The sequence below is a fragment of the Streptomyces sp. NPDC048434 genome (genome assembly GCF_043200375.1).
In the GTDB taxonomy this organism is placed as follows: Bacteria; Actinomycetota; Actinomycetes; order Streptomycetales; family Streptomycetaceae; genus Streptomyces.
Window position 1 is genome coordinate 112112 of the sequence record NZ_JBICXQ010000009.1, and the last position, 56912, is coordinate 169023.

At 70.6% G+C, this 56912-nt stretch carries 52 protein-coding genes (2 of these 52 running past the window's edge); 8 read left to right on the top strand and 44 right to left on the bottom strand.

Annotation, left to right across the window (positions count from 1 at the left end):
• From carB to pyrR, 6 genes are all read right to left on the bottom strand, one after another.
• Positions 1 to 2229 carry the 5' portion of a carbamoyl-phosphate synthase large subunit gene (gene carB / locus ACGFWI_RS13225; RefSeq protein ID WP_393906064.1) on the bottom strand. 1083 nt of this gene lie to the left of the window's left edge, so the window shows 2229 of its 3312 coding nt (coding positions 1-2229); the start codon lies at positions 2227 to 2229; its stop codon lies beyond the left edge, outside the window.
• Positions 2222 to 3376 carry a glutamine-hydrolyzing carbamoyl-phosphate synthase small subunit gene (gene carA, locus ACGFWI_RS13230; protein WP_393906065.1) on the bottom strand — a complete coding sequence of 385 codons (1155 nt, stop codon included), beginning with the start codon at positions 3374 to 3376 and terminating at the stop codon, positions 2222 to 2224. The genes carB and carA overlap by 8 nt, the downstream gene beginning before the upstream one ends.
• On the bottom strand, positions 3373 to 3969 hold the full coding sequence (locus ACGFWI_RS13235; protein ID WP_393906066.1) for a hypothetical protein: 597 nt from the start codon (positions 3967 to 3969) through the stop codon (positions 3373 to 3375). The genes carA and ACGFWI_RS13235 overlap by 4 nt, the downstream gene beginning before the upstream one ends.
• Positions 3966 to 5252 carry a dihydroorotase gene (locus tag ACGFWI_RS13240; protein WP_393906067.1) on the bottom strand — a complete coding sequence of 429 codons (1287 nt, stop codon included), beginning with the start codon at positions 5250 to 5252 and terminating at the stop codon, positions 3966 to 3968. The genes ACGFWI_RS13235 and ACGFWI_RS13240 overlap by 4 nt, the downstream gene beginning before the upstream one ends.
• Before the next feature lie 5 nt (positions 5253 to 5257).
• Positions 5258 to 6235: an aspartate carbamoyltransferase catalytic subunit gene (locus ACGFWI_RS13245; protein ID WP_393906068.1), complete on the bottom strand. Its 978-nt coding sequence runs from the start codon at positions 6233 to 6235 to the stop codon at positions 5258 to 5260.
• Positions 6236 to 6328: 93 nt separating this feature from the next.
• Complete coding sequence (gene pyrR / locus ACGFWI_RS13250) at positions 6329 to 6919, bottom strand: bifunctional pyr operon transcriptional regulator/uracil phosphoribosyltransferase PyrR (protein ID WP_018087604.1); 591 nt, start codon at positions 6917 to 6919, stop codon at positions 6329 to 6331.
• A gap of 196 nt (positions 6920 to 7115) precedes the next feature.
• Between pyrR and bldD the strand changes: the two genes are divergently transcribed.
• Positions 7116 to 7616, top strand: a complete 501-nt coding sequence (gene bldD / locus ACGFWI_RS13255; RefSeq protein ID WP_030987313.1) for a transcriptional regulator BldD — start codon at positions 7116 to 7118, stop codon at positions 7614 to 7616.
• 198 nt (positions 7617 to 7814) lie between these two features.
• On the opposite strand, the gene nusB is transcribed toward bldD, so the two are convergent.
• From nusB to ACGFWI_RS13325, 14 genes are all read right to left on the bottom strand, one after another.
• The gene (gene nusB, locus ACGFWI_RS13260) at positions 7815 to 8246 is read right to left on the bottom strand and encodes a transcription antitermination factor NusB (protein WP_393906069.1); all 432 of its coding nucleotides are present in this window, start codon (positions 8244 to 8246) and stop codon (positions 7815 to 7817) included.
• Positions 8247 to 8248: 2 nt separating this feature from the next.
• Positions 8249 to 8815: an elongation factor P gene (efp, locus tag ACGFWI_RS13265; RefSeq protein ID WP_393906070.1), complete on the bottom strand. Its 567-nt coding sequence runs from the start codon at positions 8813 to 8815 to the stop codon at positions 8249 to 8251.
• Between the two features lie 67 nt (positions 8816 to 8882).
• On the bottom strand, positions 8883 to 9989 hold the full coding sequence (locus ACGFWI_RS13270) for an aminopeptidase P family protein (protein WP_393906071.1): 1107 nt from the start codon (positions 9987 to 9989) through the stop codon (positions 8883 to 8885).
• A 66-nt stretch (positions 9990 to 10055) separates the two neighbouring features.
• The gene (locus ACGFWI_RS13275) at positions 10056 to 10916 is read right to left on the bottom strand and encodes a Pro-rich N-terminal domain-containing protein (RefSeq protein WP_393906072.1); all 861 of its coding nucleotides are present in this window, start codon (positions 10914 to 10916) and stop codon (positions 10056 to 10058) included.
• A gap of 268 nt (positions 10917 to 11184) precedes the next feature.
• The gene (aroQ, locus tag ACGFWI_RS13280; RefSeq protein WP_393906073.1) at positions 11185 to 11625 is read right to left on the bottom strand and encodes a type II 3-dehydroquinate dehydratase; all 441 of its coding nucleotides are present in this window, start codon (positions 11623 to 11625) and stop codon (positions 11185 to 11187) included.
• Complete coding sequence (gene aroB / locus ACGFWI_RS13285; protein ID WP_393906074.1) at positions 11622 to 12713, bottom strand: 3-dehydroquinate synthase; 1092 nt, start codon at positions 12711 to 12713, stop codon at positions 11622 to 11624. Before aroB ends, aroQ begins: the two co-directional genes overlap by 4 nt.
• Positions 12710 to 13267 (bottom strand): shikimate kinase, encoded by a 558-nt coding sequence (locus tag ACGFWI_RS13290; RefSeq protein ID WP_393906075.1) that lies wholly within the window; start codon positions 13265 to 13267, stop codon positions 12710 to 12712. The genes aroB and ACGFWI_RS13290 overlap by 4 nt, the downstream gene beginning before the upstream one ends.
• Entirely contained in the window at positions 13264 to 14448 is a 1185-nt protein-coding gene (aroC, locus tag ACGFWI_RS13295; RefSeq protein WP_393906076.1) for a chorismate synthase, read from the bottom strand. Before aroC ends, ACGFWI_RS13290 begins: the two co-directional genes overlap by 4 nt.
• Before the next feature lie 139 nt (positions 14449 to 14587).
• Positions 14588 to 15415, bottom strand: coding sequence for a shikimate dehydrogenase (locus ACGFWI_RS13300; RefSeq protein ID WP_393906077.1), 828 nt, complete (start codon positions 15413 to 15415; stop codon positions 14588 to 14590).
• Complete coding sequence (gene mltG / locus ACGFWI_RS13305; protein WP_393906078.1) at positions 15412 to 17085, bottom strand: endolytic transglycosylase MltG; 1674 nt, start codon at positions 17083 to 17085, stop codon at positions 15412 to 15414. Before mltG ends, ACGFWI_RS13300 begins: the two co-directional genes overlap by 4 nt.
• Positions 17086 to 17212: 127 nt before the next feature.
• Positions 17213 to 17677: a Holliday junction resolvase RuvX gene (gene ruvX, locus ACGFWI_RS13310; RefSeq protein ID WP_393906166.1), complete on the bottom strand. Its 465-nt coding sequence runs from the start codon at positions 17675 to 17677 to the stop codon at positions 17213 to 17215.
• A gap of 14 nt (positions 17678 to 17691) precedes the next feature.
• Positions 17692 to 20361, bottom strand: a complete 2670-nt coding sequence (gene alaS / locus ACGFWI_RS13315; protein ID WP_393906079.1) for an alanine--tRNA ligase — start codon at positions 20359 to 20361, stop codon at positions 17692 to 17694.
• The gene (locus ACGFWI_RS13320) at positions 20361 to 20705 is read right to left on the bottom strand and encodes a DUF6167 family protein (RefSeq protein ID WP_393906080.1); all 345 of its coding nucleotides are present in this window, start codon (positions 20703 to 20705) and stop codon (positions 20361 to 20363) included. Before ACGFWI_RS13320 ends, alaS begins: the two co-directional genes overlap by 1 nt.
• Positions 20706 to 20713: 8 nt before the next feature.
• Positions 20714 to 21148: a DUF948 domain-containing protein gene (locus tag ACGFWI_RS13325; protein ID WP_393906081.1), complete on the bottom strand. Its 435-nt coding sequence runs from the start codon at positions 21146 to 21148 to the stop codon at positions 20714 to 20716.
• Between the two features lie 178 nt (positions 21149 to 21326).
• Here ACGFWI_RS13325 and ACGFWI_RS13330 point away from each other — a divergent pair, with 178 nt between their 5' ends.
• The gene (locus ACGFWI_RS13330; RefSeq protein ID WP_393906082.1) at positions 21327 to 23525 is read left to right on the top strand and encodes an ATP-binding protein; all 2199 of its coding nucleotides are present in this window, start codon (positions 21327 to 21329) and stop codon (positions 23523 to 23525) included.
• A 26-nt stretch (positions 23526 to 23551) separates the two neighbouring features.
• Here the strand turns inward: ACGFWI_RS13330 and rpsD are convergent, their stop codons facing one another.
• Positions 23552 to 24163 carry a 30S ribosomal protein S4 gene (gene rpsD, locus ACGFWI_RS13335; RefSeq protein WP_393906083.1) on the bottom strand — a complete coding sequence of 204 codons (612 nt, stop codon included), beginning with the start codon at positions 24161 to 24163 and terminating at the stop codon, positions 23552 to 23554.
• Between the two features lie 182 nt (positions 24164 to 24345).
• Here rpsD and ACGFWI_RS13340 point away from each other — a divergent pair, with 182 nt between their 5' ends.
• Complete coding sequence (locus ACGFWI_RS13340) at positions 24346 to 25098, top strand: DUF2470 domain-containing protein (RefSeq protein WP_393906167.1); 753 nt, start codon at positions 24346 to 24348, stop codon at positions 25096 to 25098.
• A gap of 185 nt (positions 25099 to 25283) precedes the next feature.
• Here the strand turns inward: ACGFWI_RS13340 and ACGFWI_RS13345 are convergent, their stop codons facing one another.
• From ACGFWI_RS13345 to ACGFWI_RS13360, 4 genes are all read right to left on the bottom strand, one after another.
• A complete protein-coding gene (locus ACGFWI_RS13345; protein WP_393906084.1) occupies positions 25284 to 26654 on the bottom strand; it encodes a replication-associated recombination protein A in 1371 nt (456 codons plus the stop codon).
• Between the two features lie 94 nt (positions 26655 to 26748).
• On the bottom strand, positions 26749 to 27393 hold the full coding sequence (locus ACGFWI_RS13350; protein WP_393906085.1) for a vitamin K epoxide reductase family protein: 645 nt from the start codon (positions 27391 to 27393) through the stop codon (positions 26749 to 26751).
• Between the two features lie 329 nt (positions 27394 to 27722).
• Positions 27723 to 28985, bottom strand: coding sequence for a histidine--tRNA ligase (hisS, locus tag ACGFWI_RS13355; RefSeq protein WP_393906086.1), 1263 nt, complete (start codon positions 28983 to 28985; stop codon positions 27723 to 27725).
• A gap of 11 nt (positions 28986 to 28996) precedes the next feature.
• The gene (locus tag ACGFWI_RS13360; protein WP_393906087.1) at positions 28997 to 29710 is read right to left on the bottom strand and encodes an MBL fold metallo-hydrolase; all 714 of its coding nucleotides are present in this window, start codon (positions 29708 to 29710) and stop codon (positions 28997 to 28999) included.
• 160 nt (positions 29711 to 29870) lie between these two features.
• Here ACGFWI_RS13360 and ACGFWI_RS13365 point away from each other — a divergent pair, with 160 nt between their 5' ends.
• Positions 29871 to 30704, top strand: coding sequence for a peptidylprolyl isomerase (locus ACGFWI_RS13365; protein WP_393906088.1), 834 nt, complete (start codon positions 29871 to 29873; stop codon positions 30702 to 30704).
• A gap of 251 nt (positions 30705 to 30955) precedes the next feature.
• Positions 30956 to 32185 carry a DUF349 domain-containing protein gene (locus tag ACGFWI_RS13370; RefSeq protein ID WP_393906089.1) on the top strand — a complete coding sequence of 410 codons (1230 nt, stop codon included), beginning with the start codon at positions 30956 to 30958 and terminating at the stop codon, positions 32183 to 32185.
• Between the two features lie 62 nt (positions 32186 to 32247).
• Here ACGFWI_RS13370 and ACGFWI_RS13375 read toward each other — a convergent pair whose 3' ends face one another.
• The 15 genes from ACGFWI_RS13375 to pgsA form a co-directional block, all read right to left on the bottom strand.
• Positions 32248 to 34881, bottom strand: coding sequence for a RelA/SpoT family protein (locus ACGFWI_RS13375; RefSeq protein ID WP_393906090.1), 2634 nt, complete (start codon positions 34879 to 34881; stop codon positions 32248 to 32250).
• Between the two features lie 175 nt (positions 34882 to 35056).
• The gene (locus ACGFWI_RS13380) at positions 35057 to 35605 is read right to left on the bottom strand and encodes an adenine phosphoribosyltransferase (protein WP_393906091.1); all 549 of its coding nucleotides are present in this window, start codon (positions 35603 to 35605) and stop codon (positions 35057 to 35059) included.
• Entirely contained in the window at positions 35602 to 36723 is a 1122-nt protein-coding gene (gene secF / locus ACGFWI_RS13385) for a protein translocase subunit SecF (RefSeq protein WP_393906092.1), read from the bottom strand. The genes ACGFWI_RS13380 and secF overlap by 4 nt, the downstream gene beginning before the upstream one ends.
• A 1-nt stretch (position 36724) precedes the next feature.
• The gene (gene secD, locus ACGFWI_RS13390) at positions 36725 to 38485 is read right to left on the bottom strand and encodes a protein translocase subunit SecD (protein ID WP_393906093.1); all 1761 of its coding nucleotides are present in this window, start codon (positions 38483 to 38485) and stop codon (positions 36725 to 36727) included.
• 150 nt (positions 38486 to 38635) lie between these two features.
• Positions 38636 to 39187 carry a preprotein translocase subunit YajC gene (gene yajC, locus ACGFWI_RS13395; RefSeq protein ID WP_393906094.1) on the bottom strand — a complete coding sequence of 184 codons (552 nt, stop codon included), beginning with the start codon at positions 39185 to 39187 and terminating at the stop codon, positions 38636 to 38638.
• A 161-nt stretch (positions 39188 to 39348) separates the two neighbouring features.
• A complete protein-coding gene (gene ruvB, locus ACGFWI_RS13400; RefSeq protein WP_393906095.1) occupies positions 39349 to 40440 on the bottom strand; it encodes a Holliday junction branch migration DNA helicase RuvB in 1092 nt (363 codons plus the stop codon).
• A gap of 82 nt (positions 40441 to 40522) precedes the next feature.
• Positions 40523 to 41143: a Holliday junction branch migration protein RuvA gene (ruvA, locus tag ACGFWI_RS13405; RefSeq protein WP_393906096.1), complete on the bottom strand. Its 621-nt coding sequence runs from the start codon at positions 41141 to 41143 to the stop codon at positions 40523 to 40525.
• Positions 41140 to 41718 carry a crossover junction endodeoxyribonuclease RuvC gene (gene ruvC / locus ACGFWI_RS13410; RefSeq protein WP_393906097.1) on the bottom strand — a complete coding sequence of 193 codons (579 nt, stop codon included), beginning with the start codon at positions 41716 to 41718 and terminating at the stop codon, positions 41140 to 41142. Before ruvC ends, ruvA begins: the two co-directional genes overlap by 4 nt.
• Positions 41719 to 41869: 151 nt before the next feature.
• A complete protein-coding gene (locus ACGFWI_RS13415) occupies positions 41870 to 42622 on the bottom strand; it encodes a YebC/PmpR family DNA-binding transcriptional regulator (protein WP_393906098.1) in 753 nt (250 codons plus the stop codon).
• 111 nt (positions 42623 to 42733) lie between these two features.
• Positions 42734 to 43321, bottom strand: a complete 588-nt coding sequence (gene pdxT, locus ACGFWI_RS13420) for a pyridoxal 5'-phosphate synthase glutaminase subunit PdxT (RefSeq protein WP_393906099.1) — start codon at positions 43319 to 43321, stop codon at positions 42734 to 42736.
• 8 nt (positions 43322 to 43329) lie between these two features.
• Positions 43330 to 44241 carry a pyridoxal 5'-phosphate synthase lyase subunit PdxS gene (gene pdxS / locus ACGFWI_RS13425; protein WP_393906100.1) on the bottom strand — a complete coding sequence of 304 codons (912 nt, stop codon included), beginning with the start codon at positions 44239 to 44241 and terminating at the stop codon, positions 43330 to 43332.
• Positions 44242 to 44392: 151 nt separating this feature from the next.
• The gene (locus ACGFWI_RS13430; protein WP_393906101.1) at positions 44393 to 44938 is read right to left on the bottom strand and encodes a hypothetical protein; all 546 of its coding nucleotides are present in this window, start codon (positions 44936 to 44938) and stop codon (positions 44393 to 44395) included.
• Positions 44939 to 45297: 359 nt separating this feature from the next.
• Positions 45298 to 46458 (bottom strand): glycosyltransferase family 4 protein, encoded by a 1161-nt coding sequence (locus ACGFWI_RS13435; protein ID WP_393906102.1) that lies wholly within the window; start codon positions 46456 to 46458, stop codon positions 45298 to 45300.
• Complete coding sequence (locus tag ACGFWI_RS13440) at positions 46455 to 47429, bottom strand: phosphatidylinositol mannoside acyltransferase (protein ID WP_393906103.1); 975 nt, start codon at positions 47427 to 47429, stop codon at positions 46455 to 46457. Before ACGFWI_RS13440 ends, ACGFWI_RS13435 begins: the two co-directional genes overlap by 4 nt.
• A complete protein-coding gene (gene pgsA / locus ACGFWI_RS13445) occupies positions 47426 to 48082 on the bottom strand; it encodes a phosphatidylinositol phosphate synthase (RefSeq protein ID WP_393906104.1) in 657 nt (218 codons plus the stop codon). Before pgsA ends, ACGFWI_RS13440 begins: the two co-directional genes overlap by 4 nt.
• Before the next feature lie 275 nt (positions 48083 to 48357).
• Between pgsA and ACGFWI_RS13450 the strand changes: the two genes are divergently transcribed.
• A complete protein-coding gene (locus tag ACGFWI_RS13450; RefSeq protein ID WP_393906105.1) occupies positions 48358 to 50556 on the top strand; it encodes an elongation factor G-like protein EF-G2 in 2199 nt (732 codons plus the stop codon).
• A gap of 184 nt (positions 50557 to 50740) precedes the next feature.
• Positions 50741 to 52420 carry a hypothetical protein gene (locus tag ACGFWI_RS13455; RefSeq protein ID WP_393906106.1) on the top strand — a complete coding sequence of 560 codons (1680 nt, stop codon included), beginning with the start codon at positions 50741 to 50743 and terminating at the stop codon, positions 52418 to 52420.
• 28 nt (positions 52421 to 52448) lie between these two features.
• Here ACGFWI_RS13455 and ACGFWI_RS13460 read toward each other — a convergent pair whose 3' ends face one another.
• From ACGFWI_RS13460 to ACGFWI_RS13470, 3 genes are all read right to left on the bottom strand, one after another.
• Entirely contained in the window at positions 52449 to 53648 is a 1200-nt protein-coding gene (locus tag ACGFWI_RS13460; RefSeq protein ID WP_393906107.1) for a YncE family protein, read from the bottom strand.
• Positions 53648 to 54448 carry a polysaccharide deacetylase family protein gene (locus tag ACGFWI_RS13465; protein WP_393906108.1) on the bottom strand — a complete coding sequence of 267 codons (801 nt, stop codon included), beginning with the start codon at positions 54446 to 54448 and terminating at the stop codon, positions 53648 to 53650. Before ACGFWI_RS13465 ends, ACGFWI_RS13460 begins: the two co-directional genes overlap by 1 nt.
• A 101-nt stretch (positions 54449 to 54549) precedes the next feature.
• Positions 54550 to 55107, bottom strand: a complete 558-nt coding sequence (locus ACGFWI_RS13470) for an HIT family protein (RefSeq protein WP_393906109.1) — start codon at positions 55105 to 55107, stop codon at positions 54550 to 54552.
• 67 nt (positions 55108 to 55174) lie between these two features.
• Between ACGFWI_RS13470 and ACGFWI_RS13475 the strand changes: the two genes are divergently transcribed.
• Positions 55175 to 55816 carry a potassium channel family protein gene (locus ACGFWI_RS13475; RefSeq protein WP_393906110.1) on the top strand — a complete coding sequence of 214 codons (642 nt, stop codon included), beginning with the start codon at positions 55175 to 55177 and terminating at the stop codon, positions 55814 to 55816.
• Positions 55817 to 55870: 54 nt separating this feature from the next.
• Here ACGFWI_RS13475 and thrS read toward each other — a convergent pair whose 3' ends face one another.
• Positions 55871 to 56912: the 3' portion of a threonine--tRNA ligase gene (thrS, locus tag ACGFWI_RS13480; RefSeq protein ID WP_393906111.1), read on the bottom strand. Its footprint extends 938 nt past the window's final position; the window shows 1042 of its 1980 coding nt (coding positions 939-1980); the start codon falls outside the window, past its right edge — the gene reads right to left on this strand; the stop codon is at positions 55871 to 55873.

Genomic DNA, 56912 nt, shown 5'->3' on the forward strand with positions numbered 1-56912 from the left:
GCGGGTGAGGTACTCGCCCAGCGACGGCTCGTCGTAGACGATCTCCATACCGCGGCCGCCGAGCACGTAGGACGGGCGGACCATGACCGGGTAGCCGATCTCGGTGGCGATCCGCTTGGCCTCGCTGAAGGAGAAGGCGGTGCCGTACTTGGGGGCGGGCAGCCCGGCCTCGGTGAGCACCCGGCCGAAGGCGCCGCGCTCCTCGGCGAGATCGATCGCCTCGGGCGAGGTGCCGACGATCGGCACACCGTTGTCCTTGAGCGCCTGCGCCAGGCCGAGCGGGGTCTGCCCGCCGAGCTGGACGATGACGCCGGCGACCGGGCCGGCCTGGGTCTCGGCGTGCACGATCTCCAGGACGTCCTCGAGCGTCAGCGGCTCGAAGTACAGACGGTCGGAGGTGTCGTAGTCCGTCGAGACGGTCTCCGGGTTGCAGTTGACCATCACGGTCTCGTAGCCCGCGTCGCTGAGCGCGAACGAGGCGTGGACGCAGGAGTAGTCGAACTCGATGCCCTGGCCGATGCGGTTGGGGCCGGAGCCGAGGATGATCACGGCCGGCTTCTCGCGGGGCGCGACCTCGCTCTCCTCGTCGTAGGACGAGTAGAAGTACGGGGTCTTCGCGGCGAATTCGGCGGCGCAGGTGTCGACCGTCTTGTAGACCGGGCGGACACCCAGGGCGTGCCGGACCTCGCGGACGACGTCCTCGCGCAGCCCGCGGATCGCGGCGATCTGGGCGTCGGAGAAGCCATAGCGCTTTGCGTCCGCAAGGATCTCCGGGTGGAGTTTCTCGGCGGCCACGATCTCGTCCGCGATCTCCTTGATGAGGAAGAGCTGGTCGACGAACCAGGGGTCGATCTTCGTGGCGTCGAAGACCTCCTGGGGCGTGGCACCGGCCCGGATCGCCTCCATGACGGTGTTGATCCGGCCGTCGGTGGGGACCTGGGCGACCTTCAGCAGCTCCGCCTTCGCACCCGGGGCGGTCACGAAGTCGAACTGGCTGCCCTTCTTCTCCAGGGAGCGCAGGGCCTTGTTGAGCGCCTCGGGGAAGTTGCGGCCGATGGCCATGGCCTCGCCGACCGACTTCATCGTCGTGGTGAGCGTGGCGTCGGCGGCCGGGAACTTCTCGAAGGCGAACCGCGGCACCTTGACGACGACATAGTCGAGGGTCGGCTCGAAGGAGGCCGGGGTCTTCTCGGTGATGTCGTTGGGGATCTCGTCGAGGGTGTAGCCGACGGCGAGCCGGGCGGCGATCTTCGCGATCGGGAAGCCGGTGGCCTTGGAGGCCAGGGCCGACGAGCGCGAGACGCGCGGGTTCATCTCGATGACGATGACCCGGCCGTCCTCGGGGTTGACCGCGAACTGGATGTTGCAGCCGCCGGTGTCCACACCGACCTCGCGGATCACCGCGATGCCGATGTCCCGCAGGAGCTGGTACTCACGGTCGGTGAGCGTCATCGACGGGGCGACGGTGATCGAGTCGCCGGTGTGCACGCCCATCGGGTCGAAGTTCTCGATGGAGCAGACGACCACGACGTTGTCGTTCTTGTCGCGCATCAGCTCCAGCTCGTACTCCTTCCAGCCGAGGATGGACTCCTCCAGGAGCACCTCGGTGGTCGGCGAGAGCGTCAGCCCCTGGCCGGCGATCCGGCGCAGCTCGTCCTCGTCGTGGGCGAAGCCGGAGCCGGCGCCGCCCATGGTGAAGGAGGGGCGGACGACGACGGGGTAGCCGCCGAGCTCGTCGACGCCCGCCAGGACGTCGTCCATGGAGTGGCAGATGACCGAGCGGGCGGACTCGCCGTGGCCGATCTTGGCGTGAACGGCCTTGACGACCTCCTTGAACAGGTCGCGGTCCTCGCCCTTGTTGATCGCCTCGACATTGGCGCCGATCAACTCGACGCCGTACTTGTCGAGGGTGCCGGACTCGTGCAGCGAGATCGCGGTGTTCAGCGCCGTCTGGCCGCCCAGGGTGGGCAGCAGCGTGTCGGGGCGCTCCTTGGCGATGATCTTCTCGACGAAGTCCGGGGTGATCGGCTCGACGTAGGTCGCGTCGGCGATCTCGGGGTCGGTCATGATCGTCGCCGGGTTGGAGTTCACCAGGATGACGCGCAGGCCCTCGGACTTGAGGACCCGGCAGGCCTGGGTGCCGGAGTAGTCGAACTCGGCGGCCTGGCCGATGACGATCGGGCCGGAGCCGATGACCAGGACGGACTGGATATCGGTGCGCTTAGGCACGCTGGCCCTCCATCAGGGAAACGAAGCGGTCGAAGAGGTACGCGGCGTCGTGCGGACCCGCGGCGGCTTCGGGGTGGTACTGGACGCTGAAGGCCGGCTGGTCGAGGAGGTGCAGGCCCTCCACCACGTTGTCGTTGAGGCAGACGTGGGAGACCTCGGCACGGCCGAAGGGGGTGTCGGAGACCGCGTCGAGCGGGGCGTCGACGGCGAACCCGTGGTTGTGCGCGGTGACCTCTACCTTGCCGGTCGTACGGTCCTGCACCGGCTGGTTGATGCCGCGGTGCCCGTACTTGAGCTTGTAGGTGCCGAAGCCCAGCGCGCGGCCCAGGATCTGGTTGCCGAAGCAGATGCCGAACAGCGGAGTTTTGCGCTCCAGGACGCCCTGCATGACGGAGACCGGGTGGTCGGCGGTGGCCGGGTCGCCGGGGCCGTTGGAGAAGAACACGCCGTCCGGCGCCACCGCGTAGATGTCCTCGACGGTGGCGGTGGCCGGCAGGACGTGCACCTCGATGCCGCGCTCGGCCATCCGGTGCGGGGTCATGCCCTTGATGCCCAGGTCGATGGCGGCGACGGTGAACTTCTTGGTGCCGATCGCCGGGACGACGTAGGACTCCTTGGTGGCGACCTGCGTGGACAGGTCCGCGCCCTGCATCTCCGGGGCCTGGCGCACCTTGGCCAGCATCGTGCCCGCGTCGGGCAGCGCATCGCCGGAGAAGATGCCGACCCGCATGGCACCGCGCTCGCGCAGATGGCGGGTCAGGGCGCGGGTGTCGATGCCGCTGATGCCGACGACGCCCTGGGCGACCAGCTCGTCGTCCAGCGAACGCACCGAGCGCCAGTTGGACGGGGTACGGGCGGGGTCGCGCACGACGTAGCCGGAGACCCAGATCCGCTGCGACTCGGGGTCCTCGTCGTTCACACCGGTGTTGCCGATGTGCGGGGCGGTCATGACGACGACCTGGCGGTGGTACGAGGGGTCGGTCAGCGTCTCCTGGTAGCCGGTCATGCCGGTGGAGAACACCGCTTCGCCGAAGGTCTCCCCCACGGCCCCGTAGGCACGGCCGCGGAAGGAGCGGCCGTCCTCCAGGACGAGTACGGCGGGGAGCCCCCTTGTTCCGTGGGCGGTACCCCTGGTGGAGGTCGTCATCGTGCGCCTTCCGTTTCGGTGTGCTCGGTGGTGCTGGTGGTGTGCTCGGTGGTGCTGAGCCGGTTGACGGCCTCGACCCAGGCCGGGTGCTCTTCCGCCCGGTCGGAGCGGAAGCCGGAGTCGAGCTGCCGGTCGCCGTGCTCCCAGGTGACGATCAGCAGGCCGCCCTCGGTCAGGACCTTGCCGGCGATGCCCTTGTCGAGGCGGGCGCCGCGCAGTGCGGCGGCCGGTACGAAGAAGTCCGCCGCGCCCGGCCGTACGACGTCCAGCCCCTGGTCGGTGAGGGTCAGCTCGGCGCGGCTACGGGTCCCCAGACCGCGCGCCACGATCCGGTCGAGCCACTGCCCGGCGGTGGTGGAGCCGTGGTAGCGGCCGTTGAGCGTCAGGCGTGGCTCACCGGGGTCGTCGGGAGTGGTGGGCAGCTCGGGCAGATCGCCCTGGAGCGTGCCGCGCCACTTCCAGCCCTGGCGCATCAGCCAGTAGACGAAGGCGATGAAGACCAGCAGGCCGGCGACCCAGCCGATCCGTGCGGCCCAGTCGGTGACCGGCGCGGAATGCTGCGCTGCGGCCAGTTGGATCAGAGGAGGAGTCACGCCAGCTTCCCGTCGACGACCGTTGCCCGGCCCCGCAGGAAGGTGTGCGTGACACGTCCCGGCAGCTCACGGCCCTCGTAGGGGGTGTTGCGGCTGCGGGAGGCGAAGCCCGCGGGGTCCACCTCTCCACGGTAAGCGGAATCGAGCAGCGTGAGGTTGGCGGGCTCACCGGCTGAGATGGGGCGTCCGTGGCCCGTGGCCCCGCCGATCCGCGCGGGCTTGACGGACATCCGGTCCGCCACGCCCTCCCAGGTCAGCAGGCCGGTCTCGACCATCGTCCGCTGCACGACCGACAGCGCGGTTTCCAGGCCCACCATGCCCATGGCGGCCGCGGCCCACTCGCAGTCCTTGTCCTCGTGCGGGTGCGGGGCGTGGTCGGTGGCGACGATGTCGATCGTGCCGTCGGCGAGGGCCTCGCGCAGGGCCATCACGTCGCGCTCGGTGCGCAGCGGCGGGTTGACCTTGTAGACGGGGTTGTACGTGCGCACCATCTCGTCCGTCAGGAGCAGGTGGTGCGGGGTGACCTCGGCCGTCACATCGATCCCGCGGGACTTGGCCCAGCGCACGATCTCGACGGATCCGGCGGTCGACAGATGGCAGATGTGCACCCGCGAGCCCACGTGCTCGGCGAGCAGCACGTCACGGGCGATGACCGACTCCTCGGCGACGGCGGGCCAGCCACCGAGTCCCAGCTCCGCCGAGACGATGCCCTCGTTCATCTGGGCGCCCTCGGTCAGGCGCGGTTCCTGGGCGTGCTGCGCGATGACGCCGCCGAAGGCCTTCACGTACTCCAGGGCGCGGCGCATGATCACGGCGTCGTCGACGCACTTGCCGTCGTCGGAGAAGACGGTGACCCCGGCGGCGGACTCGTGCATGGCGCCCAGCTCGGCGAGCTTCTTGCCCTCCAGGCCGACGGTCACGGCACCGATGGGCTGCACATCGCAGTAGCCGGACTCCTTGCCGAGCCGGTAGACCTGCTCGACGACACCGGCGGTGTCGGCGACGGGAAAGGTGTTGGCCATGGCGAACACCGCGGTGAAGCCGCCGCCGGCCGCGGCCCGCGTGCCGGTGAGGACGGTCTCGGAGTCCTCGCGGCCGGGCTCACGCAGATGGGTGTGCAGGTCGACGAGCCCCGGCAGCAGCACCTTCCCGCCGGCCTCGACGACCTCGGCGCCCTCGTCCGGAAGCCCCGTGCCGACCGCCTCGATGAGCTCGCCGTCGATCAGGACGTCCTGCGGCTCCCCGCCGAGCACCTTCGCACCACGGATCAGGATCTTGCTCATGGTTCTTACTTCTCCTCGGTACGGGGGTGGGTGACGGCGGGCTCGTTGCCGCCGAGCAGCAGGTAGAGGACGGCCATACGGACGGACACCCCGTTGGCCACCTGCTCGATGACCGTGCAGCGGTCGGAGTCGGCGACCTCGGCGGTGATCTCCATGCCGCGGACCATCGGGCCGGGGTGCATCACGAGGGCGTGCCCGGGCATCCGTGCCATCCGCTCGCCGTCCAGGCCGTAGCGGCGCGAGTACTCGCGCTCGGTCGGGAAGAAAGCGGCGTTCATGCGCTCGCGCTGCACCCGCAGCATCATCACGGCGTCGGACTTCGGCAGCACGCTGTCGAGGTCGTACGACACCTCGCACGGCCAGGTCTCGACACCGACCGGCACCAGGGTGGGCGGGGCGACGAGGGTGACCTCGGCGCCGAGGGTGTGCAGCAGGTCGACGTTCGAGCGCGCGACCCGGCTGTGGAGCACGTCTCCGACGACGGTGATGTGCCGTCCCCCGAGGTCCTGGCCGAGCCCGGCGTCGGGGCCGATGAGCCGGCGCCGCATGGTGAAGGCGTCGAGCAGGGCCTGGGTGGGGTGCTGGTGGGTGCCGTCGCCGGCGTTGATGACGGGGGCGTCGATCCAGCCGGAGTTGGCGAGCCGGTAGGGGGCGCCGGAGGCGCCGTGCCGGATGACGACGGCGTCGACGCCCATCGCCTCCAGGGTCTGGGCGGTGTCCTTGAGGGACTCGCCCTTGGAGACGCTGGACCCCTTGGCGGCGAAGTTGATGACGTCGGCGGAGAGCCGCTTCTCGGCTGCCTCGAAGGAGATCCGCGTCCGGGTCGAGTCCTCGAAGAAGAGGTTGCAGACCGTGCGTCCGCGCAGGGTGGGGAGCTTCTTGATCGGCCGGTCGGCGACCCGGGCCATCTCCTCGGCGGTGTCGAGGATCAGGACGGCGTCGTCGCGCGTGAGGTCGGCGGCCGAGATGAGGTGACGCTTCATCCGGTTTTCTCCGTGAGTGAAGGAGGTGTACGGGAATGTCCGTTGAGCAGGCATGCCTGCGGGCCCGGGGTCACCGGGTCCGTACGCGGTGCGCTATCGCTCGCCGGCCGGGGCGGTGTGCTTCACGCCGAGCAGCACGGCGTCCCGGCCGTCCTCCTCGGTGAGCTGAACCTTGACCGTCTCCCGCAGCGACGTGGGGAGGTTCTTGCCCACGTAGTCGGCGCGGATCGGCAGTTCGCGGTGGCCGCGGTCGACGAGGACCGCCAGCTGTACGGCGCGCGGCCGGCCGATGTCGCCCAGCGCGTCCAGCGCGGCGCGGATGGTGCGTCCGGAGAAGAGGACGTCGTCGACGAGCAGGACGACCCGGCCCTCGATGCCGTCGGCGGGGATGTCCGTGCGGGCGAGCGTGCGGGCCGGGCCCAGGCGCAGGTCGTCGCGGTACATCGTGATGTCGAGCGAGCCGACCGGGACCGTCCGGCCGGTGATCTCTTCGAGCTTGGCAGCCAGCCGACGGGCGAGGAAGACGCCGCGGGTCGGGATCCCCAGGAGCACCACATCGTCCGCGCCCTTGGCGCGCTCGACGATCTCGTGGGCAATACGGGTGAGCATCCGCGCGATGTCCGGGCCTTCGAGCACCGGCCGCGCGGGGAGCTGAGCTGTCGTGTCGGAACTGCTTGCGTCCATATGAAACGGACCTCCTTCTCCGCCTCACGGGACGGACCTTAAAGGACGTCGAAATTACGCAGCCCAGGCTATCAGGAGCCCTCCCAGGAGCCGTCCGCACCCCTGACGGGTGAGGGTCTGGCCCGTTCCGCTTGACGAAGTCAGATTACGCTGCGTAACCTCACAGTGAGTTACCAGTCTTCGTCCGGGGAGCCTTATGTCCAGCGAATACGCTAAACAGCTCGGGGCCAAGCTCCGCGCCATCCGCACCCAGCAGGGCCTCTCTCTCCACGGCGTCGAGGAGAAGTCCCAGGGCCGTTGGAAGGCCGTCGTGGTGGGTTCTTACGAGCGCGGCGACCGTGCCGTGACCGTGCAGCGCCTTGCCGAGCTGGCGGACTTCTACGGCGTTCCGGTGCAGGAACTGCTGCCGGGCACGACACCGGGCGGAGCGGCCGAGCCGCCGCCGAAGCTGGTGCTCGACCTGGAGCGCCTCGCCCATGTCCCGCAGGAGAAGGCCGGCCCGCTGCAGCGCTACGCCGCCACGATCCAGAGCCAGCGCGGCGACTACAACGGCAAGGTCCTTTCGATCCGCCAGGACGACCTGCGCACCCTCGCGGTCATCTACGACCAGTCGCCCTCGGTGCTGACCGAGCAACTGATCAGCTGGGGCGTGCTCGACGCCGAAGCACGCCGCGCCGTGCAGCACGACGAGATCTGACCCGCTTCACCACCTGCAGAAACGTGCCGCCGCTCCGGGTTCCGGGGCGGCGGTTTTTCTGTACCGGCGCACTGAGGGCGCACGCCGGCGGCGCACAGCGCGCCAGGAGAGCCCCCATACGGCGTTCTGCGGGCATGCGAAGGGCCCGGAGCATTGCCCCTCGCTCCGGGCCCGTTCACACGCTCTGCCGACCGCCTGCTACGCCTCGCGCCGCAGGCTCGGCTTCAGCTCCTTGAACCGGCCGAGGAGGCCGTTGACGAAGGCCGGGGAGTCGTCCGTGGAGAATTCCCCGGCGAGCTGTACGGCCTCGTCGATCGCCACCGCGTCCGGGGTGTCGTCCACCCAGAGCAGCTCATAGGCGCCGAGCCGCAGGATGCTGCGGTCGGCCGCCGGCATCCGGTCCAGGTCCCAGTCGACCGCGTAGGTGGAGATCAGCTCATCGATCCGGGCGGCACGGTCCGCGTACCCCTCGACCAACTGCAGGGTGTATTCGTTCACCGGCGGCTGACGGGAGTCGGTCCGGGCGTGCCGCATCCAGTCCGCGAGCACGGACTGCACATCGGCACCGCGCTGGTCGGCCTCGAAGAGTATCTGGAAGGCGCGCTTACGGGCCTTGGTGCGGGCAGCCACGGTTAGCTGTTCACCCGGCCGAGGTAGTCGCCCGTGCGGGTGTCGACCTTGATCTTCTCACCGGTCGTGATGAAGAGCGGCACCTGGATGGAGTGGCCGGTCTCCAGCTCGGCGGGCTTGGAGCCACCGGTGGAGCGGTCGCCCTGCACGCCGGGCTCGGTGTGCTTGATGTTCAGCTCGACCGCGGCAGGCAGCTCGACGTAGAGCACCTCGCCCTCGTGCTGCGCCACGACCGCCTCGAAGCCCTCGATGAGGTAGTTCGCGGCGTCGCCGACGGACTTACGGTCGACGTGCAGCTGGTCGTAGGTGTCCATGTCCATGAAGACGAAGTAGTCGCCGTCCATGTACGAGAACTGCATCCCGCGCTTGTCGACGGTGGCCGTCTCGACCTTCACGCCGGCGTTGAAGGTCTTGTCCACCACCTTGCCGGACAGCACGTTCTTGAGCTTGGTGCGGACGAAGGCCGGGCCCTTGCCGGGCTTGACGTGCTGGAACTCGACGACGGACCAGAGCTGGCCGCCGTCGAGCTTGAGCACCATGCCGTTCTTGAGGTCGTTCGTGGATGCCACGGTTGCGGAATCTCCTGGACTGCAGGTGGTGGGACCCCGGAGCACGCGCACGCCGAACCTCTACGGCTCAGAGTGCGAGCAGCTCCTTGGTCGTGATCGTGAGTAGCTCGGGCCCGCCGTCCGCCTCGGGGCGGACGACGAGTGTGTCGTCGATCCGGACACCCCCACGGCCCGGGATGTGAACCCCCGGCTCGACGGTGACCGGCACGCAAGCGTCCAGTTTACCCATGGCGGCAGGCGACAATTGAGGGTCCTCGTCGATTTCGAGTCCCACGCCGTGCCCGGTCCACGGTCCGAGCCCCTCGCCGTACCCCGCGGCGTCCAGCACATGACGGGTCACCCGGTCCACCTCACGGCACTCCACACCCGGCGCAAGTGCCTCCCGCCCGGCCCGCTGGGCTGCGAAAACGAGATCGTACAGCTCGATCTGCCAGTCCGAGGGCGTGGTGCCGATGACGAAGGTCCGGCCGATCTCGCAGCGGTAGCCGCGGTAATTGGCGCCCAGGCAGACGCTGAGGAAGTCGCCCTCCTCGACCCGCCGATCGGTGGGCAGATGCCCGGGGCGGCCGGCGTTGGGGCCGGTCGCGACGGATGTGGGGAAGGCCGGGCCGTCCGCACCGTGGTCCACCAGCCGGCGCTCCAGTTCCAGGGCGAGATGCCGCTCGGTGCGGCCGACCAGGATCGATTCGAGGAGCTCTCCCAGGGCCTGGTCGGCGATCTCGGCGGCGATCCGCAGACAGGCGATCTCGTCGTCGTCCTTCACCAGCCGCTGCGCCTCGACCGCGCAGGCCAGATCGGTCAGCCGCAGCCGGGGCGCGACCTGGGAGAGCGCACGGTGCCGGGTGACGGTGAGATGGTGCTCCTCGACGGCCAGGGCGTCCGCGCCGGCCATCGCGGCCAGGTCGGCGCCGGCCACGACCGGGTCGCCGCCACGGGTCGGCAGCACCGACACCTGTACGTCGTCGGCCGGCCGCCCCTCGGCGGGATCACCGCTCAACGGTCTGCCGCACAGCAGCACATCGTCGACCGGACCCAGCAGCAGCGCGGCGCCGGGCGGCGCGCAACCGGTGAGGTAGCGGACGTTCGCGGGGCGCGAGATCAGTGCGGCGGCACTTCCGGTTGCGGCGCAGCGGTCGCGCAGCCGCGTGCGTCGGGCCGCGTACAACTCGGACATATCACGAGCGTACGGCGGCTCCCCCGAGGCGGCCGGTCGAGCGGGGCCGCCCGGGGTACGGGGCTGCTACCAGCTCGGCGGGCTGGCGATGCTGCGGGCGACGACGTCGTCCAACATCCGCACCGTCGTGGCGACGTCGTGCTGGGAATTGTCGATGATCGGCAGGCCGGAGCCGTACCAGCCGGCCATCCGCCCGTGGATCCTGGCCACCTCTTCGTCGGACAGCCGGCGGTTGCCGCTGCGCCGGGCGTTGCGCTCCAGGACGATCTCCAGGCCGGGCAGCAGCACGATCGGCAGCAGGCCGGGTCCTACATGGCGCTTCCAGCCGCCGAGGCCGACGACCGGCCGGTCGGGGAAGACCGCGTCGTCGAGGATGCAGGAGATGCCGTTGGCGAGGAAGTTACGGGCCGCGAAGCCGCAGGTGCGGCGGGCGAGGCGGTACTGCGCCTCGGAGTGGTCGTTCCAGCCGGACTGCGGATCGGCGAAGCCGGACCGGACCCATTCGCGGACATCGTCGAGGCTGATGTGCGCGGTCGGCACCCGCCGGGTGTCGGCCCAGTGGCGCGCCACGCTGGTCTTGCCGGCCCCGGCCGGGCCGATGAGCAGCACCGCGACGGCCGCATGCGCGGCGTCCGGCGCCGCGGCATCGGTGGGCGGGCTGGGCAGCGGCACCGGGGCGCCCGGGGGCAGCGGCACATGGCCGGTGATGTCCGTGCTGTGCGGGGTGGGCGGGGGCGGGGCCTGCTGGGGCGCGGGGCCGTGCCAGCCCTGACCGGGGGCGGGCTGCTGCGCGGGCGGAGGAGGGGCGGAAGGGGCCGGCGGGGACTGCGGGGTGTGCTGTCCCGGGTTGGGCGTCCAGTTCATGGCGGCCCCAAGTGGTACCTGCCCGCGTGGCGGTGGCAGCGGAGCCCCCACTGCGTGCTGCATCCGGTGGCTCTCCGTCTCGTGCGGTCGATGTGGTGCTCCCCGGGCTCACGCCGGCGGTAGCTGGGGGGACTGCCCCCAGGCGCCGGGACTGGCTGCCCGGTGCGTCGTGCGGTAACCCACCGGCCCGGAGGGGCCGTTGTGCCCTACACCCGTCGGCGTGGATGGTACTGCTGGGAACCGTACCCTCCCGCACACGGCAGGAGGGCTCCCTACCCCCGGCGCTCCATGGTTGAACGGCCGGGGGCGGGATCAGGTGCCCGAGAGGGCGTCAGCCGTCCAGTTCCTCGGCCAGCGCGCGGAGCGCGAGACGGTACGAGCCGATGCCGAAGCCGGCGACCGTACCGCTGGCGACGGCCGCAATGACCGAATTGTGGCGGAACTCCTCGCGCGCGTACGGGTTCGAGATGTGCACCTCGATCAGCGGGGCGGTGCGCTGGGCGGCCGCGTCCCGCATGCCGTAGGAGTAGTGCGTGAAGGCACCGGGGTTGATGACGACCGGAATCGATCCGTCGGCGGCCTCGTGCAGCCAGCGGATCATCTCCCCCTCGTCGTTGGTCTCCCGGACCTCGGCCTCGAAGCCCAGCTCCTTGCCCAGCCTGGTGCACTCCTCGACCAGTCCGGTGTAGGAGGTGGCGCCGTAGACCTCGGGCTCACGAGAACCCAGCCGGCCCAGGTTGGGGCCGTTGAGGACGAGTACCCGCCGGGTCATGAGGCGATCTCCGCGTGTGCGGCGAGCAGCATGGCCGGGTCCGGGCCCTCCAGGACGGTCGGCTTGGCGAGACCGTCCAGGACGATGAAGCGCAGCCGGTCGCCGCGGGACTTCTTGTCGACCTTCATCGTCTCCAGCAGCTTGGGCCACTGGTCGCCGCGGTAGGTCAGCGGCAGTCCGACGGACTCCAGGACGGAGCGGTGCCGGTCGGCGGTGGCGTCGTCCAGACGGCCGGCGATCCGGCCGAGTTCGGCGGCGAAGACCATGCCGACGGAGACGGCAGCGCCGTGCCGCCAGTTGTAGCGCTCGTTCTTCTCGATGGCGTGCGCCAGGGTGTGGCCGTAGTTGAGGATCTCGCGCAGGCCGGACTCCTTGAGGTCCGCGGAGACCACCTCGGCCTTGACCCGGATCGCCCGCTCGATGAGCTCGGCGGTGTGCGCCCCGTCCGGGCGCTTGGCGGCCTCCGGGTCCGACTCGATCAGTTCGAGGATCGCCGGGTCGGCGATGAAGCCGGCCTTGATCACCTCGGCCAGACCGGAGACGTAGTCGTGGACCGGCAGCGAGTCGAGCGCGGCCAGATCGCAGAGCACTCCGGCCGGCGGGTGGAAGGCGCCGACGAGGTTCTTGCCCTCGGCGGTGTTGATGCCGGTCTTGCCGCCGACCGCCGCGTCCACCATGCCCAGGACCGTCGTCGGCACCGCGATCCAGCGCACCCCGCGCAGCCAGGTCGCGGCGACGAAGCCGGCCAGGTCGGTGGTGGCGCCGCCGCCGACCCCGACGAGCACATCGCTGCGGGTGAAGCCCGACTGTCCGAGGGCCTTCCAGCAGTACGCCGCGACCTCGACGGTCTTGGACTCCTCGGCGTTCGGCAGCTGGACGGCGATCGCCTCGTAGCCCTGGGAGGCGAGGTCCTCGCGCAGCGCCTCGCCGGTGGCGGCCAGCGCCTCCGGGTGCAGCACCGCGACCCGCTTCGCACTCCCGCCGATCAGGCCCGGGAGTTCGTCGAGCAGCTGCCGCCCGACGAGCACCTCGTACGGGTCGGTGCCCGCCGTACCGCCGACCTGGATACGGGTGGCCTGCTCCGTCATGCCTGTTCCTCCCTGTGGGCGGCCTGCGGGGTCTGCCCCGGGGCCTGCCGTAGCTCCAAAGCGTCCAGGATCGCCTCGGCGACCTGCTCGGGGGTGCGCTGCCCCGTTTCGATCACGGCGCGCGCGACCCCGGTGTACAGCGGGCGGCGGTGTTCCATCAGCTCGCGCCACTGCTTGCGCGGGTTGACGGCCAGCAGCGGGCGGGGCGCATCGAGGCCCACCCGCTTGACGGCATCGGCGAGTTGGACGTCCAGGAAGACCACCGGCAGCCCGGTCAGCAGCTTGCGGGTGCCGTCGTCCAGGATCGCGCCGCCGCCGAGCGAGAGCACACCGGGGTGGCTCTCCAGCGCGTCGCGTACCGCCGTGCGCTCCAGCTCGCGGAAGTACGGCTCGCCCTCGTCGATGAAGATCTCGGCGATCGGCCGGCCGGCCGTGGCGACGATATCGGCGTCGGTGTCCCGGTAGCCGACACCCAGCCGCTCGGCCAGCTGCGCGCCCACCGTCGACTTGCCGGCCCCGGGCGGGCCGACCAGCACGACGACCGGCGACGTCATCGGATCGCCAGGTTGTCGAGGAAGGTCTGCACATTGCGGCGGGTCTCCGGCACGCTGTCGCCGCCGAACTTCTCCAGGACCGCGTCCGCCAGGACGAGGGCGACCATCGCCTCGGCGACGATGCCCGCGGCCGGCACGGCGCAGACGTCCGAGCGCTGGTGGTGCGCCTTGGCGGCCTCACCGGTGCTCACATCGATCGTCGCCAGCGCCCGCGGCACCGTGGCGATCGGCTTCATCGCGGCACGCACCCGCAGCAGCTCACCGGTCGTCAGCCCGCCTTCGGTGCCGCCGGAGTGGCCCGAGCTGCGCTTGATCCCGTCGTCGGTCGACAGGATCTCGTCATGGGCCTTCGAGCCGGGCACCCGCGCCAGGTCGAAGCCGTCACCGACCTCGACGCCCTTGATCGCCTGGATGCCCATGAGGGCGGCGGCCAGCCGGGCGTCCAGCCGCCGGTCCCAGTGGACGTGCGAGCCGAGGCCCACCGGCACGCCGTATGCCAGCACCTCGACCACACCGCCGAGGGTGTCGCCGTCCTTGTGGGCCTGGTCGATCTCGGCGATCATCGCCTTGCTCGCGTCCGCGTCCAGGCAGCGCACCGGATCGGCGTCCAGCTTCTCCACGTCGGAGGGCTTCGGGTAGACCCCGTACGGGGCCTTGGCCGCGGCCAGCTCGACGACATGGGAGACGATCTCGATGCCGGCCGTCTCCTTGAGGAAGGAGCGGGCGACCGCGCCCAGGGCGACCCGGGCGGCGGTCTCACGGGCGGAGGCGCGTTCCAGGATCGGGCGGGCCTCGTCGAAGCCGTACTTCTGCATACCGGCGAGGTCGGCGTGGCCGGGGCGGGGGCGGGTCAGCGGCGCGTTACGGGCCAGCGCGGCCAGCTCCTCCGGGTCCACCGGATCGGCCGCCATCACCTGCTCCCACTTGGGCCACTCGGTGTTGCCGATCATCACGGCCACCGGCGAGCCCAGCGACAGACCGTGCCGCACGCCGCCCAGGAACGTGACCTGGTCCTGCTCGAACTTCATCCGGGCACCGCGGCCATAGCCGAGCCGGCGCCGGGCCAGGGCGTCCGCCACCAGTTCCGTGGTGATCGGGACTCCGGCCGGAAGGCCCTCCAGCGTCGCCACGAGTGCGGGGCCGTGCGACTCCCCCGCCGTCAGCCAGCGCAACCTGCTCAACGGTGCTCCTCATGTACTGCTCATCCGCATACGGTCTCCCCCCGATCCTCCCACGTCGCGCGCGGCGGGCGGCGCCCAGTCCAGGGGCCGGACCGGGCACACGCGGACAGCGGGGACGGACCGGGACGGACCGGACGGGTCAGCGGGTGGCGAGCGCCGCCTCGCCGGCCTTGCGCATCGCGGCCAGCGGCGCCGGGGAGCGCCCCGTCATCTGCTCCACCTGCAGTACGGCCTGGTGGACCAGCAGGTCCAGGCCGCCCACCACGGCGCCGCCGCGTTCGGCCCAGGCGGTGGCCAGCGCCGTCGGCCAGGGCTCGTAGAGGACGTCGAAGAGCGTGCCGGGCCGCTCGGGGACGGCGGCGGCGAGCGGATCGGTGGTGCCCGCCGGGGTGGTGGCAATGGTCAGCGGTGCCTCGAAGGCCGCGGCGGCGTCCTCCCAGGCGGCAGTGCGGACCGTGACTCCCAGCCGCTCGCCCCAGCCGCGCATCTCGTCGGCGCGCGCCCGGCTGCGGACATAGGCGGTGACCTCGCCGGTGCAGATACGGGAGAGCGCGGCGAGCGCCGAGGAGGCGGTGGCGCCGGCGCCCAGCACCGACGCCCGCTCGACCTGCCGCACCCCGCGCTCGCGCAGCGCGGCGAGCATGCCGGGGATGTCGGTGTTGTCGCCGAGGCGGCGCCCCTCGGCGGTGCGGACGACGGTGTTCACCGCCTCGACCGAGGCTGCCGTGGGGCTGATCTCGTCGAGCAACGGGATCACCGCCCGCTTGAGCGGCATGGTCAGCGAGAGTCCCGCCCAGGTTGCGTCCAGGCGCTCCATGAAGGCGGGCAGCCCCGCTTCGTCGACCTCGTGGCGGTCATACGTCCAGTCGCTCAGTCCCAGCTCCCGGTAGGCGGCGCGGTGCAGCACCGGAGAGAGGGAGTGGGCGATCGGGGAGCCGAGTACCGCGGCTCGACGTGTGGCGCTCATTGCTTGGCTTTCTCGTGTTCCTTCGCGTAGATGCGCCGGTTTCGCTCATGCTCTTCGTTCGTCTCGGCGAACAGCGTCTTTTCCGGGTTGATCGAGACGAAGTAGTACCAGTTGCCCTTGGCCGGGTCGATGGCCGACTTGAGCGCCACCTCACCCGGGTTGCCGATCGGGCCCGGCGGCAGTCCCTTGAACTTGTAGGTGTTGTAGGGGTCGTTGAAGTTCCGCAGATTGTCGACGGATCCGGTGTCCAGGGTGCTCTGGGACCTGGCGTAGTTCACCGTCGAGTCGAAGTCCAGCAGGCCGTACGTCTCGGTGTTGTTCGGCTTGAGGCGGTTGTAGACCACGCGCGCGACCTTGACGAAGTCATGCTTGTACTTGCCTTCGGCCTGCGTGAGGCTGGCGACGGTCAGCAGCTGCATCGGCGAGTCCAGCTTGAGCTTGCGGGCTTTCGCTTCCAGGTCGTACTTCGCGTAGACCTGGTTCGCCCTCGCCACCATCTGCTTCAGGACCTCGGCCGGCTTCACCTTTCCACCGACGCTGTAGGTCGAGGGATAGAGGAAGCCCTCCAGCGGGTCCTTTATCTTCGAGGAGTCGTTCGCCCACGACGGCAGCCCGAGGTTCTTGGCGTCGCTCTTCGCGACACCCTTGGTCGTGCCCGCCTTGAGGTGCAGCTTCTTGTCGATGAGTTTGTAGACGTCGCCGGCCCGCAGCCCTTCACGGATCGTGAGGCCGTTGCGGCTCTTGGGGTCCAGCATCAGCTCGATGGCCGCGGCGCCCGACATCTGCTTGCGCAGCGTGTACGTCCCGGCCTGCAGGCTCTGCGCCTTCTTGTTCTCGCCGGCCGCCTCGGTGAAGGCGCCGGCGCTCTTGATGACGCCCTCGCGCTGGAGGATCTGGCCCATTTCCGAGAGCGGCGAACCGTCCGGAATGTCGACCTGGATCTCGCCGGAGCCCTCCCCCTTGTAGTCGGGGGCCGATCCGAAGTGGGCCATGAAGAAGTCGTAGCCGAAGTAGCCGACCGCGCCGACCGCGCCGGCGAAGACCAGCGCGACGACCAGGCAGGCGGTACCGCTGCGCCGTTTGTTCTTCTTGCCACGGCGCTCGCGGCCGGCCCGGCGTCCTTCGCGCGGGTCGTTGTCGTCGTGGTCGTCGCCCCCGCCGTCGCCCGCGAAGAACGCATGCTCCGGCTCCGGCTCGTGCGGCTCCGGCTCGGCCCGCCAGTCGTCGCCGGGGCCGTCGTACTCGTCGTAGTACGGCTCCGCGTGCTGCGGATACGCGCTCTGCTGCTGCGGGTGCGGCGACTGCTGGTACTGCTGTTGCTGCTGCATCTGCTGCTGTTGCGACTGCTGCAGATGCTGCGGCTGTGGTGGCGGATAGGCGTCGGGCGTGGCGTAGTAGTCGGGGCTCGCCCCGCTGTACGGGTCGACCGGCGGCTGCTGCCCGTAGGGGTCGTACGGGTCATACGACAGCTGCCCGCCCTGCGAACCGTCCCAGCCACCGTTGTAGTGCTGCTGGGTATACGGGTCGGCCTGCTGCTGGGGGTACCGGGGGGCCTGCTGTCCATCCCACTGAGGCTGCTGCGCCTGGCCTCTGGAGGAACCCTGCTCTCCGTAGAGCGGGTCCTCGGGATGCCACGGTTCGGAGCCGTAGCCCCGGCCATACTCGGTCATCGATCCCCTAGAGCCGAGAGGCGGTGCGCTCCGGACCGGCAGCGCGCTTGCTGTACCCGACCCGCCTCTACTTGCACGCGCGGCTGTTCGAACGCCGCACATCGCGCGGAACGTTACCGTACCGCGATCAGATGACCACTTCGACGCTCTCGCCCGGGGGTTCCCCGGAGACGCGTTCGGTCTCCAGCGCGCTCTGCAGGATCACCACCGCGGCCGCCTGGTCGACCACCGAGCGGCCCTTCTTGCTCCGCACGCCCGAGGCCCGCAGGCCCTGGGTCGCGGTGACCGTCGACATCCGCTCATCGACCAGCCGGACCCCTACGGGTGCGATGTTCCGGGCCATCTCCTGGGCGAAGGCCCGGACCTTGGCCGCGGCCGGCCCCTCTCCCCCGTTCAGGGAGCGGGGCAGGCCGACCACGACTTCGAGGGGCTCGTACTCCTCGACGATCGCCTTGAGCCGACGGTGCGCTGCCGGGACGTCACGTCCCGGCACCGTCTCGACGGGAGTGGCGAGGACCCCGTCGGGGTCGCACGAGGCGACCCCGATACGGGCGTCCCCGACATCCACGGCGATGCGCCGGCCGCGTCGCATCTCACTCACGTGCGTCAGGCCGCCTCGGCGACGAGGCGCTCGACGGCCTCGATGGCCTCGGGCACCGCGGCGGCGTTCTGCCCGCCGCCCTGGGCGACGTCCGGCTTGCCGCCGCCACCGCCGCCGAGCGTCTTGGCGGCCGTACGGACCAGGTCACCGGCCTTGATGCCGCGCTCGCGGGCGGCCTCGTTGGTGGCGATGACCGTCACCGGGCGGCCGTTGGCCACCGTGAAGAGCGCCACCACGGCGGCACGGTCGCCCTGGATCCGGCCGCGTACGTCGAGCACCAGCTTGCGCAGATCGTCGGCGGAGGTGCCGTCCGGGACCTGACCGGCGGCCAGCGCCACACCGCGGACGTCCTTGGCGCCCTCGGCCAGCCCGGCGGCGGCCCGCAGCACCTTCTCCGCGCGGAACTTCTCGATCTCCTTCTCGGCGTCCTTCAGCTTGGCCAGGACACCGGAGATCTTCTCGGGCAGCTCCTCCGGACGTCCCTTGACCAGCTCGGTGAGCTGGGAGACGACGGTGTGCTCACGGGCCAGGAACTTGTAGGCGTCCACCCCGACCAGCGCCTCGACCCGGCGTACGCCGGAGCCGATGGAGGACTCGCCGAGCAGCTTCACCAGGCCCAGCTGAGCGGTGTTGTGGACGTGCGTGCCGCCGCACAGCTCCTTGGAGAAGTCACCGATGGTGACCACCCGGACGCGGTCGCCGTACTTCTCGCCGAATTCGGCGATGGCGCCCTGCTTCTTGGCGTCCTCCATGCTCATGACCTCGGCGTGCACATCGAGCTCACGGCCCAGCACCTCGTTGATCTTCTGCTCGACGTCCGTGAGGACCCCGCCGGGCACGGCGGCCGGCGAGCCGAAGTCGAAGCGGAAGCGACCCGGGGAGTTCTCCGAGCCGGCCTGCGCGGCCGTCGGGCCCAGCGCGTCGCGCAGCGCCTGGTGCGTGAGGTGGGTGGCGCTGTGGGCGCGGGCGATGGCACGCCGGCGGATGACGTCGATGGTGGCGTACGCGGTGGAGCCGAGCACGACCTCGCCGACCTGGACGACGCCCTTGTGGACCGTGACGCCGGGCACCGGCTGCTGGACGTCGCGGACCTCGACGACGGCGCCGGAGTCCAGCTTGATCCGGCCGGCGTCGGCGAGCTGGCCGCCGCCCTCGGCGTAGAAGGGGGTGCGGTCCAGGACGACCTCGACCTCGTCGCCCTCGTGGGCGGCGGGCGCGGAGACGCCGTTCACCAGCAGACCGACGACGGTGGACTCGCCCTCCGTGGTGCTGTAGCCGGTGAACTCCGTGGCGCCGGACTTGTCGGCGACCTCCCGGTAGGCGGACAGGTCGGCGTGACCGCTCTTCTTGGCCTGGGCGTCGGCCTTGGCGCGGTCCCGCTGCTCCTTCATCAGGCGGCGGAAGCCGTTCTCGTCCACCGAAAGGCCCTGCTCAGCGGCCATTTCGAGGGTGAGGTCGATCGGAAAGCCCCAGGTGTCGTGGAGCAGGAAGGCCTTGTCGCCGGGCAGGACCGTGCCGCCGGAGGCCTTGGTGTCGGTGACGGCGGTGTCGAGGATGTTGGTGCCGGCCTTCAGCGTCTTGACGAAGGCGGCCTCCTCGGCGAGGGCGACCGTCTCGATGCGGCGGCGGTCCTCCAGCAGCTCCGGGTACTGCTGGCCCATGGTCTTGATGACCACGTCCATCAGCTCACCGATGACCAGCCCGCCGGCCCCGAGCAGGCGCATGTTCCGGATGGCGCGGCGCATGATGCGGCGCAGGACGTAGCCGCGGCCCTCGTTGCCGGGGGTGACGCCGTCGCCGATGAGCATCGTGGACGTACGGATGTGGTCGGCGACGACGCGCAGCGAGACGTCGGAGTCGTGCGAGGCGCCGTAGTGGACACCGGAGAGCTCGGTGGCCTTGTCGATGACGACACGGAGGGTGTCCGTCTCGTACATGTTCGGGACGTCCTGCAGGATCATCGCCAGGCGCTCGAGGCCGAGGCCGGTGTCGATGTTCTTGCTGGGCAGGTCGCCGAGGATCTCGAAGTCCTCCTTGCCCGTGCCCGCGCCGCGCTCGTACTGCATGAAGACCAGGTTCCAGATCTCCACGTACCGCTCGTCGTTGACGGCCGGGCCGCCCTCGACGCCGAACTCGGGGCCACGGTCGTAGTTGATCTCGGAGCACGGGCCGCAGGGGCCGGGGACGCCCATGGACCAGTAGTTCTCCGTCTTGCCCAGGCGCTGGATGCGCTCCTTGGGTACCCCGACGACCTCGTGCCAGATGCGCTCGGCCTCGTCGTCGTCGAGGTAGACGGTGATCCAGAGCTTCTCCGGATCGAGGCCGTAGCCGCCGTCGGCCTGCGAGCTGGTCAGCAGCTCCCAGGCGTACTTGATGGCGCCTTCCTTGAAGTAGTCGCCGAAGGAGAAGTTGCCGCACATCTGGAAGAACGTGCCGTGCCGGGTGGTCTTGCCGACCTCTTCGATGTCCGGCGTACGGACGCACTTCTGGACGCTGGTGGCGCGCGGAGCGGGCGGCTTGACCTCACCGAGGAAGTACGGCTTGAAGGGGACCATGCCCGCGTTGACGAGCAGCAGCGTCGGGTCGTCCGCGATGAGCGACGCCGACGGCACGACGGTGTGCCCGCGCTCCTCGAAGAAGCGCAGCCAGCGGCGGCGGATTTCAGCCGACTCCATCAGTGGTCCTCTTTTCCATTCGGCCCGGTCAGACCGGTAGGTCCGGTTGTTCTCGTGGTTCGGTACTGCGGTTCGAGCTCCGCACGGCGCGGTGCGGGCAGCTCACGCACCTCGCTCGGCTCCCCCAGCCCCAGGGCTTCGTGCAACTGCTCTTCACGGTCCGCCATTCCCGTCCGTACGTCCAATGCAAATTGGCGCAGCCGGTGTCCGGTCTCGACGGCCTTGTCAGCGGCCTGTGCGGCGAGGCTGTCGGGCTGCAGTTTGCGCAGCTTGCGGTGGACCTTGTTGGTGGCCCACACCCCGGCGGCGGCGCCGGTGGTGAACCAGAATGCGCGGCGGAACATCGCTGTGATCAGTCCTTGGAGCGACGGTTACGGCGCCCACCACGGCGGGCGCCGGGCAGGGTACGGCCGAGGACGACGGTGCGCTCGGGCTCCGGCTCGCCCTTCTTGCCGATCGCGCGGCGCACGCCGTAGCCGAACGCCGCCACCTTGACCAGCGGACCGCCGAAGGCGGAGGAGACGGTCGAGGAGAGCGCGGAGGCGTTGGCGGTGACCTCTTGGACGTCGGCGGCAATGGCATCGACGCGGGCCAGCTGGGTGTGCGCGGAGCGGACGGTCGCGGAGGCGTCGGCAAGGAGCGGGACGGCCTGTTCGGACACCTCGGCCACCATCTTGGTGGTCGCCTTGAGGGTCTGTGCGAGCCTCACCAGCACGAGGGCGAGGAACGACACAAGGATGGCCCAGAAGACGGCCACGAGGATCCCGGCCACCTCTCCACCGGACACGTTGGCACCACTCTCCGACTGATTTGGTCTGGTCTCGTCCTGCTCGAACGGCAACCTTGACCTTATCGCGCCGTGACTGTCCGTCCGTACCCCGTTCCCCGTGGCGCTGAGCGGACGCCGGGGGAAACCGGAGGCGTGATTGTACGGTCCGCATCCTGCCGAGTACGCTCCGTGTGCCATGCGACGCCTCACGCGCCCCGGCCCTGCCTTCCGCTCCTCCCCAGCGCGTCTGCGGGCGCCGGGAAGGCCCGGGAATCTTCCCGCGGAGCTCAACGGCTTCATCGGCCGCCACGACGAACTGGCCGCGCTGGCACGACAGCTGGAGTCCGCCCGGCTGGTGACGCTCACCGGCCTCGGCGGCGTCGGCACCTCGCGGCTTGCCCGCCATGGCGCAGCAATCTTGCAGGATCGCTTCTGCGATGGGGTGTGGCTGGTCGAACTGGCCGCCCTGCGTGAGCCGCACCTCCTGGACCACGTCGTCGCCGAGGCGCTGGGAGTGAACGACCACACCGGCCGTCCGGTGCGCGCCGCGCTGTGCGACCACCTCGCCGACCGTGAACTGCTGCTGGTCCTGGACGGCTATGAGCACCTGGTCGACTCCTGTGCCGAGCTGACCGGGCAGCTGCTGCGCCGCGCTCCCGGGCTGCGGGTGCTGGCCGCGGGCCGGCGGCCGCTCGGGCTCGACGGCGAGCGGAGTATGCCGCTGTCGCCGATGAACACCACAGATGCCACCGCCCTGTTCGCCGACCGCGCCGCTTCCGTCGTCGCCGGGTTCACCGTCGGGCCGTCCGACGAGGCAGCGGTCACCGCGCTCTGCGACCGTCTCGACGGCATCCCGCTCGCGCTGGAGCTGGCCGCCGGACGGCTGCGCGCGCTGTCCGTGGACCAGGTGCTGCACCGGCTCGACGACCGATTCCGGCTGCTGACCGGCAACGCCCGCGGCGTACTGCCCCGCCACCGGACGCTGCGCACCGCGATCGGCTGGAGCCATGAGCAGTGCACGTCCGAGGAACGGCTGCTGTGGGCGCGGCTGTCGGTCTTCGCCGGGCAGTTCGATCTGGACGCGGCCGAATACGTCTGCTCGGGCCCGGAGCTGCCGTCCGGTGAACTCCTCGACGTCATCACGGAGTTGGTCGCCCAGTCGGTGCTCGCGCGCGAGGAGACCGCGACCGGGGTGCGCTACCGGATGCTGGACACCGTACGGGCCTACGGTGCGGGCTGGCTGGCGGCGACCCCCGACGGCGAGCGGCTGCGGCGCCGGCACCGCGACTGGTATCTGGGGCTGGCCACCTGGTGCGAACTGGACTGGTTCAGCCCCCGGCAGGCCGAGATCGCGGCCCGGATCGAGGCCGAGCTGCCCAATCTGCGGGTGGCGCTGGAACAGAGCCTGGAGAGCCCCGCCGATACGCACCTCGGCCAGTATCTGGCGGGCACCCTGTGGTTCTACTGGGTGGGCTGCGGGCGGCTCGCGGAGGGCCGGCACTGGCTGGACCGGGCCCTGGAACTGGAGAGCAACCACGACGAGGCGCGGCTGAAGGCGCTGTGGGTGGCCGGCTATGTCGCGGTGGTCCAGGGGGACACCGTCGGCGCGCTGGGGGCCCTGCAGGAGTGCCGCGACGAGGCCGAGCGGACCGGCAACGCCACCGCGGCCGCGTATGCGCTGCACCGCACCGGCTGTCTGGCGCTGGTCTGTGACGACCTGCCGCGCGCCGAGAAGCTGCTGCGCGCGGCGCTGCTGCGCTACCGGGAGATCGGCGAGCTCAACAGCAATGTGCTGTTGGGGCAGGTCGAGCTGGCGATGGCGGTGGCCTTCCAGGGCGAGCTGGCGGACGCGGAGCGGCTGTGCGAGGACGTCCTGGAGGTCTGCGAGGAGCACGGCGAGCGCTGGACGCTGGCGTACGCCCAGTACGTACTGGCCTTCGCGGCATGGACCCGTGGCGACGGCGAACGGGCCCGCGGGCTGCTGGAGGAGTGTCTGGCCATCGATCACACCTTCCACGACCTGCTGGGTGCGGTGCTGGCGATCGAGCTGCTGGCCCTGGTGACGCTCGGCGAGGGCGATGCGGAGGAGGCGGCGGTGCTGCAGGGCGCCGCGGGACGGATCTGGCCGTCGGTGGGGCTGCCGCTGTTCGGCTCGCGCCACTTCCACCAGCCGCATGCGCGGTGCGAGGAGGAGGCGCGTGAGCGGCTGGGAGCCGAGCGCTACGAGCACTGCCGACGCGCGGGCGAGCGGCTCGACCTGGATGCGGCGGTGACCCGGGTCCTCCGGCCCGCCGGCCTGTTGCCGGCACAGCTGCGCACGGTGCGGATCACGGCGCCGGGCACGAACGAGCCCGCCGCCTCCCCCTCCGCGAGCGGCGGGGAGACGGCGGGCTGAGCGTGGTGCTGCGCCTGCTGTGGTGCTTAGCGGGCGTAGTACTCGACGACGAGCTGCTCGTCGCAGATCACCGGGATCTCCTTGCGGTTCGGGTCCCGGTCGAGACGGAACGCCAGAGCCGGCAGGTTGACCTCCAGGTAGCGCGGGGTCTCACCATCGGTGTCGTAGCCACCCTCGCGGGCGACCTGGAAGGGGTGCTTCTCGCGGCTGCGCTCGCGGACCATCACGACGTCGCCGGGGCGGACGCGGAAGGACGGCTTGTCGACCTTGCGGTCGTTCACCGAGATGTGACCGTGGACGACCATCTGACGAGCCTGGTAGATGGTGCGGGCGACACCCGACCGCAGGACGAGCGCGTCCAGACGGCGCTCAAGCTCGATGATCAGCGCTTCGCCGGTCTTGCCTTCGACCTTCCGAGCGCGGTCGTAGGCACGCGCCATCTGGCGCTCGCTGATGTCGTACTGCGCACGCAGACGCTGCTTCTCGAGCAGCCGGACCTTGTAGTCACTGCTCTGCTTGCGGCCACGGCCGTGCTCGCCGGGCGGGTAGGGACGGGCCTCGAAGTACTTGACGGCCTTCGGCGTCAGCGCGATGCCGAGCGCGCGGGACTTCTTGACCTTGGGACGCGACTGGTTCACGTGGAACGGACCTCCGTGTAAGTTAGGTGAGGCTTACCTTAGCGCGAGGAGAACGCATGTTTCGACCTGGGATCCCCCTGCCCAGTGCACACCGCACCGAGGCGGGTCAGCCGCGTCCCGTGGAAGACACCCAGCAGCCCACTGCCGCCGAGCGCGTACGAACCCTCGTCGAGTCCAATGGTATGGCGTCTTTGAGTATCCCCGGCGTCGAGGACCCCGACGAGTCCGGTCTTTCCGCTCCCGTCTGCCGCACCGTGACACCCGCCGGAGACCTGCTGTTGCTGGTTCCAGGGGACTCTGCGGCGGCTCGGGCGGCCGCATACGCACAGGACGACGACCTGACAGCCGTGATGGAGATCACGGACGTCGCACCGGTTTCGGTGCCTCATCGCATCCGCGGACGGGCCTGGGTGGCCGGCTGGCTGACCCCCGTACGCAATGATCAGCGTGCCGAGGCCGCGATGCTGCTCGCGGAGCGGCACCCGGTCGGCGAGCTGCTCGGCATCGGTGAGGCGCTGCAGCCGGAACCCGCACCGGGCCTGTACGGGCGGACCGCCTGGATGATGCTGCACCTGGAGGTCGGCGAGGGCGCGGTGGACGATCTGTGGGGCGCCGAGCCCGTCGAGCCCGACGAGTTCGCCGCCGCGGCCCCCGATCCGCTGGCCGCCCACGAGGCGGAGCTGCTGCAGCATCTGCACACGGCGCACAGCGAGCAGGTGCGCGGGCTGTGTGCCCTGCTGGGCGACCGCGGCGAGGTCTGCGGACTGCGCGACCGTGCCGTGCCGGTGGGCCTGGACCGCTTCGGACTGCGGGTCCGCTTCACGGACGCCGAGCAGCGGTCCTTCGACGCACGGTTCGACTTCCCCGAGCCCGTGCGGGACGTGACGGAGCTGCGGCGGGCGATGCACCGGCTCTTCGAGGCGGCGGCCGAGTAGTCCGGACCGCCGGTCAACCGGCACTCCGCGGGCGCCGCCCGGTCCGGGGCCACCGGCCGGTCGGCGGCCCCGGGGCCGGGTGCGGCCGCGCCCCGGCCTGACCGGCGGGGGCTCATCGGCGGCAGCAGCCTCGCCGGAGGCCGAGGGGAGCGTCGCGGGGCTCCCGCCGAGCCGAAAGACACGGCCTAATCGGCGGCAGCCTCGCCCGAGGCCGAGCGCAGGCGGACACGGACGCGCTCGACCACATCGGCGTAGCGCGCCTCCGCGCCGTGGCGGGTCGGCTCGTAGTACCGCTTGCCGTGCACCTCGTCCGGCGCGTACTGCTGGGCCGCGATACCGCCCGGGAGGTCGTGCGGGTACTGATAGCCCTGACCGTGGCCGAGCTTCTGGGCGCCCTGGTAATGGCTGTCGCGCAGGTGGGGCGGCACCGCACCCGCCTGACCGGCCCGGACGTCCGCCAGGGCGGCGTCGATCGCCGTGTACGCGGCGTTCGACTTCGGGGCCAGGGCGAGCGCGATGGTGGCCTGGCTCAGCGTGATCCGCGCCTCCGGGAAGCCGATCATCGCCACGGCCTGGGCGGCGGCCACCGCGGTCTGCAGGGCCGTCGGATCGGCCAGGCCGATGTCCTCGCTCGCCGAGATCATCAGCCGGCGGGCGATGAAGCGCGGGTCCTCCCCCGCCTCGATCATGCGCGCGAGGTAGTGCAGCGCGGCATCGACGTCCGAGCCCCGGATGGACTTGATCAGCGCGCTGGCGACGTCGTAATGCTGGTCGCCGTCCCGGTCGTACTTCACCGCCGCCCGGTTGACGGACTCCTCCAGCGTCTGGAGGGTGATCTCCTTCTCCCCCTTGGCCAGCGCGGAGCCGGCACCGGCCTCCAGGGCCGTCAGCGCCCGCCGGGCATCGCCGCCCGCGATGCGCAGCAGATGGGCCTCGGTGTCCTCGGGGAGGGTGACCGAGCCCGCCAGCCCGCGCGCATCGGTCAGCGCACGCCCCAGCAGCCCGCGCAGATCGTCGTCCGTGAGGGGTTCGAGGGTCAGCAGCAGCGAGCGGGACAGCAGCGGCGAGATCACCGAGAAATACGGATTCTCGGTCGTCGCGGCGATCAGGGTGACCCAGCGGTTCTCCACGGCCGGCAGCAGGGAATCCTGCTGAGCCTTGCTGAAGCGGTGGATCTCGTCCAGGAAGAGAACGGTCTCCTTGCCGAAGCCGCCCGAGGCACGCCGGGCGCCGTCGATGACCGCGCGGACCTCCTTGACGCCCGCCGTGATGGCGGAGAGCTCCACGAAGCGCTTGTGCGTCGCCTGGCTGACGACATACGCGAGGGTCGTCTTGCCGATGCCCGGCGGCCCCCACAGGAACACCGAGGACGGCCCGGCGGGACCGCCGCTGCCCTCGCCGACCAGCCGGCGCAGCGGCGAGCCCGGTTTGAGCAGATGCTGCTGTCCCACGACTTCGTCGAGGGTGCGCGGACGCATCCGCACAGCGAGCGGGGACCCCGCGGGGTCCTTCTCCTGACGGTCTTCGGCGGCGGCGGTGAACAGGTCGGGCTCCACGTCCACGAGCCTATGTCACCCCACTGACAACGCCCCGGGCGCCGTCATGGACGGGCCGGGGCGCCAGGGCCGTACGAACGGGCTCAGGGACGTCTCAGAGCAGGGTGCTCCAGTACGTCGACCACCACTTGGTGAGGATCAGCAGCGCGATCACGCCGTACCAGAGGACCGGCACGACCCAGTGGAACTCCACCACCGTCCGGCGCAGCCCCGCGGGGGCCGGGATGATGCCGTGCTTGAGGTTGTGCGCGGTGGTGTACCAGAACATCAGGATGGTCACGCACCAGGTCAGCGTGCACCACAGGCACAGCGAATTGATGCTGTACAGCGACTGGGCCATCAGCCACATACAGAAGACCGCGCCGAGCAGGGTGCCGATGTTCAGCCCGATCCAGTACCAGCGGCGGAAGCGGGCGCCCGCCAGCAGGGCCATGCCGATCGCGATGACCACACCGAAGCCGACCAGGCCGGCCATCGGGTTCGGGAAGCCGAAGACCTCCGCCTGCTTGCTCTGCATGACGTTGGTGCAGGAGATGATCGGGTTGAGACTGCAGGCCGGCTTGAACGTCGGGTCCTTCAGCAGCTCGAACTTGTCCAGCGTGATGATCCAGGCCGCCAGGGTTCCGAGCGCGCCGGTGATCACCAGGAGCAGCGCGAAGCCCCGGCCGGAACCGATGGTGCCCGCGCCGCTCGCGTGTTCGTCGTCGGTGGACACGTCGTCAAGCGCTGTCGTCGTCATATCGCCGTTCCGTCGATCCCTTGGGACATGGGCTGAGCAAGCGGGCCCGCGAGCGCGGCACCGCCGTTCATTCTGCCCCAACTCCACCATGACCCACTGTGCGATGAACATAAAGACGAAGCGTCCGCACACAGCGTTCTCTCAGCTACCGCTCCGCCCCGGCCCGCCCTGCCGCCCCACCGGAGCGCGCCGCCTCCCGGGCGCCGGCACCGGAATCCCTCCTCCGGGATGAATGCGCGGCCGGCGTTGACACCGGGCGCCCGGCAGCACGAGGGGCCCGGACGGCCGATCGCCGTCCGGGCCCCTCGGGGTCTGCCTGCCGCGTGGCCTCAGCCCAGCCTGCGCCGGACCTCCTCGGCCACGCCGTCCAGCGCGACCGCGGTCTGCTCGCCGCTCTCCAGGTCCTTGAGCTGGACGACGCCCTCGGCCAGGTCCCGCTCCCCCGCGACGAGCGCCAGCCGCGCGCCGGAGCGGTTGGCGGACTTCATGGCGTTCTTCAGGCCCTTGCCGCCAAACGCGAAGTCGGTGGCGATCCCGGCCCGGCGCAGCTCGGTGACCACGCCGAACAGCACCCGGCGGGCCTCCTCGCCGAGCGGTACCGCGTACACGGCGGTGGCGGCGGGGATGTCGAGCGTGATGCCCTCCGCCTCCAGCGCCAGCACCGTACGGTCGACGCCCAGCGCCCAGCCGACGGACGGCAGTGCGGGGCCGCCGATCATCTCGGAGAGGCCGTCGTAACGGCCGCCGCCGCCCACCGCGGACTGCGAGCCGAGGCCGTCGTGGACGAACTCGAAGGTGGTGCGGGTGTAGTAGTCCAGGCCGCGCACCAGCTTTTCGTCGTCCTCGAAGGCCACGCCCGCCGTGGTCAGCAGCTCGCGCACCTGCTCGTGGTACGCCTTGCAGGCCTCGCAGAGGTAGTCGCGGAGCTTGGGCGCCCCGTCGAGCTGCTTCTGCACGGACTCGCGCTTGTCGTCCAGGACCCGAAGCGGGTTGATGTCGACCCGGCGCCGGGTGTCCTCGTCCAGGTCGAGCCCGCCCAGGAAGTCCTGCAGCGCGGCGCGGTAGACGGGACGGCACTCCTTGTCGCCCAGGGAGTTGAGCAGGATGCGGAAGTTCCGCAGGCCCAGCGCGCGGTAGGCCTGGTCGGCCAGGATGATCAACTCGGCGTCCAGCGCCGGGTCTTCGGCACCGATGGCCTCGGCGCCGACCTGGGAGAAGTGGCGGTAACGGCCCTTCTGCGGACGCTCGTAGCGGTAGTACGAACCGGAGTACCAGAGCTTGACGGGGAGGTTGCCCGCCTTGTGGAGGCTGGCCTCCAGCGCGGCGCGCAGCACGGACGCGGTGCCCTCGGGGCGCAGCGCCAGCTGGTCGCCGCCCTTGGTCTCGAAGGCGTACATCTCCTTGGTCACGATGTCGGTGGACTCACCGACCCCGCGCGCGAACAGCTCGACGTTCTCGAAGCCGGGCGTCTCGATGTAGCCGTACCCGGAGTTCTTCAGCGGCGCGGCGATCGCCTCGCGCACCGCGAGATAGGTGGCGGACTGCGGCGGAATCAGGTCGTACGTGCCCTTGGGGGCCTTGAAGGTGCTCACGGAAGCTCTCGTCACATTCCTCGTCGAGGAGCGGCGCTGAAGCCGTCTCCGAGGCCGGCGGCCACTTCCCGCAAGAAGGGGTTGGCGGCGCGCTCGCGGCCGATGGTGGTCTGGGGGCCGTGGCCGGACAGGACGACGGTCGAGTCCTCCAGCGGCAGGCACACACGCGCCAGCGACTGCAGGATCTCGGCGTGGTCGCCGCCCGGCAGGTCGGTGCGTCCGATGGAGCCGGCGAACAGCAGGTCGCCCGAGAAGAAGACCGGCGGTACGTCGGCCTGCTCGGGCATCCTGAACGTCACCGACCCCTTGGTATGGCCCGGGGCGTGCGCGACGGAGAATTCCATCCCGGCGAGTTCCAGGGCGGCACCGTCGCTCAGCTCCTTGACGTCGTCCGGCTCCCCCACGGTGAGTTCGCCCATGAGCTGCTGACCGATGGAGCGGCCGAGGGCCCGCTCGGGGTCGCTCATCATGTAGCGGTCCTCGGGGTGGATCCAGGCCGGGACGTCGTGCGCGCCGCACACCGGGACGACCGAGGCGACGTGGTCGATGTGGCCATGGGTGAGGACGACCGCGACGGGCTTGAGCCGATGCTTTCTGACCGCGTCCTCGACTCCTTGGGCAGCCTGGTGGCCCGGGTCGATGATGACGCACTCCTCGCCTGCGGCGGGGGCGACCAAGTAGCAGTTGGTGCCCCAGGCCCCGGCGGGGAACCCGGCAATCAGCACGTTCGTCCTTACGGTCGGTGTGGAGGTCGGTCCGCGGGCCGCTCCTCCGGACATCTCGGCAGCTCCAGAGCCTACCGGCGGGACTCCCGGCAGGGCGAACCCGTATACCGTACGGCCACGGCGCACGACAGCGACCGACGATCGGACAAGGAGACGACCGGTGGTCAGCAAAGATCAGCGGCGGCGGCAGCTCGCCCGGGAGAAGTACGAGCGTCAGCAGCAACGGCGGTCCACGGCCCAGCAGAAGACCAAACGCCGCCACGTGATCACCGCGTCCGTCGCGGCCGTCACGCTGGCCGCCGGCGCCGCGGTCTACGCCTCCGCCGGGCTCGCGGGCGGCAACGACCAGGAAGCCGGCCGGGCCGCAGCGACCCCGACGCCGTCCAGGGCACCGGACCCGTGCAACCGGCCCGCGAAGGGCACACCGTCGAAGAAGACCTGGTCGAAGGAGCCGGCGATGTCGGTCGACACCTCGGCCTCCTACACCGCGAAGCTGACCACGACCTGCGGCACGATCGATCTGAAGCTGGACGCCGGCAAGGCGCCGCACACCGTCAACTCCTTCGCCTTCCTGGCCGGCCAGGGCTACTTCGACCACAGCAAGTGCCACCGCCTGGTCGACCAGGGGATCCATGTCCTGCAGTGCGGCGACCCGAAGGGCACCGGCCGGGGCACGCCGGGCTACACCATCCCGGACGAGAACCTCAAGGATCCGCGGCTCAAGGGCGGCGTCTATCCGGCGGGCACGGTCGCGATGGCGAACCGCTACGACGGGGCGAGCGACAAGACCCGCAACTCCGGTGGCAGCCAGTTCTTCCTCGTCTACCAGGACAGCAAGCTGCCGCCGAACTACACACCGTTCGGTACCATCACGGGCGGTATGGACGTTCTGCAAAAGATCGCCAAGGCCGGTTCGACGACCGACCCGCAGACCCGCAACACCGCGCCCAACGCCACCGTCGTGATCGACAAGGCGTCCGTGAAGAAGTCCTGACCGGCCGGACGACCTGGGGCGGCGCTGTGGCGCCGCCCGGTGCGAACCGCGGAAATTCGTCGCGCTGGATGCGGACAGCTGACCGCCGGTCGCCTAGATTGGCGTTTGGGTAGGGTGCCTGCTCCGACGGCTGCCACCCTCACCCGCAATACAGCCCGTCGGACCGGCCAGGGCGCGGCTCTGCCGGACAGAAACTGTGGACGATGCCGGGGGGCCGCACGCCCCCGTCGGCATCATGTGGAGGAGGCGCTGTGAGCAGCGACCCATGGGGCCGCGTCGACGAGACGGGGACCGTGTACGTGCGTACCGCCGAGGGCGAGCAGGTCGTCGGATCGTGGCAGGCGGGAACTCCCGAGGAGGCCCTCGCCTACTTCGAGCGCAAGTATGAGGGCCTGGTCGTCGAGATCGGCCTCCTCGAGCGCCGGGTCAAGACCACCGACCTGTCGGCGAAGGACGCGACGACCGCGATCGAGCATCTGCGCACCCAGGTCGACGAACACCATGCGGTGGGCGATCTGGAGGCGCTGCGCAAGCGGCTGGACAAGCTCGTCGAGGCCGTCGAGTCGCGCCGCGAGGAGCGCAAGGCGCAGAAGGCCCGGCAGAGCGACGAGGCCCGGCACGCCAAGGAGAAGCTGGTCGCCGAGGCGGAGGAGCTGGCGGCCAGCGAGCAGTGGCGGGCGGCCGGCGAGCGGCTGCGCGCGCTGGTCGACACCTGGAAGGGCCTGCCGCGGCTCGACCGCAAGGCGGACGACGAGCTGTGGCACCGCTTCTCGCACGCCCGCTCGGCGTTCTCCAAGCGGCGCAAGGCGCACTTCGCGTCGCTGGACGCGCAGCGCGAGGAGTCCCGTAAGGCGAAGGAGAAGCTGGTCGCCGAGGCCGAGTCGCTGTCGAAGTCGACGGACTGGGGGGCCACCGCGGCCCGCTACCGCGAGCTGATGGCGGACTGGAAGGCCGCGGGCCGCGCCCAGCGCGAGCACGAGGACGACCTGTGGAACCGCTTCCGCGGCGCCCAGGACGTCTTCTTCCAGGCGCGCGGTGAGGTCTTCGCCGAGCGTGACACCGAGCAGCGGGAGAACCTGACCCGCAAGGAGGAGCTGGTCGTCGAGGCCGAGAAGCTGCTCCCCGTCTCGGACCTGAAGGCCGCCCGGTCGGCGTTCCGCGCGATCAACGAGCGGTGGGAGGCCATCGGCCATGTCCCGCGGGACGCCCGCCCCAAGATCGAGGGCCGGATGCACGCCGTGGAGCGCGCCATCCAGGAGGTCGAGGAGACCGAGTGGCGCCGTACTAACCCTGAGGCGCGGGCCCGCGCCGCGGGGCTGACCGGCCAGCTCCAGGACGCGGTCGACAAGCTGCAGAAGCAGATCGACACGGCTCGGGCGGCGGGCAACGACGCCAAGGCCGACAAGCTCGGCCGGGAGCTGGAGGGCCGCAAGGCGCTGCTGGACCAGGCGCTCAAGGGCCTGGAGGAGTTCGGCGGCTGAGAGCGGACCGACGAGAAGGGCCCCGGTACGGAATCCGTACCGGGGCCCTTGTCTTGCGCCGCTTACGGCCGGCGGGCCGAGGTCACGCGGTAGACGTCGTACACGCCCGCCACGCCCCGCACCGCCTTCAGCACATGCCCCAGATGCTTCGGGTCGCCCATCTCGAAGGTGAAGCGCGAGGTGGCCACGCGGTCACGGGAGGTCTGGACGGCCGCCGAGAGGATGTTGACGTGCTGGTCGGACAGGATCCGGGTGACGTCCGAGAGGAGCCGTGAGCGGTCCAGGGCCTCGACCTGGATGGCGACCAGGAAGACCGAGGACTGGGTGGGCGCCCACTCGACCTCCAGGATCCGTTCCGGCTGCCGGGACAGCGAGTCGACGTTGACGCAGTCGGCGCGGTGGACCGAGACGCCGTTGCCGCGGGTGACGAAACCGATGATGGGGTCGCCGGGAACCGGCGTACAACAGCGGGCGAGCTTGACCCACACATCGTCGACGCCCTTGACGACCACACCGGGGTCGGCGCTGGAGCGGCGCTTGGAGCGCGGCCGGATCGGGGTCGACTCGGCGATGTCCTCGGTGGCCTCGTCCTGGCCGCCGAGCGCCTGCACCAGCTTCTGGACGACGCTCTGTGCGGCAACATGGCCCTCGCCGATGGCGGCGTAGAGCGAGGAGATGTCCGGGTAGCGCATCTCGTGCGCGAGCGTGACCAGGGAGTCGCCGGTCAGGATCCGCTGGATCGGCAGGTTCTGCTTGCGCATGGCGCGCGCGATGGCGTCCTTGCCCTGCTCGATGGCCTCGTCGCGGCGCTCCTTGGAGAACCAGCCGCGGATCTTGTTGCGGGCGCGCGGGGACTTGACGAAGCCGAGCCAGTCGCGGGAGGGCCCGGCGCCCGTTGCCTTGGAGGTGAAGACCTCCACCAAGTCGCCGTTGTCCAGGGTCGATTCGAGCGGCACGAGGCGCCCGTTGACCCGCGCTCCTATCGTGCGGTGGCCGACCTCGGTGTGCACCGCGTACGCGAAGTCGACGGGGGTGGCGCCGGCCGGCAGCGCTATCACGTCGCCCTTGGGCGTGAAGACGAAGACCTCGTTGCGGGACAGGTCGAAGCGCAGCGACTCCAGGAACTCGCCCGGGTCCTCGGTCTCCTTCTGCCAGTCCAGCAACTGCCGTAGCCAGGCCATGTCGTTGACGGTGTCCTGGCCGGAGCCCTTGCCGACGCCCTTGGGCACGTCCGTGCGCACCTTGGACGTGCCGGCGACCGCCTCCTGCTTGTACTTCCAGTGGGCGGCGATGCCGTACTCGGCCCGGCGGTGCATGTCGAAGGTACGGATCTGGAGCTCAACGGGCTTGCCGCTGGGGCCGATCACCGTCGTGTGCAGCGACTGGTACATGTTGAACTTGGGCATCGCGATGTAGTCCTTGAACCGGCCGGGGACCGGATTCCATCGCGCGTGGATGGTGCCGAGGGCGGCGTAGCAGTCGCGGACGGTGTCGACGAGGACGCGGATGCCCACCAGGTCGTAGATCTCGGCGAAGTCGCGGCCGCGCACGATCATCTTCTGGTAGACGCTGTAGTAGTGCTTCGGGCGGCCGGTGACGGTGGCCTTGATGCGGGCGGCGCGCAGATCGGCCTGGACCTCGTCGGTCACTATGGCCAGATACTCATCGCGCTTGGGCGCCCGCTCGGCGACCAGCCGGACGATCTCGTCGTACATCTTGGGGTAGAGGATCGCGAAGGCGAGGTCCTCCAGCTCCCACTTGATGGTGTTCATGCCCAGGCGGTGGGCGAGCGGAGCGTAGATCTCCAGCGTCTCGCGGGCCTTCTTCTCCTGCTTCTCCCGCTTGAGGTAGCGCATGGTGCGCATGTTGTGCAGCCGGTCGGCGAGCTTGATGACCAGGACGCGCGGGTCCTTGGCCATCGCGACGACCATCTTGCGCACCGTCTCGGCCTGCGCGGCCTCGCCGAACTTGACGCGGTCGAGCTTGGTGACGCCGTCGACCAGCAGCGCGACCTGGTCGCCGAAGTCGCCCCGCAGGGTGTCCAGGCCGTATTCGGTGTCCTCGACGGTGTCGTGCAGCAGACCGGCCATCAGCGTCGCCGGGTCCATGCCCAGCTCGGCGAGGATCGTCGTCACCGCGAGCGGATGGGTGATGTAAGGGTCACCGCTCTTGCGCTTCTGGCCGCGGTGCCAGCGCTCGGCGACCTGATAGGCCCGCTCGATCTGGCGCAGCGTCGCGGTCTCGATCTTGGGGTCATTGCCGCGGACGGCCCGCAGTAGCGGCTCCAGGACCGGGTTGTACGGGCTGGAGCGCTGGACGCCTAGCCGGGCGAGCCGGGCCCGCACCCGGTTGGGTGAGCCGGAGCGGCCGGCGGGGGTGGGCGCCAGCGGCTTGGGCGCGGCGGGCTGGTCGGCCTTGGCCGGCGGCTTGGCCGCGCGGGACGGCGACGCCGGCTGGGGCGAGGAGGAGGCGGGCCCCGGCTTGGGCGCCGTAGGAGGCCCCTCGGCGGGGGTCCGGGACACGGCGGACCCGCCGGCCGGCGACCGGGGCGTGGCGGTGCCGTCGGACGCACCCTGCCGCTCGGGCTGGGGCGCGTCCGAGGAAGCCGCGTCCGCCGGCTTCGGCTCGTCCGGGCGCGCGGCGTCGGATCCCGCCGGACGCAGTCCGGGGGAGAGCGGCTGGGCCTCGTCTGGCAAGAGCACTCCTCAAGCGGTTCCGGACCCCAGGACCTCGAACGGGTCGGGGTGCCATGGTATCGACCCCGGGGCCGCGCCTCCCCCGCGGCCGGGGTTCCGTACATGACACAGCAGCAGGGGCACCCGAATTCTTCCGGATGCCCCTGATTGTGCGGAGGTGCTGTGCGCGCGTGGCTCAGACCGTGATCAGGGCCTCCAGCGGAGCGCCCTTCAGGCCCGGCTCCAGCCGCTGCCGGCCGGCCAGGAAGCCCAGCTCCAGCAGGACCGCCACGCCCGCGACCTCGGCGCCCGCCCGGCGGATGAGCTGCAGCGAGGCCTCGGCGGTGCCGCCGGTGGCGAGGACGTCGTCTATCACCAGCACCCGTTCTCCCGGGGCCAGCGCATCGGCGTGGATCTCGATCTCGGCGCTGCCGTACTCCAGCTCGTACGCCTGCCGCAGCGTCTTACGGGGCAGCTTGCCCGCCTTGCGTACGGGGACGAAGCCGACGCCGGCGCCCAGCGCGACCGGGGCGGCGAGGATGAAGCCGCGCGCCTCCAGGCCCACGACCTTGTCCACCCGATGCCGCCCGCACAGCTCGACGAACGCCTCGGTCAGCGCGCCGAAGGCGGCCGGGTCGTCCAGCAGCGGGGTGATGTCCTTGAACACCACGCCCGGCTGCGGGTGGTCCGGTACGTCCGCGATCCGGCTGAGCAGCAGCTCGCGCAGGCCTGCGGGGGCGCTCATCGGCGCTTGCCCGACGGGCGGCCGCGTCCGCGGTTGCGGGAGGCGGGCTGCTGCCGGGGGCCGACGACCGCGGCGCCGTCACCGTTCTCATCGTCCACCGCGGCGGGATCCGCATCCTGCGGGTCCTCCTGGCTCCCGCCCTTGGCCGCGGCCGCGGCACGCTTCGCCTTCACCCGCTTGGCCAGCGCCTTCATCTGCGGCTCGCGGCCCTTCAGATCGGCGACCAGCGGGGTCGCGATGAAGATCGAGGAGTACGCACCGGCGGCGAGACCGACGAACAGGGCCAGCGAGATGTCGTTGAGCATGCCCGCGCCCAGGACACCGCCGCCGACGAACAGCAGACCGGCGACCGGGAGCAGCGCCACGACGGTGGTGTTGATGGAGCGCACCAGGGTGCCGTTGATGCTGCGGTTGGCGATCTCGCCGTAGGTGAAGCGGGTCTGCTTGGTGATGTCCTTGGAGGCTTCCTTGAGGCTGTCGAAGACGACGACCGTGTCGTAGAGGGAGTAACCGAGGATCGTCAGCAGACCGATGACCGTGCCGGGGGTGACCTCGAAGCCGACCAGGGCGTAGACGCCGACCGTGATCGTCAGGTCGTGGATCAGGGCGACCAGGGCGGCCAGGGCCATCCGCCACTCGAAGGCGATGGCCAGGTAGAACACCACGAGGACCATGAAGATCCCCAGGCCCAGCCACGCCTTGTTGGCGATCTGCTCACCCCAACTCGGGCCGACCAGCTGGGTGTTGACGTCCTTGACCGGGACGTTCAGATCCTTGGCGAGCTCTTCCTGGACCGGGACCGACTGCTTGGTGTCCAGACCGCTGATCTGGATGCGCAGGGCGCCGCCGCCGAGCTTCTGCACCACGGCCTGGTGGCCGCCGGCCACCGACTCCGCCCTGTGCTGTGCCTCCGAGGCGGAGACGGAGGTCTTCGGGGTGGTGAAGACCGCGCCGCCGGAGAACTCGATGCCCATGTTCAGGCCGCGCACCGCCAGGCCGACGATGGCCACGACGGTGATGAGGATCGAGATGCCGTACCAGATCTTCCGCTTGCCGATGAAGTCGTAGCCGACCTCGCCGCGGTAGAGCCGGGCGCCGATGTTTCCGAGCTTGGACATCTCACGCCTCCTTCGTCTGGGTGGGGGCGGCGCCGCGACGACGACGCAGCGGCGGCTTGGCGCCCAGGCGCTTGGGATCGAGGCCGGACCAGTGATGGCCTTCGGAGAAGAACTTCCGCCGGGCCAGCAGCGTCATCAGGGGCTTGGTGAACAAGAAGACCACGACGACGTCGAGGACCGTGGTGAGGCCGAGCGTGAAGGCAAAGCCCTGCACCTTGCCGACGGTGACGGTGAACAGCACCGCGGCGGCCAGGAACGACACGAAGTCGGAGACCAGGATCGTACGGCGGGCCCGCGGCCAGCCCCGCTCGACGGCCGGGCGCAGGGTGCGTCCCTCGCGGATCTCGTCCCGGATGCGTTCGAAGTAGACGATGAACGAGTCGGCGGTGATACCGATGGCGACGATGGCGCCACAGACCGCCGGGAGGTTCAGCGCGAACCCGATGGCCGGGCCCAGCAACGTCATGATCGTGTACGTCAGGACCGCCGAGACGCCCAGGCTCGCCAGCGCGACCAGCGCCAGCCCCCGGTAGTAGGCGACGAGGTAGACGACGACCAGTGCGAGGCCGATGGCGCCGGCGATCAGACCGGCGTGCAGCTGCTCGCCGCCGAGCGCCGCGGTGACCGTGGTCTCGTCGTCGATCTTGAAGGAGAGCGGCAGGGCACCGTAGGAGAGCATGTTGCCGAGGTCCTCGGCGGTCTGCTGGGTGAAGCCACCGGAGATGGTGGCGTTGCCGCCCATGATGGCCTTGTCCACCGAGGGGGAGGAAACGACCGCGCCGTCCAGGACGATGCCGAACTGGTTCTGCGGCGGCGTCTTGGTGGCGAGCTTGCCGGTGATGTCTCCGAACTTCTTGCCGCCGTCGGAGGTGAAGTCCATCTGGACGATCCAGCCCTGGCCCTGCTGGGCGTCGAAGACGGCCTTGGCGTCGCTGACGTCCGTGCCCTCGACGCCGACGGGTCCGAGCACGTACTTCTGCGCGCCGTTGTCCTTGCACGCCACGATCGGGTCGGACGGCTTGGCGTTGGCGGCCTTCTCACCGGCGGTGGCGCGGCTCTTCTTCGTGGAACAGTCCAGCGCGTTGAGCTGCTTCTGGAGGGCCGGCGGGATGGCCGCGCCGCCCGGCGGCGTCGGCGGCACCTGGGGCGCGGAAGGCTTGGCCGGGCCGGGAGGGGTGGGCTTGGCGGACGGGGCCTTCTTCAGCGAGTCCGTCACCGCGCGGCCCTGCGGCGTCTGCTTGGCGCCCGGCGACTGCGGCGAAGTGGCGTGCTGCTGACCCTTGGCCTTGTCGCCCTTGCCGTTCGCTCCGCTCTGGGAGGGGCCGGGCTTGGGCTGCTCGGGGGTCTTGGCACCCGCGGTGGTGGTCAGCACCGGCCGGAACCCGAGCTGGGCCGTGGTGCCGACCTGCTGGCGGGCCTGCTTCGCGTCCGTCCCCTTGGGGATGTTCACGATGATGTGGTTGCTGCCCTGCGTCTGGACCTCGGACTCGGTCACACCGAGACCGTTGACCCGTCGCTCCATGATGCCGGCGGCGGTTTTCATGTTGGTCTCGTTGATCGCGTTGGGCTTGCCCGGCTGGTTCTGGGCCGCCAGCGTGAAGCTGGTGCCGCCGGCCAGGTCGATGCCCAGTCGCGGCGTCAGCGTGCCGGAGTAGAACATGCCTCCGACCAGCCCCGCCATGGCGATGAGGACCAGGAGCAGGGTGCGGCCCGGATGCCCCTGGCTCGCGGGCCCCCTGCGGCCCTTCTTCGGTGCTGCCACCTTCTCGTATCTCCCTGTCCAACCCCTCGGCCCGGGTTGCCGGCCGAGGAGCCACGAAGTCTTGTGGGGACGTGCCCCCGCCGGAGCCTAGACCGTCACAGAACCGCGGTGCACGACATACCACGCGTGCTCCGCGGTTCCGTGGGGGTACTACTTGGCTTCGTCGTCGCCGGACTTCTTGTCGTCCTTGGCGGTGTCCGCGTCGGCCTTGACGGTGTCCTTGGCGTCCTCGGCGGCCTTGGTGTCCTTGGCCTCGGCGGCGGCGGGCTTGTCCTCAGCGGGCTCGGCGGCCGGGGTCTCGGCCTTGCCCAGGTCGATCTTGTCGCCCTCGTCGGCCGTTTCGGTGGCCTCGCCGGCGGTGCCGCCGGTCAGCGAGGAGGCGTCGTCCGGGACGACCGGCTCGTCGCCGTGGACCGGGTCGGCACCGTCCAGGATGCGGTTGTACTCCTCGTCCGCGAGCACCGCGCCGATGGCGTTCTTGGCGTAGATCGCGTGCACGCCGGGGGCGACCTCCAGGAGGACGGTTTCCTCATGGATTTCCTTGACGGTGGCGAACATGCCGCCGATCGTCCGGACGCCGGTGCCGGCCTGCATTTCGTTGCGCATCTGCGCGGCCGCCTGCTGCTTCTTCTTGGCAGACCGGGTCATCAGGAACATGGCCCCGATGAGGACGATGAAGGGGAGGAGAGTATAGATACTCACGGGACGGAATTCCTTCGCACGACCGCGGATGCGCGGTCTCATATACGGGGGTGGGTATGCCGTCCGTACGAACGGCATCGGCGGAGTCTAGGCGAGTCCCTACCAGTGGAACAACGCCCAGCATCCCACCGCAGTTCCTGACCGTGCGAGTATCCGCGCCGTCACGCCCCGAACAAGCCCTGCTGCCCGCTTCCGCCTGATTGCTGCTGCGGCGGTACGAGGCCCAGGTGTGCCCATGCAGCCGGGGTCGCGATCCGCCCCCTGGGGGTCCTGGCCAACAGTCCTTCCCGTACGAGGAAGGGTTCGGCGACCTCCTCGACGGTCTCCCGCTCCTCCCCCACCGCGACCGCGAGGGTGGACAGGCCCACCGGGCCGCCGCCGAACAGCTTGAGCAGGGCCGTGAGCACGCCGCGGTCGAGGCGGTCCAGGCCGCGGGCGTCGACCTCGTAGACCTTGAGGGCCTGGGAGGCGATCTCGCGGGTGATCAAGCCGTCGGCCTTCACCTGGGCATAGTCGCGGACGCGGCGCAGCAGGCGGTTGGCGATACGGGGCGTGCCGCGGGAGCGGCCGGCGATCTCGGCGGCGCCCTCGGGCTCTATGTCGACGTCCAGCAGCCCGGCCGAGCGGTGGATGACCCGCTCCAGCTCGGCGGGGGCGTAGAACTCCATATGGGCGGTGAAGCCGAAGCGGTCACGCAGCGGGGGCGGCAGCAGACCGGCCCTGGTCGTGGCCCCGACCAGGGTGAACGGAGGGAGTTCAAGGGGGATGGCGGTGGCTCCCGGGCCCTTGCCGACGATCACGTCGACGCGGAAGTCCTCCATCGCCATGTAGAGCATTTCCTCGGCGGGCCGGGACATCCGGTGGATCTCGTCGAGGAAGAGGACCTCGCCCTCCTGGAGGGAGGAGAGGATCGCGGCGAGGTCACCGGCGTGCTGGATGGCGGGTCCGGAGGTGATCCGGATCGGGGCGCCCATCTCGGCGGCGATGATCATCGAGAGGGTCGTCTTGCCCAGGCCCGGCGCCCCGGACAGCAGGACATGATCGGCGGTGGCGCCACGGGCGCGGGCGGCGCGCAGCACCAGGTCGAGCTGTTCCCGCACCCGCTCCTGGCCGACGAATTCCTCAAGGTCCTTGGGCCGCAGCGCGGCCTCGACGGCGGTGTCCTCGCCGTCCGCGTCGGCCCCGACCAGCCGGTCGGGCGCGCCCGTGGCGGCGTCCTCGGCGGTGTGCGGTGCGGTGTCGTCCCAGTTCACTGCGGAATGCCTCGCGGGGTCGGGGCGGCAGGGCCGCCTGCGTGGTCGTACGGTCGGGGGCGCGGAGCCCGGCCGGCTGCGGTCATCGCGCCCGGTTCAGAGTCTGCAGGGCCGCCTTGAGCAGCTGCGGCACCTGGGGCGCACCGCCCTCGGCGACCGCCGCCTCGGCCTGCGGGGCGACCGCGGCGACCGCTTCGTCGGCCTCGCGGGTGGCATAGCCGAGCCCGATCAGGGCGGCGTGCAGCTGGTCGCGCCAGCCGGCCGTGACGGCGCTGCCGACGCCCGCGCGGGCGGTGCCCATCGGTGCGCCGAGCCGGTCCTTGAGCTCCAGGAGCAGCTTCTGTGCGCCCTTCTTGCCGATGCCGGGCACGGCGGTGAGCGTCTTCTCGTCGTCGGTGGAGACGGCGAGGCGCAGGGTGTCCGGGGAGTGCACGGCCAGCATCGCCTGGGCGAGCCGGGGGCCGACGCCGCTGGCGGTCTGCAGCAGCTCGAAGGTCTGGCGCTCGTCGTCGTCGGCGAAGCCGTAGAGGGTGAGCGAGTCCTCGCGCACGACGAGGGACGTGGCGAGCTTGGCCTGCTGGCCGATGCGCAGGGCCGACAGGGTGTTCGGCGTGCACTGGACGGCCATGCCGACACCGCCGACCTCGATGACGGCGGTGTCCGGGGCGAGGGCCGCGACCGGGCCGGAGACGAAGGCGATCATCGGGTGCCCTTCTCGGGGGTCGGCCGGCGCGGGCCGGACGACGGGATGGTGGCGGGAGCGGCGCGGCGGGCCGCGGCATGCGCCTGCTGGAGGCGGTTGAGCGCGGGGGCGCGCCAGATGTGACAGATGGCGAGGGCCAGAGCATCGGCGGCGTCGGCCGGCTTCGGCGGTGCGTCGAGCCGCAGCAGACGCGTGACCATCGCGCCGACCTGGGCCTTGTCGGCCCGGCCCGATCCGGTGACGGCGGCCTTGACCTCGCTGGGGGTGTGCAGCGCGACCGGCAGCCCGCGGCGCGCTGCGCACAGCATGGCGACCGCGCTGGCCTGGGCGGTGCCCATGACCGTACGGACGTTGTGCTGGCTGAAGACCCGCTCCACGGCGACGTACTCCGGGCGGTGCTCGTCCAGCCAGGCGTCTATCCCGCGCTCGATCTCGACGAGACGGTGGGCGATATCGGCGTCCGCGGGAGTACGGACGACGCCGACGCCGACCATCGTCAGCGGGCGCCCCGCGACCCCGTCGACCACGCCGACCCCGCAGCGCGTCAGCCCCGGGTCCACCCCCAGCACCCTCATCGGTCCCCGCCCCTCGCGCTGTCGCTCACCAGTTCTCGGTCAGGGAGCGGATGCCCCCTGATCAGCACAGTAGTGGCTGCCACTGACAAACCGACGGGCCGACGGGGTGTGTCCCCGTCGGCCCGTCAGTCGACCGAGCGTGCCACGTCCGTCAGGCGTCGACCTTGGCCATCACATCGTCCGAGACGTCGAAGTTGGCGAAGACGTTCTGCACGTCGTCGCTGTCCTCCAGCGCGTCGATCAGCTTGAAGATCTTGCGCGCGCCCTCTTCCTCCAGCTCGACCTGCATGGTCGGGACGAAGTTGGCGTCCGCCGAGTCGTAGTCGATGCCGGACTCCTGGAGGGCACTGCGGACCGCGACCAGGTCGGTGGCCTCGCTGAGCACCTCGAAGGCCTCGCCGAGGTCGTTGACCTCTTCGGCACCCGCATCCAGGACCGCGCCCAGGACGTCGTCCTCGGACAGTTCGCCCTTGGGGACGATCACCACGCCCTTGCGGTTGAACAGGTACGACACCGAACCCGGGTCGGCCATCGAACCGCCGTTGCGGGTCATGGCGACGCGGACGTCCGAGGCGGCACGGTTGCGGTTGTCGGTGAGGCACTCGATGAGCACCGCGACACCGTTGGGGCCGTACCCCTCGTACATGATGGTCTCGTACTCGGCGCCACCGGCCTCAAGACCCGCACCGCGCTTGACCGCGGAGTCGATGTTCTTGTTGGGCACCGAGCTCTTCTTGGCCTTCTGGATGGCGTCGAAGAGGGTCGGATTGCCGTCCGGGTCGGCGCCGCCGGTCCGGGCGGCGACCTCGATGTTCTTGATCAGCTTCGCGAAGAGCTTGCCGCGCTTGGCATCGATCACGGCCTTCTTGTGCTTCGTCGTAGCCCATTTAGAGTGGCCGGACATCCGCCTGTCTCCTTCGCGTAACCAACGTCTGAAACGAACGCCACAGATCCTACCGGGGACAGGTCACACGGTGTAACTCCCGCCCATCGCCCGGCCACCACGGGCGAAGCCCTAAGCGCGCCGCACCATGTCCACGAACAGGGCGTGGACCCGGTGGTCGCCGGTGAGCTCCGGGTGGAAGGACGTGGCGAGGACGTTACCCTGCCGCACGGCCACGGTGTGCCCGTCGTACGTCGCCAGGACCTCGACCGCGCCGCCGACCGACTCGACCCAGGGTGCCCGGATGAAGACACCCTCGACCGGCCCGCCGGGGACCCCGGCGATGTCGATGGCCGCCTCGAACGACTCGTTCTGCCGCCCGAAGGCGTTACGGCGCACGATCATGTCGATGCCGCCGAACGTCTCCTGGTCCTCCCGGGCGTCCAGCAGCTTGTCCGCGACCATGATCATGCCGGCGCAGGTGCCGTAGACCGGCTTGCCCGCGCGGACGAAGGCACGGAGCGGCTCCAGCATGCCGAAGACGACGGCCAGCTTGGACATGGTGGTGGACTCGCCGCCCGGGATGACCAGGCCGTCGATCTCGTCCAGTTCCTCGGGACGGCGTACCGGCCGGGCCAGGGCATCCGACTCGGCGAGCGCGGCGAGGTGCTCGCGGACGTCGCCCTGGAGGGCCAGCACACCGATGGTGGGGGTGCTCATCTATGGTCCTACCAGCCGCGGTTGGCGTAGCGCTCGGCCTCGGGGAGGGTGTCGCAGTTGATGCCGACCATGGCCTCGCCCAGGTTGCGGGAGACGTCCGCGATGACCTTCGGGTCGTCGTAGAAGGTGGTGGCCTTCACGATCGCGGCGGCGCGCTTGGCGGGGTCGCCGGACTTGAAGATGCCGGAGCCGACGAAGACGCCCTCGGCGCCGAGTTGACGCATCAGCGCGGCGTCGGCCGGGGTGGCGACGCCACCGGCGGAGAACAGCACGACCGGCAGCTTGCCGAGCTCGGCGACCTCCTTGACCAGCTCGTACGGGGCGCGCAGCTCCTTGGCGGCGGCGAACAGCTCGTTGTTGTCGTAGCCGCGCAGCCGGGCGATCTCGCCCTTGATCTGACGCATGTGGCGCACCGCCTCGACGACGTTGCCGGTGCCGGCCTCGCCCTTCGAGCGGATCATGGCCGCGCCCTCGGTGATCCGGCGCAGCGCCTCGCCCAGGTTGGTGGCACCACACACGAAGGGGGTGGTGAACGCCCACTTGTCGGAGTGGTTGACCTCGTCGGCCGGGGTGAGGACCTCGGACTCGTCGATGTAGTCGACGCCGAGCGACTGCAGGACCTGGGCCTCGACGAAGTGGCCGATGCGGGACTTGGCCATGACCGGGATGGAGACGGCGCTGATGATTCCGTCGATCATGTCGGGGTCCGACATCCGGGCCACGCCGCCGTCCTTGCGGATGTCGGCGGGGACCCGCTCCAGGGCCATGACGGCGACGGCGCCCGCGTCCTCGGCGATCTTCGCCTCTTCCGGCGTGACGACGTCCATGATCACGCCGCCCTTGAGCTGCTCGGCCATCCCGCGCTTGACGCGCGCGGTTCCGGTCTCGGGGTGCTGGGACGTGGTGGGCGTGCTGGACACGGTTTGACCTCACTCAGTGCGGGTGGCTGTACTGCTGCGCCCACACAACCGTTAGTGAGTGGCCTGGGAAAAGGGCCAATTAGAGGTCAGTGGCTCGTCACCGCTGGGACTCGCAGTCTCCGGCGCCCGTCCGCCGGGTGCCGGCTCCCGTTCAGTTCCCGGCCGAGCGGTCGTCCAGGACGGCCGGCGGCTCGTCGTCCATCTCGAAGGCCAGCGGAAACGGCGCATGGCCGGCGAGCCGCAGATAGCGCACCACCCGGTGACGGCGGACGGCGCGGGCGGCCCGTACGGCATCGTTGTGGAAACGGCGGGCCATCGGGACCCGGCGCACCGCGGCGGTGAGTTCGGTGACCGTGCGCTCACCGCCCGGAGCCTCCCGTACCGCCTCCAGCTGGGCCTCCTCGGCAAAGATGGCCCGCAGCGCCTGGCTCAGTTCGCTCTCCGCGACCTCACGGTGGTCCTCCGCGGCCTGCCGGGCCTCGTGCGCGGCCTGGTAGAGGACGATCGAGGCGGCGGGATCGAGGACCCCCGAGGTGCCCACCTCCTGCGCGACGGACGCGCGCCGGAGCAGTTGGGCGTCGAGGGCCGCCCTGGCCGCGTCGATGCGGGCGTGCAGACGGTCGAGCCGCCCGGCCGTCCAGCTCAGATAGATGCCGATGAGGACGATCGCGGCGGCGATCCAGATGAACGTGGTCACGGTGGGTCACCCTACGCGGATGCGTGCCTTGGCCTTCGCCCCACGTTGTCGGCTTTCCCGCCGCGGGCGTTGTTCGCCGTTGCGCCTGGCGGCGGGCGGGGTCCGCTGCGCGGGGCTGTCGGGTGCCGGTGACGGGCCTGCGCGGGTGGGTGTCCGGACTGCTGCGCTTTACGTCCGGACACCCACCCGCTCCGGCCCGTCCCCTCCCGTGGGGGGAAGGGGAAAAGCCAAGTGGGGGTGCACCTAGCCGGTCCGGCGCACCTCGCGGACCACACGCAAACAACCACCACAGCGGCCCGCCGCAGGCGCAACGGCGACGAACCCCCACGGCGGGACAGCCGACAACGTGGGAAACCCCGTCAATCCTTGGCCAGCCACCTGCGGGCCCGTAGCCCCATCCGTTCATCGGTGGCCACCGAGGCGGCGCCGGTGGTGACCGTTTCGTAGACGGCGAGGATGTCGGCGCCGACGGTGGACCAGTCGAAGCGGCGTACGTGGCGGGTGCCGCGTTCGCGCAGCTCCGCGAGGCGTGCGGGGTCGCCGAGGAGGCGTACCGCGGCCGTGGCCAGGGCGTCCGCGTCCTCGTTGGTGAACAGTTCCCCGGCCTCGCCCTGGTCCAGGACCTGGGCGAAGGCGTCGAGGTCGCTGGCCAGTACGGGCGCCCCGGCCGACATCGCCTCGACGAGGATGATGCCGAAGGATTCGCCGCCCGTGTTGGGCGCGACATAGACATCCACGCTGCGCAGCAGCCGGGCCTTGTCCTCGTCGCTGACCATGCCGAGGAATTCGACCCGGGAGCGCATCTCGGCGGGCAGCACCGCGACCGCCTCCTCCTCGTCACCGCGTCCGGCGACCAGCAGCCGGGCGTCCGGTACCTCGGCGAGGATCGCGGGCAGCGCCTTCATCAGGACCGGCAGGCCCTTGCGCGGTTCGTCGATCCGGCCGATGAAGCCGATCGTTTTGCCCTGCCACTCGGCCTTGGGCCCGGCCGAGGCGAAGAAGCCGACATCCACGCCGTTGGGGATCACCACAGCGTCGCCGCCGAGGTGCTCGACGAGCGTGCGGCGGGCGTATTCGCTCACCGCGATGCGTGCGCTGATCTTCTCCAGGGCGGGCTGCAGGATCGGATATGCGGCGATCATGGCCCGTGAGCGCGGGTTGGAGGTGTGGAAGGTCGCCACGATCGGGCCCTGTGCCGCCCAGCAGGCGAGCAGGCCGAGCGAGGGCGAGGCCGGTTCGTGGATGTGGATGACGTCGAAGGCGCCGTGCTGCAGCCAGCGGCGTACCCGGGCCGCGGAGAGGAAGCCGAAGTTGAGCCGGGCGACCGAGCCGTTGTACGGGACGGGGACGGCGCGGCCGGCGGAGACGACGTACGGCGGCAGGGGGGTCTCGTCGTCCGCGGGGGCCAGGACGGAGACCTCGTGGCCGAGCCGGATCAGATGGTCGGCCAGGTCCCGGATGTGGAACTGCACGCCGCCGGGGACGTCCCAGGCGTACGGGCAGACGATGCCGATCTTCACGCGGTCTCCGTTCCGGACGCCTCGGGGCCGCCCGGTGCGCCGGACTCCTCGCGCGGCTCCAGGTCGGCGAGCCAGAGCCGCTGCAGCATGTGCCAGTCCTCGGGGTGGTCGGCGATGCCGGAGGCGAACGCGTCGGCGAGCGCCTGGGTCATCTGGGCGGCCTTCTCGGCGCGGGTGCCGGTCTCCGGTGCCTCGATCTCCGGGTAGATGCGGCCGCGCATCACGGCGGTGTCGTCGTACCAGAGCGTGACGGGCAGCAGCATGGCACCGGTCTGGAGGGCGAGCACCGCCGGGCCGGCCGGCATCTTCGTGGCCTCTCCGAAGAACTTGACCTCTATCCCGGAGGCGGACAGATCACGGTCGGCGACCAGGCAGACCAGGCCGCCGGCCCGCAGCCGCCGGGCGAGCGTGCCGAAGGCGGCGCCGCCGGTGTGCGGCAGCACCTCCATGCCCAGGCCCTCGCGGTAGGCGACGAAGCGGTCGTAGAGGGATTCCGGCTTGAGGCGCTGGGCGACGGTGGTGAAGGGGACACCGAGTTTGGTGGTGACCCAGGCACCGGCGAGGTCGTAGTTGCCCATGTGCGGCAGCGCGAGGACGACGCCTCGGTCGCTGTTGAGCCCGTCCTCCAGATGGTGCACGTCCTCGGGCACGAAGCCGGTCCTTATCCGGTCCTTGCTCCAGGCCGGCAGCCGGAAGGACTCCATCCAGTAGCGCATGTACGAGCGCATCCCGGCCCGGGAGAGCTCGGCGAGCCGCTGCGGTGTGGCATCCGGGGCGACCCGGGCGAGGTTCGCCTCCAGCCGCAGGACGCCCTTGCCGCGGCGCTTCCAGACCATGTCGGCGATCCGGCGGCCGAGCCGTACGGCGGCACCCTCGGGCAGTTTCTTGACGGTGCTCCAGCCCAGCGCGTAGAGCGCATCCGTCAGCTTGCCGGTGTCGATCCGCGGCCGGCGGGTCCTGCCTGGACTCATGCGCTGTTTCCCCCTTGTGCCATGGCGTCGGCCTCGGCCGACTCCCGTCGTACCGTCACCACGCGCTGCCCGAGGGTGACGACGCTGCCGACGCCGACGACCCACAGGGCGATCGGCAGCAGAATCTCGACGCCGGGTACCCCGAACGCGTGCAGACCCGACAACCCGCAGGCGACCAGCGTGATGACCAGCCGCTCGGCGCGCTCCACCAGACCGTTGACGTTCACCGGCAGCCCGATGGCCTCGCCGCGCGCCTTGGTGTACGAGACCACCTGGCCGCTGGCGAGGCAGAAGATCGCCATCGCACAGAGCATCAGGCTGTCGCCGCGCCCCGCGTACCACAGGGCGAGCGCACCGAAGATCGCCGAGTCGGCGACCCGGTCGAGGGTGGAGTCGAGAAAGGCCCCCCAACGGCTGGAGCGCCCCAGCTGCCGCGCCATGTTGCCGTCGACCAGGTCGGAGAAGACGAACAGGGTGATGACGATCGTGCCCCAGAAGAATTCGCCCAGCGGGTAGAAGACCAGGGCGCCGGCCACCACGCCTCCGGTCCCGACGAGAGTGACCGCGTCCGGGCTGACGCCGATACGGATGAGCAGGGCGGCGAACGGCGTGAGAACACGCGTGAAGAAAGCACGCGCGTACTTGTTCAGCATGGCCTTCCCGGAGGTCGATACGGGCCGCGAGGTCAAGGGGCCACCGGCTGGCCCATCGTAGCCAGGAGGTCTTGGGCCACCACGAACGCATCGCGGCGCAGAGTGCATCCCAGGGCTCGGGGACGCCGTCGCGCGCCCGGGGGCGCACCCGGGGGCTCCACGGGCGGTGCCACAGGACCCTTGGGAGCACCGGCTCCGTGCGCCATGTATGGACGCATCATGACCTCGGTGGAAAGCTCGAATCACCGCAAAGTGTCGACCTGGAGGCGAGACACATGAGCGAGAAACCGAGTACACACCCAGGAGCCGCCGGCAGGGCATCAACGGCCGGCCAGCCCACGTCCCTGCGGAATGTGGTGCTGGTCGGCCACAGCGGATCGGGGAAGACCACCTTGGTCGAGGCCCTCGCGCTGGCATCCGGCGCGGTCAACCGGGCGGGCCGGGTCGAGGACGGCGGCTGTCTGTCCGACTACGACGAGATCGAGCACCGCCAGCAACGCTCCGTACAGCTCTCCCTGGTCCCGGTGGACTGGGGCGGAGTCAAGATCAATATCTTGGACACCCCCGGATACGCCGATTTCGTCGGGGAACTCAGGGCCGGTCTGCGCGCAGCGGACGCGGCCCTTTTCGTTGTCTCGGCGGCTGACGGCGTGGCCGGCGCGACCCGGATGGTCTGGGACGAGTGCGCGGCCGTCGGCATGCCGCGCGCGCTGGTCGTCACACACCTGGAGGCGTCCCGCGCCGACTTCGACGAGATGACCGAGCACTGCCGGACCTCGTTCGGCGGCGAGGACCCGGACGCCGTCGTCCCTCTCTACCTCCCGCTGTACGGAACACCGGGCGCCGACGGCCACTCCCCCGTACACGGCCTGATCGGCCTGCTCACCCAACGGGTCTTCGACTACTCCTCCGGCGAGCGCACCGAACGCGAACCGACGGAGGACGAGCTGCCGCAGATCGAGGCGGCCCGCAACCGCCTCATCGAGGCGATCATCGCCGAGAGCGAGGACGAGTCCTTGATGGACCGCTACCTCGGCGGCGAGGAGATCGATCTCAAGACCCTCATCGGGGACCTGGAGACGGCGGTCGCCCGCGGCACGTTCCACCCCGTGCTGGCCGCGGCCCCGGCCGCCGAGGGCTCCAAGCAGGGGCTGGGCACCGTGGAGCTGCTGGAGCTGATCAGCGGCGGCTTCCCGACCCCCGCGGAGCGCGAGGCACCCACCGTGACCAGCCCGGACGGCGCCGCGCGCCCGGCGCTGAGCTGTGACCCCGCAGGCCCGCTCGCGGCCGAGGTGGTCAAGACCTCCTCCGACCCGTACGTCGGCCGGATCTCCCTCGTCCGCGTCTTCTCCGGCACCCTGCGCCCGGACGAGACGGTGCATGTCTCCGGCCACGGGCTGCAGGACCGGGGGCACGAGGACCACGACGTCGACGAGCGGGTCGGCGCACTGTCCACCCCGTTCGGCAAGCAGCAGCGCCCACTGCCCAAGGCCATCGCCGGCGATCTGGCCTGCGTGGCGAAGCTGACCCGCGCCGAGACCGGCGACACCCTGTCCGGCAAGGACAGCCCGCTGCTGATGGAGCCCTGGACGATGCCGGACCCGCTGCTTCCGGTCGCCATCCAGGCACACAGCAAGGCCGACGAGGACAAGCTGTCGCAGGGCCTGGCCCGCCTGGTCGCGGAGGATCCGACGATGCGCCTGGAGCACAATCAGGACACCCATCAGGTGGTCCTGTGGTGCCTGGGCGAGGCGCATGTCGATGTCGCGCTGGAGCGGCTGCGGGCCCGCTACGGCGTGCAGGTGGACACGGTCGCGCACAAGGTGTCGCTGCGGGAGACCTTCGGCGCCCCCGCAGCGGGCCGCGGGCGCCATGTGAAGCAGTCCGGCGGCCACGGCCAGTTCGCGATCTGCGAGATCGAGATCGAACCGCTCCCGGGCGGCTCCGGCATCGAGTTCGTGGACAAGGTCGTGGGCGGCGCGGTGCCCCGGCAGTTCATCCCGTCCGTGGAGAAGGGCGTACGCGCCCAGGCCGAGCGCGGGGTCGCCGCCGGACATCCGCTCGTCGACATCCGCGTCACGCTGCTCGACGGCAAGGCGCACTCGGTCGACTCCTCGGACGCCGCGTTCCAGATGGCGGGCGCGCTGGCGCTGCGCGAGGCCGCCGGCGACGTCCGGATCGAACTCCTCGAACCGGTGTCCGAGGTGAGCGTGATGGTTCCGGACGATTTCGTCGGCCAGGTGATGAGCGATCTGTCGGGGCGCCGCGGCCGGGTCGTGGGTACGGAGCAGTCAGGGGCGGGCCGCACCGTGGTGCGCGCCGAGGTGCCCGAGATCGAGATCGACCGGTACGCCATCGATCTTCGCTCCCTGTCCCACGGCACCGGGCGGTTCTCCCGCGCTCACCTGCGGCATGAGCCGATGCCGCCGCCGCTCGCCGACAAGTGGCGGGAACAGGCCGAGAACGGCGCATAGTTAACGGCGGATCAGCCGTTGGAGCGGCCGCTGTCCAGCTCAACTCCCCCGGGCTGGACGGCGGCTGTACGCTGAGTGCCTGCCGTTGAACCGGGGGCGACGGCAGCACACGAGGTCACGGGCTCGAACACCGGCCCTCAGCAGGTGTGCCGTCGGCAGAAGTCGGGAAGAGCCGCATCATCGGATGCGTGCGGTGTGGGGGGCGGTAGTGGCAGACGGCTTTGACTTCAGTCCCGGGGCTCAGGTCCCGCTCTCGGGGAGCGCCGGGCAGACGGCGGCGACCCAGGCGCTGGCCTCGGCCGCCTACCGTGACAGCCCGCTCGCCGATATCTCCAAGGCCGACTCCGACTCCGGCAAGTCCGCGATCAAGAAGCCCAAGCTGTCGCTGTTCGCGCCCAACCTCGGCGAGGCGTTCTCGCGTGCGGTGCAGGTGCGGATGCTCGGCGGGGGGCGCGCCGCGCTCATCCAGTCCTTCGGGACCGAGCCGCAGACCATCGTCGAGCACTGTCTGTCCGCGACCCGCGTGCGCAAGCAGCGGGACGCGAAGCTGACGCTGCTGATGGTGCTGTTCGGACTGCTGTTCCTGCCCGGTGTGCTGCTGTGGCTGGGTGTCTTCCAGCTGCGGAAGATGCTCGCCAAGGACGGTGCGGGCCGCGGTATCTCGCTGCTCGGGGGGCTGCTGCTGACGGTGCTGGCGGGCGTCGGCCTGTTCTTCATGATCAAGCTGCCGCTCACCGGCTTCTGGCCGATGTACGCCCGCGCCATGGCCGTCGCCCCGGTGATCGGCTGGTGGTGGGCCAAGCAGATCTGCGAGAAGACCGCGGTGGCCATGCGGGAGTCGTGGAAGGGGCTGCTCGAGGGCGGCGGCGTGGCCGCGAAGATCCCCGAGGCGGTGCCCCAGGACCCGAACCAGATCGCCGCCGAAACCCTCCGGCAGAATCTCGCCAAAATCTCCGCCGAGCAGAGCAGCAACGTCGTCTTCTACGCCGGTCCCAAGGGCATACTCGGCATGGGTACGCGCTGGGGCAGTTGGCAGCTCGCGGAGGAGCTCACGCCGGCGAAGGAAGGCAGCGAGATCCACCCGTTCCGCAGCTGGGACGTCATCCGGGCGATCCACGACAAGCTGCGGCTGCTGGAGCGCAGTCCGCTGCACACCGGCGGATTCCCTTCGCCGTCCGTACGCCACTGGATCGTCTCACCGGTCGGGGAGAAGGCCGCCGCCGTCACCCGCCCCGAGGGCACCCATGTGCAGGCGTACCAGATCCGCGGGCACGAGATAGAGCGGATCTGCAACGAGCAGCAGTTCGGCAGCGGCAACCGCCACTACCTCGGCGTCCAGTTCGTCCTGTGGGACGGCCAGTTGGTGATCACCCTGATGATCACCGTCACGGTGCTGCACGAGACCCTGCGCATCGAAGTGACCGGCCACGCCCTCGGCCCGGTCAACGGCCTGTTCACGACCAAGCCCGAGCCCAAGACCAAGGACGTCGCCAAGGTCGTCAAGTTCTGGGAGACCAAGACCCAGCACCTCCCGCTCATCGAGCCGCAAGAGGTGGTCCGGCTCGCCGCGCGCGCCCCGCTGACCTGGTTCCCGCCGGTCCTGGACTTCCTCGGCGGCAATCTGACCCTCCCCGAGCCGTTCGGCCTGCGGCACGTCTGGGCCGACAAGCCCTGGCGCCACCGCTTCATGGCCGATGACGCGCTGCGTGCCGCGACCCCGGTGCTGCGCGCGGTCCACGCCGCCGCGATGAGCGTCCTCAAGGAGAACGGCGTGGACACCGAGCGCTTCACCAACCGGTCCCTGGTGCTCAGCGGCATGGTCCAGGGAGTGGAGCCGCAGAAGGCGGACGAGTACAACGCCTAGGCCCCACCCGCCCAGTGGGGCTCACGGGCTAGCGGAAGATGCCCGTGTGCCCCAGGGAGTACCGCCCCGGCTGCGGGTAGACCGCCAGCCCGTGCGGGCCCTGGCCGACGGGGATCTTGGCCAGGGTTTTGCCGGTACGGGTGTCCAGTGCGTAGACCTCGGAGTTGTAGCGGCCGGACAGCCACAGGACCTTGCCGTCGGTGGACAGGCCGCCCATGTCGGGACTGCCGCCGCCGCGGATGTGCCACTTGTCGACGAGCGCACCGGTCCTGAGGTCGAGCCGGGAGATGGAGCCCTCGCCGCGGTTGGAGACGTACATGTAGCGCGAGTCGCGGCTGACGTAGAGGCCGTGGGCGCCCTTGCCGGTCGGCATGAGCTTGGGCTGGGCGAAGGTGTCGCCGTTCAGGATCCAGATGCCGTCGGCCATCATGTCGGCGATGTACCAGGTCTTGCCGTCCGGGGAGATCTTCACGTCCTGCGGCATCGCCCCCTCGAACGGCAGCTTCTCCTTGCCGATGATCTTCATCTTCTCGGTGTCGACCTTGAGCAGCTCACCGGAGAACTCGCAGGAGACGATGAAGTACCGCCCGTCCGGCGAGAAGTCGGCGTGGTTGACGCCGCCGCAGTTGACCCGCAGCGTCCTGCGGATCTCCATGGTGTGCGGGTCGCGGAAGACCAACTGCCGGTCCATCGAGGCCATCACGATGGCGTACTTCCCGTTGGGCGTGAAGTAGAGGTTGTACGGGTCGTGGACCTTGACGGGCTTGCCGGCCTTGCCGGTGGCGGGGTCGATGGGGGTGAGGTCGTGCCCCCGGTTGTTGTTGACCCAGAGCGTCTTCAGGTCCCAGGACGGCACGACGTGCTGCGGCTGTACGCCCACCGGAATGGTCTCGATGACCTTGTAGGTCTTCGGGTCGATGACGCTGACCGTGTCGGAGCCGGTGTTGGGGACATAGATCCGCGAGGGGAAGTCCTTGACCTGCGGCGCCAGCCGGCCCGGCCGGTCCGCCGCGTAGAGGTCGTGCTCGTCCAGCAGCGGCGGCATCCCGGGCAGGCCCGGCTTGGCGGCGTTGACCGGCGCGCGTTCGACCGGCCGCGGGCTGTGCCCGGCCCGTTCGCTCTCGCCGCCGCCACAGCCCGCCACCAGCGCGCAGGCCACGGCGAGCAGCGCGGCCCGGTGGCGCGCGCGGAGACGGGGACGGTCGTGGGTACGGTTCCGGTCAGCCATCAGGTCACTAGCTCCGTTGTCGTCACCGCGCGCAGACCGCGTCGGCGGAGGCCGTCGAGGATCGGGGGCAGCGCCGCCACCGTGCCGGCGTGCCCGAGGTGGAGGCTCACGACCGAGCCCGGCTCGACCGCGTCCAGGACCGTGCGCCGGACGGCCGGGGCTCCGGGGTCGTTCGCGTCGAGGGAGTCGACGTCGTAGGACAGGACGTGCGGATAGCCGGCCTTGCGGGCCAGGGCGGTCACCAGGTCCGTGGCCCGCTGGGTCTGCGAGGGACGGAACCAGCTGCCGATGGTTCCGGTGAGCGCGCGCAGCCGGTCGGCGCACCGGGTGATCTCGGCGTAGGCCTCGGCGGCCGGCAGGGCGCAGATGTTGCGGTGGTGCATGGTGTGATTGCCCAGCTCATGGCCGCCGTCGAGGATCCGGCGGGCCATCGCGGGCTGCGCGTCGAGCCAGTCGCCGATGGCGAGCACGGTGACCTTGGCCCCGGCCCGCTCGGCCTCGCCGAGGAGGGCGGTCGCCATCTTGGGGTCGCCCCTGCCGTGGAAGGTCAGCGCGACCGCATGCCCCCGCCGCGGCCCGTGGGCGATCTGTACGGGCAGGCCGGGCGCCCGGGTCGGTGGCCGGGCGGGGGGTGTCCGGACGGGTGGGGCCTGGCCCGCAGGGGAAGCGCTCGGCCCGCCGGCGGACCGTACGGCGCCGGCGTCCTCGTCCCGGTGCGGGTCGCAGCCCGACACCAGCGCACCGGCGGCCGCGGCCGAGGCGGCCGCGCGCAGCACGGAGCGACGGTCTAGGGAAGTCACCACCCCATTAGAGAGGCAACTAATCCGAATTAGTGTGATCTGTCCGATTCATTCGGCGCGTGTCGCCTCGACCACCGGCCCCGGACGAGACCGGAGGCGCTCTACGCGGGCCAGGCGTCCGCAAGCATCGCCCGTGTGTCGGCGAGGAGTTGGGGCAGCACCTTGGTGTGCCCGACCACCGGCATGAAGTTGGTGTCGCCGCCCCAGCGCGGGACGACATGCTGGTGAAGATGGGCCGCGATCCCGGCGCCGGCGACGGTGCCCTGGTTCATCCCGATGTTGAAGCCGTGCGCCCCGGAGGCGGTGCGCAGCGCGGTCATCGCCCGCTTCGTCAGCTCGGCCAGCTCCGCGGTCTCCGCTACGTCCAGCTCCGTGTAGTCGGCGACGTGCCGGAACGGGACGATCATGAGGTGACCGCCGTTGTACGGGTACAGGTTCAGCACCGCGTAGACATGCTCGCCGCGCGCGATCACGAGGCCGTCCTCGTCCGACTTCGCGGGGATCGCGCAGAACGGACAGCCGTCGCCGGCACCCGGACCGGTCGGCTTGTTCTCACCCTGGATGTAAGCCATCCGGTGGGGCGTCCACAGGCGCTGGAAGGCGTCCTGCGTCCCGACTCCGATCTGCTGCTCCGGCTCGCTTGTCATACGGGCCAGCATATGGCTTCGCCCGTTGGCGCCGTGTCGTTGGGGCGCATACCGTAGCCCGCTCCGCGATGCTGAGCCGGTGGACAGGGAGCAGCGGCTGTGGGACTGGGAGCGAAGCGCCCAGCCGTATCTCCTTGCCGCCTCCCTCCTCTTCCTCACCTCCTACGCGGTACGGGTCCTGGTCCCCGGCCTCTCCCCCGGCTGGCAGACCTGGTGGGAGCTGGTCACCGTCGTCAGCTGGAGCTTCTTCGTCGTCGAATATCTGGCGCGGCTGGCGTTCAGCAACGACCGGCGGCACTTTCTGCGCACCCGCTGGCTGGATCTGATCGTGACCGTACTGCCCCTGCTGCGGCCGCTGCGGATCATCGACATGCACGAGCGGATGCAGCGGCGCCGGGACCACCCGAGGCTCGTCCTCGAAGCGCGGGTGATGGCATACACCGGGCTCACCTCGCTGCTGCTGGGCTTCGCCGCCAGCCTGGCCGTCTACCACGACGAGCGGTCCGCCCCGGGCGCGAACATCCACACCTTCGGCGACGCGGTGTGGTGGGCCTGCTCGACGCTGACGACGACGGGGTACGGCGATGCCACCCCCGTCACCTCGCGCGGCCGGGTGGTCGCGGTGGCGCTGATGTTCGTCGGGGTGGCGCTGGTCGGTGCGGTGGTGGGCTCCTTCTCCTCCTGGCTGCTGCGCCGCTTCCGGCAGGAGGGCGAGACATGACGGAGCCCCGGAGAGCGGTCGCTCTCCGGGGCCCTGTTGCTCACCTGGCGGGCGTCACACCTGGACGCGACGCTCCACGACGTCGAGGATCTCGGCGATCGCCTCGTCGCGCGGAATGCCGTTCTTCTGCGACCCGTCGCGGTAGCGGAAGGAGACCGCGCCGTTGGCGACGTCCTCGTCACCGGCAATGATCATGAACGGGACCTTGGCCTTCTGCGCGTTCCTGATCTTCTTCTGCATCCGGTCCGACGAGGAGTCCACCTCGATCCGCAGCCCCTTGGCCTTCGCCTGTGCGGCGAAGTCCTGCAGATACGGGACATGCGCATCGCCGATCGGGATACCGGTCGCCTGGACCGGCGCCAGCCACGCCGGGAACGCACCCGCGTAGTGCTCCAGCAGCACCGCGAAGAACCGCTCGATGGAACCGAACAGCGCGCGGTGGACCATCACCGGACGCTGCTTGGTGCCGTCGGCCGCGGTGTACTCCAGGTCGAACCGCTCCGGCAGGTTGAAGTCCAGCTGGACGGTCGACATCTGCCACGTACGACCGATGGCGTCCTTGGTCTGCACGGAGATCTTCGGGCCGTAGAACGCGGCGCCGCCCGGGTCCGGGACCAGCGGCAGCCCCTGCTTCTCGGCCACCTTCCGCAGCGTCTCGGTGGCCTCCTCCCATGCCTCGTCCGAGCCGACGAACTTCTCCGGGTCCTTGGTGGAGAGCTCCAGGTAGAAGTCGGTCAGACCGTAATCGCGCAGCAGGTCGAGGACGAAGGTGAGCGTGGCGTCCAGCTCGTCCGCCATCTGCTCCTTGGTGCAGTAGATGTGCGCGTCGTCCTGGGTGAAGCCGCGGGCGCGGGTGAGGCCGTGCACGACGCCCGACTTCTCGTACCGGTACACGGTCCCGAACTCGAAGAGGCGCAGCGGCAGTTCACGGTACGAGCGGCCGCGCGCGTCGAAGATCAGGTTGTGCATCGGGCAGTTCATGGGCTTGAGGTAGTAGTCCACGCCCTCGTCGAGCTGCATGGGCGGGTACATGCCGTCGGCGTACCAGTCCAGGTGGCCCGACTTCTCGAACAGCTTCCCCTTGGTGGCATGGGGG

Excerpts from the sequence above, each read along its gene's own strand:
- carA (WP_393906065.1), bottom strand. The coding sequence starts at position 3,376 with ATGACGACCTCCACCAGGGGTACCGCCCACGGAACAAGGGGGCTCCCC.
- ACGFWI_RS13240 (WP_393906067.1), bottom strand. The coding sequence starts at position 5,252 with ATGAGCAAGATCCTGATCCGTGGTGCGAAGGTGCTCGGCGGGGAGCCG.
- ACGFWI_RS13245 (WP_393906068.1), bottom strand. The coding sequence starts at position 6,235 with ATGAAGCGTCACCTCATCTCGGCCGCCGACCTCACGCGCGACGACGCC.
- pyrR (WP_018087604.1), bottom strand. The coding sequence starts at position 6,919 with ATGGACGCAAGCAGTTCCGACACGACAGCTCAGCTCCCCGCGCGGCCG.
- bldD (WP_030987313.1), top strand. The coding sequence starts at position 7,116 with ATGTCCAGCGAATACGCTAAACAGCTCGGGGCCAAGCTCCGCGCCATC.
- ACGFWI_RS13270 (WP_393906071.1), bottom strand. The coding sequence starts at position 9,989 with ATGTCCGAGTTGTACGCGGCCCGACGCACGCGGCTGCGCGACCGCTGC.
- ACGFWI_RS13275 (WP_393906072.1), bottom strand. The coding sequence starts at position 10,916 with ATGCAGCACGCAGTGGGGGCTCCGCTGCCACCGCCACGCGGGCAGGTA.
- aroQ (WP_393906073.1), bottom strand. The coding sequence starts at position 11,625 with ATGACCCGGCGGGTACTCGTCCTCAACGGCCCCAACCTGGGCCGGCTG.
- aroB (WP_393906074.1), bottom strand. The coding sequence starts at position 12,713 with ATGACGGAGCAGGCCACCCGTATCCAGGTCGGCGGTACGGCGGGCACC.
- ACGFWI_RS13290 (WP_393906075.1), bottom strand. The coding sequence starts at position 13,267 with ATGACGTCGCCGGTCGTCGTGCTGGTCGGCCCGCCCGGGGCCGGCAAG.
- ACGFWI_RS13300 (WP_393906077.1), bottom strand. The coding sequence starts at position 15,415 with ATGAGCGCCACACGTCGAGCCGCGGTACTCGGCTCCCCGATCGCCCAC.
- mltG (WP_393906078.1), bottom strand. The coding sequence starts at position 17,085 with ATGACCGAGTATGGCCGGGGCTACGGCTCCGAACCGTGGCATCCCGAG.
- ruvX (WP_393906166.1), bottom strand. The coding sequence starts at position 17,677 with ATGCGACGCGGCCGGCGCATCGCCGTGGATGTCGGGGACGCCCGTATC.
- alaS (WP_393906079.1), bottom strand. The coding sequence starts at position 20,361 with ATGGAGTCGGCTGAAATCCGCCGCCGCTGGCTGCGCTTCTTCGAGGAG.
- ACGFWI_RS13320 (WP_393906080.1), bottom strand. The coding sequence starts at position 20,705 with ATGTTCCGCCGCGCATTCTGGTTCACCACCGGCGCCGCCGCCGGGGTG.
- ACGFWI_RS13330 (WP_393906082.1), top strand. The coding sequence starts at position 21,327 with ATGCGACGCCTCACGCGCCCCGGCCCTGCCTTCCGCTCCTCCCCAGCG.
- ACGFWI_RS13340 (WP_393906167.1), top strand. The coding sequence starts at position 24,346 with ATGGCGTCTTTGAGTATCCCCGGCGTCGAGGACCCCGACGAGTCCGGT.
- ACGFWI_RS13350 (WP_393906085.1), bottom strand. The coding sequence starts at position 27,393 with ATGACGACGACAGCGCTTGACGACGTGTCCACCGACGACGAACACGCG.
- ACGFWI_RS13380 (WP_393906091.1), bottom strand. The coding sequence starts at position 35,605 with ATGAGCGCCCCCGCAGGCCTGCGCGAGCTGCTGCTCAGCCGGATCGCG.
- secF (WP_393906092.1), bottom strand. The coding sequence starts at position 36,723 with ATGTCCAAGCTCGGAAACATCGGCGCCCGGCTCTACCGCGGCGAGGTC.
- ruvA (WP_393906096.1), bottom strand. The coding sequence starts at position 41,143 with ATGATCGCCTTCGTCTCCGGCCCGGTCGCGGCCCTCGCCCCGGACACC.
- ruvC (WP_393906097.1), bottom strand. The coding sequence starts at position 41,718 with ATGAGGGTGCTGGGGGTGGACCCGGGGCTGACGCGCTGCGGGGTCGGC.
- ACGFWI_RS13415 (WP_393906098.1), bottom strand. The coding sequence starts at position 42,622 with ATGTCCGGCCACTCTAAATGGGCTACGACGAAGCACAAGAAGGCCGTG.
- pdxT (WP_393906099.1), bottom strand. The coding sequence starts at position 43,321 with ATGAGCACCCCCACCATCGGTGTGCTGGCCCTCCAGGGCGACGTCCGC.
- ACGFWI_RS13440 (WP_393906103.1), bottom strand. The coding sequence starts at position 47,429 with ATGAGTCCAGGCAGGACCCGCCGGCCGCGGATCGACACCGGCAAGCTG.
- pgsA (WP_393906104.1), bottom strand. The coding sequence starts at position 48,082 with ATGCTGAACAAGTACGCGCGTGCTTTCTTCACGCGTGTTCTCACGCCG.
- ACGFWI_RS13450 (WP_393906105.1), top strand. The coding sequence starts at position 48,358 with ATGAGCGAGAAACCGAGTACACACCCAGGAGCCGCCGGCAGGGCATCA.
- ACGFWI_RS13455 (WP_393906106.1), top strand. The coding sequence starts at position 50,741 with ATGCGTGCGGTGTGGGGGGCGGTAGTGGCAGACGGCTTTGACTTCAGT.
- ACGFWI_RS13460 (WP_393906107.1), bottom strand. The coding sequence starts at position 53,648 with ATGGCTGACCGGAACCGTACCCACGACCGTCCCCGTCTCCGCGCGCGC.
- ACGFWI_RS13470 (WP_393906109.1), bottom strand. The coding sequence starts at position 55,107 with ATGCTGGCCCGTATGACAAGCGAGCCGGAGCAGCAGATCGGAGTCGGG.